The 42,486-nt window shown below is 57.9% G+C and carries 40 protein-coding genes (1 of these 40 only partly in view); 23 read left to right on the forward strand and 17 right to left on the reverse strand.

The annotated features are described in order from the left end of the window. On the reverse strand, nt 1–52 hold the 5' end (the start) of the coding sequence (hemH, locus tag J7E24_RS08190) for a ferrochelatase (protein WP_215137011.1). Its footprint begins 986 nt before the window's first position; 52 of the gene's 1,038 nt are visible here — the first part of the coding sequence; it begins with the start codon at nt 50–52; the stop codon falls past the left edge of the window. A gap of 212 nt (nt 53–264) precedes the next feature. Here hemH and era point away from each other — a divergent pair, with 212 nt between their 5' ends. The 3 genes from era (at nt 265) to J7E24_RS08205 (ending at nt 3,146) form a co-directional block, all read left to right on the forward strand. Next, the gene (era, locus tag J7E24_RS08195; protein ID WP_215137013.1) at nt 265–1,167 is read left to right on the forward strand and encodes a GTPase Era; all 903 of its coding nucleotides are present in this window, start codon (nt 265–267) and stop codon (nt 1,165–1,167) included. Between the two features lie 239 nt (nt 1,168–1,406). After that, nucleotides 1,407–2,729, forward strand: a complete 1,323-nt coding sequence (gene der / locus J7E24_RS08200) for a ribosome biogenesis GTPase Der (RefSeq protein WP_215137015.1) — start codon at nt 1,407–1,409, stop codon at nt 2,727–2,729. 171 nt (nt 2,730–2,900) lie between these two features. Further along, entirely contained in the window at nt 2,901–3,146 is a 246-nt protein-coding gene (locus tag J7E24_RS08205; protein WP_215137017.1) for a hypothetical protein, read from the forward strand. A gap of 178 nt (nt 3,147–3,324) precedes the next feature. Here J7E24_RS08205 and J7E24_RS08210 read toward each other — a convergent pair whose 3' ends face one another. The 4 genes from J7E24_RS08210 to J7E24_RS08225 all read right to left on the reverse strand — a co-directional run bounded on the left by J7E24_RS08210 (nt 3,325) and on the right by J7E24_RS08225 (nt 6,650). Continuing rightward, nucleotides 3,325–3,891 carry a hypothetical protein gene (locus J7E24_RS08210; RefSeq protein WP_215137019.1) on the reverse strand — a complete coding sequence of 189 codons (567 nt, stop codon included), beginning with the start codon at nt 3,889–3,891 and terminating at the stop codon, nt 3,325–3,327. 352 nt (nt 3,892–4,243) lie between these two features. After that, entirely contained in the window at nt 4,244–5,047 is an 804-nt protein-coding gene (gene murQ, locus J7E24_RS08215) for an N-acetylmuramic acid 6-phosphate etherase (RefSeq protein WP_215137021.1), read from the reverse strand. 79 nt (nt 5,048–5,126) lie between these two features. Next, nucleotides 5,127–5,414: a cytochrome b5 domain-containing protein gene (locus J7E24_RS08220; RefSeq protein WP_215137023.1), complete on the reverse strand. Its 288-nt coding sequence runs from the start codon at nt 5,412–5,414 to the stop codon at nt 5,127–5,129. Between the two features lie 27 nt (nt 5,415–5,441). Continuing rightward, entirely contained in the window at nt 5,442–6,650 is a 1,209-nt protein-coding gene (locus tag J7E24_RS08225) for a formimidoylglutamase (RefSeq protein ID WP_215137025.1), read from the reverse strand. 196 nt (nt 6,651–6,846) lie between these two features. On the opposite strand from J7E24_RS08225, the gene J7E24_RS08230 reads away from it, so the two are divergent. The 8 genes from J7E24_RS08230 (at nt 6,847) to J7E24_RS08265 (ending at nt 17,933) form a co-directional block, all read left to right on the forward strand. Then, nucleotides 6,847–8,613, forward strand: a complete 1,767-nt coding sequence (locus J7E24_RS08230) for an AMP-dependent synthetase/ligase (protein ID WP_215137027.1) — start codon at nt 6,847–6,849, stop codon at nt 8,611–8,613. Nucleotides 8,614–8,751: 138 nt separating this feature from the next. Next, nucleotides 8,752–9,522: a carboxypeptidase-like regulatory domain-containing protein gene (locus tag J7E24_RS08235; RefSeq protein ID WP_215137029.1), complete on the forward strand. Its 771-nt coding sequence runs from the start codon at nt 8,752–8,754 to the stop codon at nt 9,520–9,522. Between the two features lie 137 nt (nt 9,523–9,659). Next, a complete protein-coding gene (locus tag J7E24_RS08240; protein WP_215137031.1) occupies nt 9,660–10,142 on the forward strand; it encodes a MarR family winged helix-turn-helix transcriptional regulator in 483 nt (160 codons plus the stop codon). Nucleotides 10,143–10,287: 145 nt separating this feature from the next. Further along, nucleotides 10,288–12,696: a 3-hydroxyacyl-CoA dehydrogenase/enoyl-CoA hydratase family protein gene (locus J7E24_RS08245; protein ID WP_215137033.1), complete on the forward strand. Its 2,409-nt coding sequence runs from the start codon at nt 10,288–10,290 to the stop codon at nt 12,694–12,696. A gap of 39 nt (nt 12,697–12,735) precedes the next feature. Then, complete coding sequence (locus J7E24_RS08250; RefSeq protein ID WP_215137035.1) at nt 12,736–13,095, forward strand: four helix bundle protein; 360 nt, start codon at nt 12,736–12,738, stop codon at nt 13,093–13,095. A gap of 49 nt (nt 13,096–13,144) precedes the next feature. Further along, the gene (locus tag J7E24_RS08255; RefSeq protein ID WP_215137037.1) at nt 13,145–14,323 is read left to right on the forward strand and encodes an acetyl-CoA C-acyltransferase; all 1,179 of its coding nucleotides are present in this window, start codon (nt 13,145–13,147) and stop codon (nt 14,321–14,323) included. Nucleotides 14,324–14,533: 210 nt separating this feature from the next. Then, on the forward strand, nt 14,534–16,321 hold the full coding sequence (locus tag J7E24_RS08260) for an acyl-CoA dehydrogenase family protein (RefSeq protein WP_215137039.1): 1,788 nt from the start codon (nt 14,534–14,536) through the stop codon (nt 16,319–16,321). Between the two features lie 187 nt (nt 16,322–16,508). Further along, complete coding sequence (locus J7E24_RS08265; RefSeq protein ID WP_215137041.1) at nt 16,509–17,933, forward strand: Glu/Leu/Phe/Val family dehydrogenase; 1,425 nt, start codon at nt 16,509–16,511, stop codon at nt 17,931–17,933. Between the two features lie 139 nt (nt 17,934–18,072). On the opposite strand, the gene J7E24_RS08270 is transcribed toward J7E24_RS08265, so the two are convergent. Beyond that, a complete protein-coding gene (locus J7E24_RS08270; protein ID WP_215137043.1) occupies nt 18,073–19,521 on the reverse strand; it encodes a hypothetical protein in 1,449 nt (482 codons plus the stop codon). A 369-nt stretch (nt 19,522–19,890) separates the two neighbouring features. Here J7E24_RS08270 and J7E24_RS08275 point away from each other — a divergent pair, with 369 nt between their 5' ends. After that, nucleotides 19,891–20,124: a hypothetical protein gene (locus tag J7E24_RS08275; protein ID WP_215137045.1), complete on the forward strand. Its 234-nt coding sequence runs from the start codon at nt 19,891–19,893 to the stop codon at nt 20,122–20,124. Nucleotides 20,125–20,187: 63 nt separating this feature from the next. Here the strand turns inward: J7E24_RS08275 and recG are convergent, their stop codons facing one another. The 4 genes from recG to mutY form a co-directional block, all read right to left on the reverse strand. Next, nucleotides 20,188–22,284, reverse strand: coding sequence for an ATP-dependent DNA helicase RecG (recG, locus tag J7E24_RS08280; protein WP_215137047.1), 2,097 nt, complete (start codon nt 22,282–22,284; stop codon nt 20,188–20,190). Between the two features lie 116 nt (nt 22,285–22,400). Next, a complete protein-coding gene (gene gldD, locus J7E24_RS08285; RefSeq protein ID WP_215137049.1) occupies nt 22,401–22,997 on the reverse strand; it encodes a gliding motility lipoprotein GldD in 597 nt (198 codons plus the stop codon). Between the two features lie 123 nt (nt 22,998–23,120). Further along, a complete protein-coding gene (locus J7E24_RS08290) occupies nt 23,121–23,543 on the reverse strand; it encodes a single-stranded DNA-binding protein (RefSeq protein WP_215137051.1) in 423 nt (140 codons plus the stop codon). A 96-nt stretch (nt 23,544–23,639) separates the two neighbouring features. Then, complete coding sequence (mutY, locus tag J7E24_RS08295; RefSeq protein ID WP_215137053.1) at nt 23,640–24,740, reverse strand: A/G-specific adenine glycosylase; 1,101 nt, start codon at nt 24,738–24,740, stop codon at nt 23,640–23,642. Between the two features lie 196 nt (nt 24,741–24,936). Between mutY and J7E24_RS08300 the strand changes: the two genes are divergently transcribed. The 3 genes from J7E24_RS08300 (at nt 24,937) to J7E24_RS08310 (ending at nt 28,277) form a co-directional block, all read left to right on the forward strand. Continuing rightward, entirely contained in the window at nt 24,937–25,239 is a 303-nt protein-coding gene (locus tag J7E24_RS08300; protein ID WP_088465066.1) for an HU family DNA-binding protein, read from the forward strand. 91 nt (nt 25,240–25,330) lie between these two features. Continuing rightward, nucleotides 25,331–26,248 carry a tetratricopeptide repeat protein gene (locus J7E24_RS08305; RefSeq protein WP_215137057.1) on the forward strand — a complete coding sequence of 306 codons (918 nt, stop codon included), beginning with the start codon at nt 25,331–25,333 and terminating at the stop codon, nt 26,246–26,248. 421 nt (nt 26,249–26,669) lie between these two features. After that, nucleotides 26,670–28,277: a ribonuclease E/G gene (locus tag J7E24_RS08310; protein ID WP_215137058.1), complete on the forward strand. Its 1,608-nt coding sequence runs from the start codon at nt 26,670–26,672 to the stop codon at nt 28,275–28,277. Between the two features lie 227 nt (nt 28,278–28,504). Here the strand turns inward: J7E24_RS08310 and J7E24_RS08315 are convergent, their stop codons facing one another. Beyond that, complete coding sequence (locus J7E24_RS08315) at nt 28,505–29,176, reverse strand: porin family protein (RefSeq protein ID WP_215137060.1); 672 nt, start codon at nt 29,174–29,176, stop codon at nt 28,505–28,507. Nucleotides 29,177–29,263: 87 nt separating this feature from the next. On the opposite strand from J7E24_RS08315, the gene J7E24_RS08320 reads away from it, so the two are divergent. The 4 genes from J7E24_RS08320 (at nt 29,264) to J7E24_RS08335 (ending at nt 33,791) form a co-directional block, all read left to right on the forward strand. Further along, nucleotides 29,264–30,298: a gliding motility lipoprotein GldB gene (locus tag J7E24_RS08320; RefSeq protein ID WP_215137062.1), complete on the forward strand. Its 1,035-nt coding sequence runs from the start codon at nt 29,264–29,266 to the stop codon at nt 30,296–30,298. Between the two features lie 124 nt (nt 30,299–30,422). Next, a complete protein-coding gene (locus J7E24_RS08325) occupies nt 30,423–31,961 on the forward strand; it encodes a YifB family Mg chelatase-like AAA ATPase (protein WP_215137064.1) in 1,539 nt (512 codons plus the stop codon). A gap of 87 nt (nt 31,962–32,048) precedes the next feature. Next, nucleotides 32,049–33,092, forward strand: coding sequence for a quinone-dependent dihydroorotate dehydrogenase (locus tag J7E24_RS08330; RefSeq protein ID WP_215137066.1), 1,044 nt, complete (start codon nt 32,049–32,051; stop codon nt 33,090–33,092). A 285-nt stretch (nt 33,093–33,377) separates the two neighbouring features. Beyond that, nucleotides 33,378–33,791 carry a DUF4332 domain-containing protein gene (locus J7E24_RS08335; RefSeq protein ID WP_215137068.1) on the forward strand — a complete coding sequence of 138 codons (414 nt, stop codon included), beginning with the start codon at nt 33,378–33,380 and terminating at the stop codon, nt 33,789–33,791. A gap of 289 nt (nt 33,792–34,080) precedes the next feature. On the opposite strand, the gene J7E24_RS08340 is transcribed toward J7E24_RS08335, so the two are convergent. Continuing rightward, entirely contained in the window at nt 34,081–35,193 is a 1,113-nt protein-coding gene (locus J7E24_RS08340) for an acyloxyacyl hydrolase (RefSeq protein ID WP_215137070.1), read from the reverse strand. Nucleotides 35,194–35,453: 260 nt separating this feature from the next. Here J7E24_RS08340 and J7E24_RS08345 point away from each other — a divergent pair, with 260 nt between their 5' ends. The 4 genes from J7E24_RS08345 to J7E24_RS08360 all read left to right on the forward strand — a co-directional run bounded on the left by J7E24_RS08345 (nt 35,454) and on the right by J7E24_RS08360 (nt 38,677). Next, entirely contained in the window at nt 35,454–36,215 is a 762-nt protein-coding gene (locus J7E24_RS08345; RefSeq protein WP_215137072.1) for a porin family protein, read from the forward strand. Between the two features lie 253 nt (nt 36,216–36,468). After that, nucleotides 36,469–37,071: a porin family protein gene (locus J7E24_RS08350; protein ID WP_215137074.1), complete on the forward strand. Its 603-nt coding sequence runs from the start codon at nt 36,469–36,471 to the stop codon at nt 37,069–37,071. Further along, nucleotides 37,071–37,865 carry a porin family protein gene (locus J7E24_RS08355; RefSeq protein ID WP_215137075.1) on the forward strand — a complete coding sequence of 265 codons (795 nt, stop codon included), beginning with the start codon at nt 37,071–37,073 and terminating at the stop codon, nt 37,863–37,865. Before J7E24_RS08350 ends, J7E24_RS08355 begins: the two co-directional genes overlap by 1 nt. A 152-nt stretch (nt 37,866–38,017) precedes the next feature. After that, nucleotides 38,018–38,677 carry a porin family protein gene (locus tag J7E24_RS08360; RefSeq protein ID WP_215137077.1) on the forward strand — a complete coding sequence of 220 codons (660 nt, stop codon included), beginning with the start codon at nt 38,018–38,020 and terminating at the stop codon, nt 38,675–38,677. Between the two features lie 64 nt (nt 38,678–38,741). On the opposite strand, the gene J7E24_RS08365 is transcribed toward J7E24_RS08360, so the two are convergent. From J7E24_RS08365 to J7E24_RS08385, 5 genes are all read right to left on the reverse strand, one after another. After that, complete coding sequence (locus J7E24_RS08365) at nt 38,742–40,106, reverse strand: dipeptidase (protein ID WP_215137079.1); 1,365 nt, start codon at nt 40,104–40,106, stop codon at nt 38,742–38,744. A 71-nt stretch (nt 40,107–40,177) separates the two neighbouring features. Beyond that, nucleotides 40,178–40,588 (reverse strand): STAS/SEC14 domain-containing protein, encoded by a 411-nt coding sequence (locus tag J7E24_RS08370; protein ID WP_215137081.1) that lies wholly within the window; start codon nt 40,586–40,588, stop codon nt 40,178–40,180. A 42-nt stretch (nt 40,589–40,630) separates the two neighbouring features. After that, nucleotides 40,631–41,074: a hypothetical protein gene (locus J7E24_RS08375; protein ID WP_215137083.1), complete on the reverse strand. Its 444-nt coding sequence runs from the start codon at nt 41,072–41,074 to the stop codon at nt 40,631–40,633. A 162-nt stretch (nt 41,075–41,236) separates the two neighbouring features. Next, nucleotides 41,237–41,878 carry a glycerol-3-phosphate 1-O-acyltransferase PlsY gene (gene plsY / locus J7E24_RS08380; RefSeq protein WP_215137085.1) on the reverse strand — a complete coding sequence of 214 codons (642 nt, stop codon included), beginning with the start codon at nt 41,876–41,878 and terminating at the stop codon, nt 41,237–41,239. Nucleotides 41,879–42,076: 198 nt separating this feature from the next. Beyond that, on the reverse strand, nt 42,077–42,463 hold the full coding sequence (locus J7E24_RS08385) for a transposase (protein WP_317195627.1): 387 nt from the start codon (nt 42,461–42,463) through the stop codon (nt 42,077–42,079). Nucleotides 42,464–42,486 lie beyond the last annotated feature (23 nt).

Below are 42,486 nucleotides of genomic sequence, written 5' to 3' on the forward strand. Positions count from 1 at the left end.
TACCGAGGTTGACGAGCAGCACGCCAATGCGGCCTTGGTTGGAAGCAGACATAGTTGTTGAGCTATTAGCTGACAGCTGCTAGCTGTTAGCTTTTTTTCGGTGGAACTGCCAGTGCAGGACTGATGCGGGGCTGTTGACTGGCTATGTAACCGCAAAGTTGGCCGGTTATCTTCAATCCGACCACAAAAAAGCTAATAGCTAGCGGCTATTAGCTAACAGCTTATAAAAGAGCTACCTTTGCACCCCAAATTTCAGCATCTGAAATGACTACCGAACCTACTCCGCACCGTGCTGGCTTTGTGAGCATTATCGGCAAGCCCAACGTGGGCAAGTCTACGCTCATGAACGCCCTGATGGGTGAGCGGCTGAGCATTGTAACCAGCAAAGCCCAGACCACGCGCCATCGTATTCTGGGTATCCTCAACGGCGACGATTTTCAACTGGTGTATTCCGATACGCCGGGCATTATTCAGCCTAAATACGAGCTGCATAACGCCATGATGTCGTTCGTGTACTCGTCATTGGAGGATGCTGATGTGGTACTATTCGTGACTGATATCTACGAGAAGCACGACGAGGAGCCGGTAGTGGAGCGCCTGCGCAAAATGGTGGACACGCCCATTCTCCTGCTGGTCAACAAGATAGACCAGGCCGACCAGGCCGAGGTGGAGGCCAAGGTAGAGTACTGGCGCGAGCACCTGCCCAACGCGGCCCGGGTGCTACCCATTTCGGCCCTCGAAAAGTTCGGCACCGGCGAACTACTTGATTTGGTGCTGGGCTACTTGCCCGTGCACCCGCCCTACTACCCCAAAGACGAGCTAACCGACAAGCCCGAGCGGTTTTTCGCGGCCGAAATGATTCGGGAGAAAATCTTCAAGCTATACAAAAAAGAGGTGCCCTACAGCTGCGAAGTAGGCATTGAGGAGTTCAAGGAAGACGAAGACATCATCCGTATCCGGGCCGTGATTTATGTAGAGCGCGCCAGCCAGAAAGGCATTATCATCGGCCAGCAGGGCGCGGCCCTCAAAAAAGTAGGCACTTGGGCCCGCGAGGAAATGGAGAAATTTTTCCAGAAGAAAGTCTTCCTCGAAACCTACGTCAAAGTCGACGAAAACTGGCGCACCGACCCGAAGGCATTAAACCGGTTCGGGTACAGCCAAAGGTGAAAAGAACGGTGTCATGCTGAGCGAAGGCGCAGCCGTAGTCGAAGCATCTCTACCGCTTCGTTATAATGCTGACTTATTTGTCAGGAATAGTATTGCGGTAGAGATGCTTCGACTCCGCTCCACTTCGCTCAGCATGACGTTCTAAATTAAACATCAATACCCCCCCGACCACTCACACACTCACTTAACTACTCCGGGCACTGCCGAACTTGGTCGGGCCGGCGGCTGGAGTCAGACATATGAAGAACACCATTGCCATTGTCGGGCGCCCCAATGTGGGCAAATCGACCCTTTTCAACCGCCTCGTCGGTCAGCGCAAAGCCATCATGGACGACGAGAGCGGCGTCACCCGCGACCGGCACTACGGCTACGGCGACTGGACGGGCAAGTACTACACCGTCATCGACACCGGTGGCTATGTGCACAACTCCGACGACATCTTCGAGGGCGAAATCAACAAGCAGGTAAAGCTGGCTATTGACGAAGCCGACGTGGTGCTGTTTATGGTCGACACCATTGCCGGCGTACACAGCCTCGACGAGGAGTTTGCCAGCGTGCTGCGCCGCTACCAGGGCAAAAAGCCCATCTACATCGTCGCCAACAAGGCCGATACCAACAACCGCATCCACTCGGCCGGCGAGTTCTACGCCCTGGGCGTGGGCGACGGCGAAATCTACCCCATCTCCTCGGCCAGCGGCTCGGGCACCGGCGACCTGCTCGATGCTGTAGTGAGCCACTTCGAAGATGAAGGCGTAGAGGAGCCCGATTTGGGTATTCCTAAAATTGCCATTGTGGGCCGCCCCAACGTGGGCAAGTCATCGTTCGTGAACCTGCTGCTGGGCACCGACCGCAGCATCGTCACGGACATTGCCGGCACCACCCGCGACTCCATCCAGGCCCGCTACAACGCTTTCGGCAACGAGTTCATGCTGGTGGATACGGCCGGTCTGCGCCGCAAAACCAAGGTGCACGAAGACGTGGAATTCTACTCGGTGCTTCGCTCGCTGCGGGCCCTGGAAGAGGCCGACGTGTGCGTGGTGATGCTGGATGCCACCCGCGGTATCGAGTCGCAGGACGTGAACATCATCGGCCTGGCCGATAAGAACCGCAAGGGCATCGTGATTCTGGTGAACAAGTGGGACCTGATTGAGAACAAGGAAACCAACACGGCCAAGGAGTTCGAGGCGAAAATCATGGAGAAGATTGCGCCCATTGCGTACCCGCCCGTCATTTTTACCTCGGTGCTCACCAAGCAGCGCGTGCACAAAGCCATCGAAACGGCCATTGAGGTGTACAACAACAAGCGCCGCAAAATTTCGACTTCCGAGCTGAATGAGGTGATGCTCAAGGAAATCGAGAAGTACCCGCCACCCATCCAGAAGGGCAAAATGGTGCGCATCAAGTACGCCACCCAACTGCCGACGCACAACCCGGTATTCGCCTTCTTCTGCAACCTGCCGCAGTACGTGAAGGAAAGCTATTCGCGCTACCTCGAAAACCGGATGCGCGAGCATTTCGACTTTTCGGGCGTGCCCATCGGCATTGTGTTCCGCAAAAAATAAACGGCTCTATAGCCCGGTGTTCAATAGGTTAGCGCCGGAGCGAAAAAAAGAATGGTCTTTTTTCGCTCCGGTGGGTTACCTGGCAGCAGTTCGGGTATAAAGACCCAAATCAGCCGGAATTTCCGGGCTGATTTGCTCAAATTGACTTTTTAAATTTCAACAACCCCCATCATGAAAAAAGTACTGTTCCTCGCCCTGGCTGCTGTTTCGTTCTCGTTCGCTTCGTGCGACAGCAAGACCGAAGACAACATGGAAAACGCTGCTGACAACGTAGAAGAGGCCGGCGAAATGAAGGCTGACGCTATGGAAGAGAAGGCTGACATGGTACGTGACTCGGCTGATGCCAAGGCTGACGCTATGGAGAACTCGGCTGATAACATGGACGCTACGGCTCCTGCTGCCACGCCTGCTCAGTAATTACTCCTGCATCCTTCATCGGATGTAAAAAAGAGGCCTCCTGCTCGCAGGAGGCCTCTTTTTTTGTGCTGTTGCGTAGAGGCGGGGCTTGTCCCCGCCCGTCCTTCTCGTCGCTGGCCTAAATGGCTGAAAGGGTGCGGATGGCGGGTGGGGACAAGCCCCGCCCCTACATCGTTCTTTAGCCCAGCCGGCGCTGCAATAGGCCATCAACTACTGCAAACAGCTTGCTCGGCGGGTAGGTGCGCCAGGGCAGGTCGTCGAGTTGGCCGCCAAAGTTGAGGTAGGAGTCGATATTGTACTGGCGCATTTCGCGGCTCACGTGCTCCTGGAAGTTCACGGCCGCAATCCAGCCGTCTTCCACGTCCTCAAACCACTCCTCGTAGTAGTCATCCTCTGAGCCGTGGAAATTGAACACGTTTTCGCCGATTAGGATGAATTTGCGGATGCCCTCGTGCGTCATCAGGTCGATGATGTTGCGCTTGAGTTCCATCACGTCGTTCTCAATGGCGTCGTTCCACTCGCCGATGAACTCGATAATGGCCGCGCCTAGCTCATAATCCACGAACAGAATCTTCAGAAACAGCGTGTCCGACCCCAGGCTGTCCCACTGCGGATGGATGTAGTAACCGTAGATGGTGTTGACGTAGGAATCGAGGCTGTTTTCGGCTTCGTGCAGCGGCGAGAGCGGGTCCTCGGAGGCTGAGTACTGGTCCAGCCAAGCGTAGTGGGGCTCAATGGTGTGCATAGGGAATAGCTTCAGCTTGCAGAGTCGTTAGAACAGTGCCTGCCCTTGGTTTTGTTCGAGAGGCTAAGTATATCTAGTAACTCAATACAGACCCAGCCATACTCGCACTACCGTGAACAACAATCCTGGTATCGCCATCAGCAATGCTAAGACTGCAGTTAGCCAAAGTCTCCGCCGAACGGCCAGAACAGCCGCGATAAGTAGTAAAAACCCAATCGAGCCAGTGAAGGGCACTGATCCCATCATTGTTAACAGCCCTTCACCGCTATGGATTAGCAGCGCGTATAGGCCAAACTGAATTAGAATTAGAACCCAAGTTGATATCCTGATTGCTCGACTGGATAGGGGCATATCAATGCCCGCTATACGCCGCCAGCGCCGCCCGCACCGAGCCGTGCAGCTCCAGCAGCTCAGCGGCTTTGGATTGCTCCAGGCCCAACTCCTCCATCAGCATCCGCTCGCCGCGGTCCACGAGTTTGGCGTTGCTGAGCTGCATATCCACCATTTTGTTGCCCTTCACGCGACCCAGCCGAATAAAAGTGGCCGTAGTAAGCATGTTGAGAGCCAGCTTCTGGCCGGTGCCAGCTTTGAGGCGGGTGCTGCCCGTCACAAACTCAGGGCCGGTTACCACTTCCACCGGAAACTCAGCCGCCGCCGCCACCGCCGAACCGGCGTTGCACACGATGCAGCCGGTGGCCAGCCCGTGCTGCCGGGCCTGCTCCAGTCCGCCAATCACGTAGGGCGTGCGGCCTGAGGCGGCAATGCCCACCACAATGTCCTTGGCGGTGATGTCATAGGCCTGCAAGTCCTGCCAGGCCTGCTCGGCGTCGTCCTCCGCGTTTTCAACCGCTTTGCGGATAGCCGTGTCGCCGCCCGCAATAAGGCCGATAACCACGCCATGGGGCACGCCAAACGTAGGCGGGCACTCCGAGGCATCGAGCACCCCAAGTCGGCCGCTGGTGCCCGCTCCGATGTAAAATAGCCGCCCGCCCGCCGCCAGCCGGGCCACGGTAGCTTCTACCAAGGCCTCCAGTTGCGGCAGGGCGCGGGCCACGGCCTGCGGTACCGTTTGGTCGAGTTGGTTCATGCTGGCCAGCAACTCGGCGGTGGGCAGCGTTTCGAGGTGGTTGAATTCGGAGGGGCTTTCGGTCGTCATCGGGCAGAGGGATAGGAGGAATAAGCAATACTACAGAAGCGGCGCGAAGTTGCCTTGTGGCGCGGCGCTAGTCCACCACCTATGCCAACCGGCCAATCACCGGAAACCGGTCGAAAACGGTGGGTAAGTGAGGTGCCTGAGCCATTTCGGCCGTTAGATCCTGCCCGGCCCAGTGCTCGTAGTGGTTGCCGCGCTTCCACAGGCGCGAGCGGCTCACATCGTAAATCAGCCCCTGGAAGGCCACCCAGATTTCGTCGCGGTCCTGCCCATTGCGCAAAGCCAGTTGCCCGCGGGAGTAAAAGGGCTGATCCGATACCGGCTGTCCATTACCTGTAATCGGTTCAAAATCGGCTTCTGAGCTATCCATTTTTAACTTTTGATTCTCAACCCCAACTTACCCCAGCAAGGCCTGCGTAAGAATCCAACGGTGGGGCACGTCGCCCTGGGCAGCGCGCAGGTAGTCCTGGTAGCTGCAGGGCACAATGCGGCGGGCGTTGCCGGTCAGGTTCACCACTTCCATCCACCAGCGGTCCGTCTGGCGCGACTTATAGAACACGATACGGTCGGGGCCATCTTCTTCCTCCTCGTCGGTAGGCCCGCCGGGGTGCGACGGGGCATAACGGGCGGGGCCGTGCAGACCGGCGGCGTAGCGTAGGAAGGTGGGCCCGCGGAAGTCGGTTTCGCGGCGGCGGTAATAGTAGCCTTCCACAAAATACCACAGCATAGTGGCCTGTACCATAGCGGCCAGCCCGTGCGGGTCGTTATCGGGGCGGTAGCCGTAGAGGCCGAACGACGTGAGTTGGTCGTTGCAGCCGGCGTACCAGGCCAGCTTGGCGGCCTCCTCGTTGGTGAGGCCGAACGGGTTGGCCGGCTGGTAGCCCGGCGCATCTTGCCAGCGCACGGCGGCCATATCGAAGCTCACGAAATCGGCCTGGCGCAGCAGCGGCTCGGCCTGCCGGATATCGTCGCGGATCTGGCCTACGCGCAGAGTCTCGAAGTGCAGCTTTTCGAGGGCCGCCAGCACATCGGGAGCCACCAAGTACTGCTGGTGGGCCAGTTGGGCGAAGTTGAACAGGAAGCTGGGCGCGTGCAGCAGCATGCGGCGCAGGTGCGTGTCTTCGGGCGCGGCACTGGTATCGGGCTCGGCCATATCCACGCGGGCGTCCACGGTGGCGAAGCTCACGGCGCGCTCTAGGGTTTCGTAAGCCAGAAACTGGCCGTAATCGAGGTCGTGAGAGCCGCCCAGCAGGATGGCTACGGTACCTTGTTCGAGCAGGGCGGCAATAATTTCGCGCAGCCGCTGGTAGCTGTCTTCGAGGGTAAGGCCGGGGCGCAGGTTGCCCAAATCGGCCAAGCGGCAGGGGCTACTGCCTTTCTGTAGCTGGTAAAGCTGGCGGCGCACGGCGTTGGCGCCGTGGCCGGCTGGTTCGCCGGCCGCACTGCCGCGCCACTCATCTAGGCCAATCAGGGCCAGGTCGGCGGCGCGCCAATCGGGGAAGGTGCCACCGGTAAAAGCCGACAGGGCCCCGGCCAGCACGGTAGCCGGCGCACCGGCCGGCACAAGCTCTTCGGGCAGCGGATCGAAAAAGATAGCCAGATTCATCGGGCGCGGAAGGGACGTTGGACAAAGCTACGCAAAAGCCTGCCACGCGCCGTGTGGTTTTTAGGCCCGTATGGCGGAGGTTTACAGAAAAAAAGCAGTTATTTAAGGTGCCTTATACCCTGGTCGGAGCCAACGCGCTGCCGCTTTGCACTTGCCTTTCTCTCTTCCACTCCCATCCTCGCACAGTTTGTTGCCCATGGAAATTAGCCGCACGTTCGATATTCTGCCCCGTCTGCAGCAGAAGTACAATAAAGCCGACTGTCTGGCTGCCAAAATAGATGGCCGCTACCAGCCCATGAGTACCGACGAAGTGGTGCGGCAGGTGAACGAAGCCAGCTTGGGCCTGCGTGCGCTCGGTATCGGCAAGGATGATAAAGTGGCCCTGATTTCGCTGAACCGGCCTGAGTGGATGATTGCCGACTTCGCTATTGCCCAACTCGGGGCCGTGAGCGTGCCTATGTACCCCACCATCACCACCGAAGACTACAAGTTCATTTTCGCCGATGCCGGGGTGAAGGCCGTGCTGGTGTCCGACCAGAAGCTGCTCGACAAGGTGACCGAGGCCATTGAAGGCCTCGATGTGCCAGCTGAAAACGTGTTCAGCTTCGATAAGCTCGATGGTGCGCGCCACTTCGACGAACTGCTTGGAATGGGCCAGAAAGGCAACCCCGCCGACCTGGAGCCACTCAAAGCCGCTGTGCAGCCCGACGACCTGCTCACGCTCATCTACACCTCGGGTACCACTGGCAAGCCCAAAGGCGTAATGCTGACCCACAACAACATCCTCAGTAACTGCCGTAACTCCCAGCGGTTTGTGCCGGTAACCCAGAACGATAAGGCCCTGAGCTTCCTGCCGCTCTGCCACATTTTCGAGCGTATGGTTACCCACCTCTACCTCATCAATGGCGTAAGCATCTACTACGCCGAGAGCATGGAAACCATTGCCGACAACCTACGTGAGGTGAAGCCTGAAATCTTCACCACCGTGCCCCGCTTGCTGGAGAAGGTGTACGACAAGATTGTGGCCAAGGGCCATGCCTTGGAAGGCGTGAAGAAAAATATGTTCTTCTGGGCCCTCAACCTCGGCCTCAAGTACGACAACCAGCAGGACCACGGCTTCCTGTACAACACCCAGCTCAAGCTGGCCAATAAGCTCATCTTCAATAAGTGGCGTGAGGCGCTGGGTGGCAATCTGCGCTGCATTGTGAGCGGCGGCGGGGCCCTGCAGCCCCGCCTGGCCCGCGTGTTCTGGTCGGCCGGCATCCCCGTGATGGAGGGATACGGCCTCACCGAAACCTCGCCCGTTATTGCCGTGGGCGGCTACGACCCCGAAAACAACATGATCGGCACCGTGGGCCCCATCATCGATAATACAGAGGTCAAGATTGCCGCCGACGGCGAGATTCTGACCAAGTCGGAATCGGTAATGAAAGGCTACTACAACCAGCCCGAGCTGACGGCCAAGGAATTCGACGCCGACGGCTGGTTTCATACCGGCGACATTGGCGAGATGGTGGACGGCAAGTTCCTCAAAATCACCGACCGCAAGAAGGAGATGTTTAAGACCTCAGGTGGCAAATACATTGCCCCGCAGGTGCTGGAAGGCAAGATGAAAGAGTCGCCGCTCATCGAGCAGTGCATGGTGGTTGGCGACGGGCAGAAGTTTGCTTCGGCCCTCGTTGTGCCCTCTTTCGACGACCTGAAAGGCTGGTGTAAGCGTAACAACGTGTCCTCCGATGGTGGGCCTGCCGAGCTGGTGAAGAACGAGAAGGTGGTGAAGATGTACGAGGATCTGGTGCACAAGTACAACGAGGGGTTCGCCAAGTGGGAGCAGGTGAAGAAAATTGTGCTGCTGCCTGAGCTCTGGACCGTAGAGTCGGGCGAGATGACGCCCACCATGAAGGTAAAGCGCAAAGCTATTACCACCAACAACCAAAGCATTATTGAGGGCCTATACCAATAGGCGGTTCAGTGCTGAACTAAGCGCCAACGGCCGCCGTGGCGGGTCTGCATTCTGACGAAAGGATTATGCCCGGGACGTACGTTTCGGGCATACCTTTTGCCGGTCAGTCAGAACCTTATCCACTTACTACTTTGTTGTATGCACCTTTCTCTACGCCCTTTTATACTGGCTGCCACTGTAGCGGCCGGCAGCTTACTGGCTAGCTGCCGCCCTGATGCCGACCCGGCCCCATTGTCACCCGGCGCTATTTCCGGCATAGTTACGGCGCAAGATGAAACTGGCCGCCTCGAGTCAGCGGCAGGCATAACGGTTTCACTGAAGGGAATTCCCACCTCCCTTACCGCCACTACCGACGCCACGGGCAAGTTCGAATTCAGGAACCTGCCACTCGGCACGTACGACGCGACCTTCACGCGCGGCGACCTGGGTACCTCCCTGGCCAGTGCCATCGTACTCGACGCCCAGCGCCCAACAGCTGAACGCACCGTGCAAATGGGAAAGCCGGCTACTACCAGCATAACCAGCTTCACCCTGACGGGCCCCACACCACTACCCAATAGCATTCCCTACACACTGCAAGTAGCTTACAATCCAGCTCTTTATCCCAACGGATTCAGCTACATGATGTATATATCAAATAAGGCCAACGTGAGTAATACAGATCACATAGTGGCGTCTTATGCAAGTGCAGCAAGCGGGACTAACCGAACCCAATTATGGATTTCAATTGGTGGTTTAAAGGGGCGGGGCTTTGTGAGTGGTAGCACCGTGTATGTCGTAGCTTACGGTGCTCCAGTTTTCCACACCACATATCCCGGAATTACAGATGGCAGCAACGGTATTACTTCAGCAATTATTTCAAATCTGAATCCCGTTCGCTCGCCAGTTCTGTCGTTTATAATGCCTTAGATAGAAAGCCTTTTCAGGTTTGGCCCCGGCTCTAGCCTTTGTATAGGTGAAGGCTGAGGCCAAAACTTTTTTCGGGCAACATAGTATGCAAGCATAACATATTTTCCGTATGTTTACCGGACTTGCGACACTCTCCCATGACCCCCGAAGAAACCGTCGATTATAATATCAAGGTTGCCTGGCACGCCATTTCGCGCATGTACAATACGCAGGCGGCCAAGCACGATATTACCACCAGCATCGGTTTTGTGCTGCTGAACATCGACCAGGAAAACGGCACGCCCGCTACCAAAATTGCGCCCCTGTTGGGCCTCGAAACCCGCTCCCTGACGCGTATTCTGCGCTCAATGGAGGATAAAGGCCTGATTTATAAACAGGCCGACACCCAGGACAAACGTTCGGTGCGCATTTTCCTGACCGAGGATGGCCTGCGCAACAAGGAAATCTCGCGCCAGACCGTGCGGCACTTCAATCTGAAGGTGCGCGAGGAAATCCCGCAGAGCGAGTTGGATGTGTTTTTCCGCGTCGTGGGCCAGATTACCGGCATGATTGAGGGCAAAACGCTCTACGATAATTTCAAGCTGAAGCCCCTGCGCTCCGCCGAGTCATCGGCTACGTGACGGGGCTTTTTTAGTTGTCAGTTGTCAGTGCTTAGCTGTTAGTGGTTTCCCTTGTGAAAGTGAGGCCGGTCGCATGCAAATCATCCAAGCACTAACAACTGACAACTAAATCCTGACAACTAAAAACTAACCACTACCCACCACTATGAATCGTACCATCAAGAAAGTAGCCGTACTGGGCTCCGGGGTGATGGGCTCGCGCATTGCGTGCCACTTCGCCAACATCGGCGTGCAGGTGCTGCTACTCGACATTGCGCCGAAGGAGCTGCTACCCGCTGAGGAGGCTAAGGGCCTCAAGCTCGACTCGCCGGCCGTGAAGAACCGCCTCGTGAACAGCGCCCTGGAGGCTACCGTGAAGGCCAACCCTTCGCCGCTCTACCGCAAGGCCGACGTGAGCCGCATCAAAACCGGCAACTTCGATGATAACCTCAAGGATATTGCCGGCTGCGACTGGACGATTGAGGTAGTGGTGGAACGGCTCGACATCAAGCAGAGCCTGTTCGAGCGCGTGGAGCAGTTCCGCAAGCCCGGCACCCTGATTACGAGCAACACCTCGGGCATCCCGATTCATATGATGACCGAAGGCCGCTCCGACGATTTCAAGAAGCACTTCTGCGGTACGCACTTCTTCAACCCGCCCCGCTACCTGAAGCTACTCGAAATCATCCCAACCCCCGACACAGACAAGGATGTGGTGGATTTTCTGATGCATTACGGCGACCTATACCTGGGCAAAACCACCGTTTTGGCCAAGGATACGCCCGCGTTCATTGCCAACCGCGTGGGCGTGTTTGCCATCATGGATGTGCTCCAGGTGATGCAGGAACTGGGTTTGTCGGTGGAGGAAGTGGACAAGCTGACCGGTCCGGTTATCGGCCACGCCAAGTCGGCCACCTTCCGGACTTCCGATGTGGTGGGCCTCGATACACTGATGAACGTGGCCAACGGCCTCGCCCAGAACCTGCCCAACGACGAAGCCAAAGCCGTATTTGCGCTACCCGACTATCTGAAAAAGATGGGCGAGAACAAGTGGCTGGGCGACAAAACCGGCCAGGGCTTCTACAAGAAAACCAAGGACGACAAGGGCAAAACCGCCATTCTGGCCCTCGACCTGAACACGCTCGAGTACAAAGCCAGCCAGAAAATCAAGTTTGCGACTCTCGAAAGCACCAAGCCCATCGAGAAGCTGGCCGACCGTTTCAAGGTACTGGTAGCTGGCAAGGATAAGGCCGGTGACTTTTACCGCAAAACCTTCGCGGGCCTGTTTGCCTATGTGAGCAACCGGATTCCCGAAATCACCGATGCCCTCTACAAGATTGACGACGCTCTGCGCGCCGGCTTCGGCTGGGACATGGGCCCCTTTGAAACCTGGGATGCTTTAGGCGTGCAGAAGGGCTTGGAACTGGCCAAGGCCGAAGGAAAAACGGTAGCGCCCTGGGTAGAGGAAATGCTGGCCGCCGGCCACGAAACCTTTTATAAGGTGAATGAGGCGGGCGTAAAGCAGTTCTACGACATCGATAGCAAGAGCTATCAGGCCATTCCGGGCGTCGAGAACTTCATCATCCTCGACAACCTGCGCGCTACCGGCAAAGTGCTCTGGAAGAACGCCGGTGCTTCGGTGCTTGACCTCGGCGACGGTATCCTGAACGTGGAGTTCCACAGCAAGATGAACGCGCTGGGTTCCGACGTAATTCAGGGTTTGCTGAAGGGCGTGGAGCTGGCCGAAAAGGACTTCCGCGGCCTCGTGGTGGGCAACGACGCGCCGAACTTCTCGGCTGGCGCCAACTTGGGCCTCGTGTACATGTTCGCCCTCGACCAGGAGTATGACGAGTTGAACCTGATGATTGCCCAGTTCCAGCAGGCCATGATGCGGATGCGCTACAGCAGCATTCCGGTGGTAAGCGCGCCCCACGGCTTGGCCCTGGGCGGTGGCTGCGAACTGAACCTACACGCCGACCGCGTAGTGGCGGCGGCCGAAACATATATGGGCCTCGTGGAATTCGGCGTGGGCCTGATTCCGGCCGGTGGCGGCACCAAGGAAATGACCCTGCGCACCGCCCTCAAATACGAGGAAGGTGAGCCCGAATACAACCTGCTCCGCAACACGTTCATGACGGTGAGCACGGCCAAGGTGTCCACCTCGGCTGCCGAAGCCTTCGACCTGGGCTTCATGCGCCCCGGCGACGAAGTAGTGGTGAATTCCAACCGCGTGATTGCTCAGGCCAAGGCGGCCGCCATTGAGCTGGCTGATGCCGGCTACACCCAGCCGGTGCAGAAAACCAACATCAAGGTGCACGGCAAAGGGGCGCTAGGCATGTTCATGACCGGCGTACACGCCATGCGCCAGGGCAACTACATCTCCGACCACGACGTGAAGATTGCCAACAAGCTGGCCTTCATCATGTGCGGCGGCGACCTGAGTGCGCCGACTGAAGTATCGGAGCAGTACCTGCTGGACCTGGAGCGCGAAGCCTTCCTGAGCCTCACCGGCGAGCGGAAAACACTGGAGCGTATTCAGAGCATCCTCACGACTGGCAAGCCGTTGCGTAACTAGTATTGAGTGGTTGGTATTGAGTATTGAGACTTTCGTGCCATGCACCAATATAAAGAGCTAAAGGTGTGGCAGAAGGCAATGAGCATTACGAAGCTTACCTATAAGCTCTGCGAGGGTTTTCCCGATAATGAGCGGTACGGTTTAGTTTCACAGATGCGGCGGGCGGCAGTTTCAATGCCCTCCAACATTGCGGAAGGCGCCGGCCGGAACTCAAAGCTCGAATTCCGGCAGTTTCTGGCAATAGCCAATGGGTCGGCATACGAACTGGAAACCCAGTTGCTGCTCGCCAACTCATTTGGTTATATCTCGGCCGAAAGTCTCAATACCATTTCCATCGAACTCACCGAATTGCAGAAAATGCTGTTTGGCTTGCAAAAGTCTCTGATTGAAAAGCAGTAGCGCTGGAACAGCATCTAACTACTCACTTCTCACTACTCAATACTAAGAAATGAACGCATATATCGTAGCAGGTTACCGCACGGCCGTGGGCAAAGCCACCCGCGGCGGTTTCCGCTTCACCCGCCCCGACGACCTGGCCGCCGACGTTATCAAGCACCTTGTGGCCTCGGTGCCCGCCCTCGACCCTACGCGCATTGATGATGTGATTGTAGGTAACGCCGTGCCGGAAGCCGAGCAGGGCCTGCAAATGGGCCGCCTGATTTCGCTGTTGGCCCTGCCCATGAACGTGTCGGGCCTCATCGTAAACCGCTACTGCGGCTCGGGCGTGGAAACCATTGCCATGGCCACCGGCAAAATTGCCGCCGGCATGGCCGACTGCATTGTGGCCGGCGGCACCGAGAGCATGAGCATGGTGCCCACCGTGGGTTGGAAAACGGTGCCTAACTACAACCTGGCCCAGAAACACCCCGACTACTACCTCGGCATGGGCCTGACCGCCGAAGCCGTAGCCCAAGACTACAAGGTGTCGCGCGAAGACCAGGACCAGTTCTCTTACAACTCCCACCAGAAGGCCATCAAGGCCATTCAGGAGGGCAAGTTCAAGGAGCAGATTGTGCCTATCACAGTCAATGAAACCTACCTCGACCAATCCACCGGTAAGAAGAAAACCCGCTCCTACGTAGTGGACACCGACGAAGGCCCCCGCGCCGATACATCGTTGGAGGTGCTGGGCAAGCTGCGGCCGGTATTTGCGGCCAACGGCTCGGTAACGGCTGGTAACTCGTCGCAGACGTCTGACGGTGCCGCCTTTGTTATCGTGATGTCGGAGCGCATGGTGAAGGAGCTGAACCTGGAGCCGATTGCCCGCATGGTAACCTACGCCACCGAGGGCATCGACCCGCGCATTATGGGCATGGGCCCCGTGAAGGCCATTCCGAAGGCGCTGAAGCAGGCCGGCATGAAGCTGCAGGACATCGACCTGTTCGAGCTGAATGAGGCTTTCGCTTCGCAGAGCCTGGCCGTGATGCGCGAGCTGGAAATGGACCAGAGCAAGGTGAACGTGAACGGCGGCGCTATTGCCCTTGGCCACCCACTCGGCTGCTCCGGCGCCAAACTCAGCATCCAGCTGTTCCATGAACTGCGGGCCCAAAACAAGAAGTACGGTATGGTAACCGCCTGCGTAGGCGGTGGCCAGGGCGTAGCCGGCATCTACGAGCTACTGAAATAGCGCTTACAGCCCGCCGTCTATCTGCGAAGGATAACCGGCAATTTTGAAAACCCCGGAAGGTATTTCGGGGTTCTCTTTTCACAAAGTACTCGGCAAGCATAACAAATTTTGTTATCTTGCGCTACGAGTAACGGCCCGCCGCCTTACCCTGAGTAGTAGGCAAGCCGAACAGTTTTTCTCTCGATTTCCCACTTCAAATCTCACACTATCATGGAAGTAGCTAACCAGCTTGTAAAAGGCGGCGAGTTTATCATCAAGGAAACCGACGCTCAGGATGTGTTTACGCCCGCCGATTTTTCGGAGGAGCAGAACATGATGCACCAGACAGCCCTCGACTTCGTGGAGAAGGAGGTGTCGCCGCTACTTGACCGCCTCGATAACCACGAAGAAGGCCTCATGCGCGGCCTGATGGAAAAGGCCGGCGAGCTGGGTCTGTTCGGCGTGAGCGTACCCGAGCAGTTCGGCGGCCTCGACATGGACTTTCCTACCTCGCTGCGGGTAACCGAAGGCGTGGGCGGTGGCCACTCGTTCCCGGTAGCCTTTGCGGCCCACACGGGTATTGCCATGTTGCCTATTCTGTACTTCGGCAACGACGAGCAGAAAGCCAAGTACTTGCCCGGTCTCACCAATGGCGAGCTGATGGGCGCGTATTGCCTCACCGAGCCCGGCTCGGGCTCCGACGCGCTGGGTGCTAAAACCAAGGCCATGCCGACGGAAGACGGCGAGCATTACGTGCTCAACGGCCAGAAAATGTGGATTACCAACGGTGGTTTCGCCGACGTATTCATCGTGTTTGCGCAAGTTGACGGCGACAAGTTCACCGGTTTTATTGTCGACAAGGAAACCCCCGGCCTGACCCTCGGCAACGAAGAGCACAAGATGGGCATCAAGGGGTCCTCGACTCGCCAGGTATTCCTTTCCGACGCTAAAGTGCCGAAATCGGCCGTGCTGGGCGAGATTGGCAAGGGCCACCTGATTGCCTTCAATATCCTTAATATCGGCCGCATTAAGCTGGCTGCTGCCTGCCTGGGCGCCACCAAAATGTGCGCCACCCAGAGCGTGCGCTACGCCAACGAGCGGGTGCAGTTCAAGCTGCCCATCAGCAAGTTCGGCGCCATCAAGTTCAAGCTGGCCCAGCAGGCTATCCGGATTTATGCCGTCGAGTCGGCTATTTACCGGGCTGGCATGGACATCTTCCGTATGGAGCAGGAACTGCTGGCCAAAGGCCAGAGCCACAACGAAGCCCTGCTCGGTGCCGCCCGCGAGTTTGCCGTGGAGTGCGCCATTCTGAAAGTAGAGGGTTCGGAAGTGCTCGACTACGTGGTGGACGAAGGCGTGCAGATTTACGGCGGCTACGGCTTCTCGGCCGATTACCCCATGGACCGCGCCTACCGGGATTCGCGCATCAACCGCATCTTCGAGGGCACGAACGAAATCAACCGCATGCTGGCCGTTGATATGATTCTGAAGAAGGCGATGAAGGGCGAGCTGGATCTGATGGGCCCCGCCCAGGCCGTGCAGCAGGAGCTGATGGCCATTCCGGATTTCAACCTGGAAGAAGAAACCGGCCTGTTTGCTGCTGAGAAAAAGACCATTGCCAAGCTCAAGAAGGCTATTCTGATGGTGGCCGGCACGGCGGTACAGAAGTACATGAACTCGCTCGCCAAAGAGCAGGAAGTACTGATGAACATTGCCGACATGGCCATCAAGGTGTACACTGCCGAAAGCACCCTGCTGCGCGTGGAGAAGGAAGCCGCCGCCAAAGGCGAAGACGAACTGTCGACCCAAATAGACATTGCCCGCGTGTACCTCTACGACACCGTAGACCAGGTGAACAAGGCCGGCAAGGATGCCATTGGCACCATGACTGAGGGCGACGAGCAGCGTTTGCTGGCCATGGGCCTCAAGCGCTTCACCAAGGCCGATCTGTTCAATGCCAAAGAAGCCCGCCGCCGCATTGCCGACAAGCTGATTGCCGCCAACGAGTACGTTTACTAAAACCACGGATTATTAGGGCACTACCACGGGCTCCAGAGCCTGTTCCCGTTCTTACTGGTTATTTCTCGAAACAGCCGCCCCCGATTGGGGGCGGCTGTTTCTTTTGAGTAGCTTAACGGCCCCACACAACGCAACGGCGGCATCTGCCGTTTGCTGAGGTTACTATCCCACCCATTTCTCCCAACTTATGGCCAACGAACAAGCGAAGGGTAAGGCGTTTTACGACAGCGTCCTGCAGTTCTATGACCACGCGGCCAGCTTTTCGAAGCTGGCTCCCGGCATTATTGCCCAAATCCGAACCTGCAACAGCATCTACAAGGTAAACTTCCCGGTTGAAGTAGATGGGCAGGTGCAGGTATTTGAGGGCATTCGGGTGCAGCACAGCCACCACAAGCTGCCCAGCAAGGGCGGCATCCGGTACAGCATGCACGTCGATGAGGATGAGGTAATGGCCCTGGCTACGCTCATGACCTTTAAGTGCGCCCTTGTAGACGTACCCTTTGGGGGGGCCAAGGGGGGCGTGAAAATCAACCCGCGCACAACTTCCGTACAAACCCTGGAGCGCGTTACGCGCCGCTACGCCAGCGAGCTGATTAAGAAAAACCTGATTGGCCCCGGCATGGACGTGCCCGCGCCCGACTACGGCACCAGCGGCCGCGAAATGGCCTGGATTGCCGATACCTACATGACGTTCAAGTACGGCGACACCAATGCGCTGGGCTGCGTAACGGGCAAGCCCGTAGGCCAGGGCGGCATCCGGGGCCGGACCGAGGCAACCGGCCTGGGCGTGTTCTTCGGGCTGCGCGAAATGCTGCTCGATGAGGTGATGACCAAAAAGGTGGGCCTCACACCGGGTATTGAGGGCAAGCGAATTATTGTGCAGGGCCTGGGCAACGTGGGCTATCACGCCGCCAACTTCTGCCACAAAGCCGGCGCGCTTATTACCGGCATTGCCGAGCGCGAAGGCGGCATTTACAGCGAAAAGGGCCTGGATGTAGCCGCCGTGTTCAAGCACCGTGAGGAAACGGGTTCCATCCTGGGGTTCGAAGGGGCTAAGGACCTGGCAGACTCGCTGGAACTGCTGGAGTACGAGTGCGACGTGCTGCTGCCCGCGGCCCTGGAAAACCAGATCCATGAGGGCAACGCGGCCAAAATAAAAGCCAAAATTATAGCCGAGGGCGCCAACGGCCCCACTACCCAACCCGCCGAAAAGATCCTGCTGGAGCGTGGTATCCTCATCCTGCCCGACCTCTACTTAAACGCCGGTGGCGTTACGGTATCGTACTTCGAGTGGCTGAAAAACCTGTCGAATGTGCGTTTTGGGCGCATGGGCAAGCGGGCCGAAGAAGGGGCCATGCGCCGCTTGGTAGCCACCATTGAGCGCACCACTGGCCGCACCGTTTCGGAAGAGGAGCGGCAGTCCATCATCCATGGGGCCGACGAAATCGACCTCGTACACTCGGGCCTCGAAGACACCATGATTACCGCCTATCAGTCCATCCGCAAGGTGATGGACGAAGTGCCCGGCATCACCGACATGCGCACGGCGGCCTTCTATACTGCCATCGAGAAAATCGGCGTCAGCTACCAGTCGCTCGGTATCTTCCCGTAATCTTGTTAGCTGTTAGCTGTTAGCTGTTAGCTGTTAGCTGTTAGCTGTTAGCGAAAAGCGCCCCTCCCCACATGTATGGGGGAGGGGCGCTTTCGTTTCCGGCCACAAAATCCGGGCGTTTCGTTACAGTCTCTGGTCCCTACTTGAGCACGATTTTATTAAGCATCAGGGCCGCCGACTTCTTGCTGGGGCGGCTGACGCCGATAATGGTTTTGGGGTCGAGCCAGGCCGTGAAATCCTTGACGTAGGCCAGGTTCTGGTCGGCGGCCACATTCAGGCCCAGACCTTTCGGCTCGCTTACCACACCCGTCGGCACGTTCAGGCGGCGCAGGTACAAGTCAGATTTCCCCTTGATTTTCTCCCAGGTAAGCAGCTGTACCTCCGGGCCGAACACGGCAGCCCGGTAGCTAATGCTGCTGTAGCCGTCGGCGGCGGGAGCAACCTGGTCTTTGGCCACGATACTGCGCCAGCTGGGCGTCAGGAACTCGTTGTAGCCGAACAGGTGTAACTCGCGGGTGTGGCCGGGCGAGCCTTCGCCGCCCTCCTCGTATTTCTTTTCGGCCAGCACTACCACCTGCTTGTCGTCGGTGAGCAGCACATCGGTCAGGTACACGTCTTCGAGGCGCTTGGCGGGCGTGCCGCCCACGGCCTTGTTCACCTCAGCTAGGTAGTCGGCCGCCAGCAGCACTTCGGGGGCAAACTTCATGTCGCTTTCGCCTGCAAAATCGAATTTTACCAGCTTAAGGCTGTGGTAGAGGCCGGTTGCCCGCTCGTTGCAGATGGCCGCGGCATACAGCGTGTTATCGGGCCGCAGCACGAAGCGCGAGTCGAAAATATTCACCACTTTTCCTCCAAACGTACCGCCTACCGACACTGACATTACCTTCACATCGGGCGAGTCGTTGCGGTAGCGGCGCACACTGAGTTTCTTCATCTGGTCGCCGGCCAGCGTCACAAACTGGGTGCCGTCGTTGCCAACATGCACCGTCACGGAGAAAAAGTCGCCCTGGTCGTGAAAATCGTAGCTGCGGTCTTTCAGCTTCTGTAGCTTTTCATCGTACACGCTGGCACTGATGACCTTGATCTGGTTGCTTTGGGTGAGGTAGCGCCAAGCCACCAGCTGGCTGCCATCGGGCGAGAAGGCTACGCCAGGCCGCCGGTCGCGCGCGTTGGCTTCTACCAGCGTTTGGGCGGGGCTTTTGCGGCCATCGGCCAGGCCCAGGGTGTAACCTACCAGGCGCTGGCTTCCGGCCGTGTTTTGGTAAACCACCACCGTCGCCTGTTCGCTGCTCTGGCTGAAGCCGTCCACCACTTCGCTCGCACCCAGCGGTAGGGCCGTGCTCCAGCGGCGCTTCAGGTCGGCATCGTAGCGCTCCACAGCGTATTGGTCGGCAGTCTGGTGAGCCAGCACAAGAAAGCCGCCATCGGGCAGCGGCAGGGTTTTGCGGCTCACGCGCTGGTTGTAGCGGTCGGTTCGGGTTTCGGGCAGGTAGCTGAAAGCGGCCGATTTCAGGCGCTGGGCCGAGGCCGGCTGGTAGACCAATAAAGCCAGCACAAGACTAGCGACGAGCGGGATAGTGAAACGCACAGGCAAAAAAGGCTTTATGACACAGCGGGCTGAGTCCCGCAAAGTTGTACTCTTCAAAGGTACCTAACTTTTAGTTGAACAAACGCCAGGCGGCTTATCTATAGAATTATCAAAGCCTTAGGTAGGTTACGGTCGAGCAAAAGACTACTTTTGCGGGCCGAAACGCAACCCGACCGAAAGCCTTTCGTTTGAAGGGGCGTCGGTAAAGGAGGCTAACCTAGTCGAGGTGGCGTTATTACCACGTTTCTTATAAAGTGAGCCAGCCATATATAGTCGGGCTCGCCATCGAAAATAGGAAAGCACCGAATTCTGTACCTGTTGCGGCGTAGTTCTTGCTGCCCGCTTTACACGCTTAATTTCTTCTACTTTATGAAATCTTTACTCCGCTTTGTTTTGATGATTTCCCTGGTCGTTATTGGGAAGCTTAACACTACACCAGCCGACTCGCAGCTAACCTCAAACGACGAACCCCTGTGGATAATTCCGGCGCATAGCACCTCGTTGCACAAGTTATCATCTGACGCAGAAACCAGGTTATTGTCCGAAAGCGGCAAGTTTCGCTCCTGGCAACTACTCCGCACCACTTCCGATAAAAACGAATAAACGGCATCAGTTTCCCTTAACGGCTCTTCAGGAGCCGTTTTTTATGCCCGGTAGTTTGGTGCCTTAGCTGATGCGGCTCCAGTTGACAGCCGTAGCGGGCAGGCTCTCAATGTGGTGGCGGATGGCCTGGTTGGCGGGCAGGGCCAGGTTGGGGTCGGCCTCCAGCAGGGCTTGGGCCGCGGCCCGGCTCTCGCTCAGAATGCGGCCGTCCTTGGCCAGGTCGGCAATTAGCAGATCCAACACGCCGCTTTGCTGGGTGCCCATCAGGTCGCCGGGGCCACGTAGCTTCAGGTCGATGTCGGCAATTTCGAAGCCGTTGTTGGTGCGCACCATCGTTTCAATGCGCGTGCGCGAATCCTTGCTGAGCTTGTAGCCGCTCATCAGTATGCAGTAGCTCTGGTCGGCACCACGGCCCACGCGGCCCCGCAGCTGGTGCAGCTGCGAGAGGCCAAACCGTTCAGTACTCTCAATCACCATTACCGAAGCGTTAGGCACGTTTACCCCCACTTCAATTACAGTCGTGGCCACCATAATCTGGGTTTGCTTGTCCACGAAACGCTGCATTTCGGCGTCCTTCTCGCCGGCCGTCATGCGGCCGTGCACAATGCTGATCTGCAGTTCCGGAAAGGCGCGCGCCACGCTCTCGTAGCCGTCCATGAGGTCCTTGTAGTCAGCCATGGCCTCACTTTCCTCAATCAGCGGGTACACGATGTATACCTGCCGGCCCAGCTTTACCTGGTCGCGCAGAAACTGGAATACTTTCAACCGGTTCGAGTCGAAGCGGTGGACCGTAACGATGGGCTTGCGGCCGGCCGGCAGCTCGTCAATTACGCTAACATCCAGGTCGCCATACAGCGTCATGGCCAGGGTGCGCGGAATGGGCGTGGCCGTCATCACCAGCACGTGGGGGATAACGTGGGGGTTTTTCTGCCAGAGCTTGGACCGTTGCGCCACCCCAAACCGGTGCTGCTCATCCATGATGGTGAGGCCGAGGTTCTTGAACTGTACCACGTCTTCGAGCAGCGCATGCGTGCCCACCAGAATGTGCATTTCGCCCGAGCGCAGCTGCTCGTGCAGTACCCGGCGGGCAGCCGTGCGGGTCGAGCCGGTCAGCAGCCCTATTTTCAGGCCCAGCAGGTCGGCAAATTCTTTCAGGCCGGAGTAGTGCTGGTTGGCCAGGATTTCGGTGGGAGCCATCAGGCAGCTCTGGGCCCCATTGTCGGCCGCCATCAGCATCGAGATGAACGCTACAATGGTTTTACCCGAGCCCACGTCGCCCTGCAGCAGCCGGTTCATCTGCTGGCCGGCGCAGAAGTCTTTGTAGATGTCGTGGATAACCCGTTTCTGGGCCCCGGTTAGGTCGAAGGGCAGCACGTTTTTGTAGAAGTGCACCAGCGTGGGCACCTCCTTGAAAATCTGCCCGGCCAGGCTCACTTTGCGCTGGTCGCGCTGGCGCAGCAACTTGAGCTGGATGTAGAACAGCTCCTCAAACTTGAGCCGGAAACGGGCCGTTTGCAGCAAATCGGGCGTTTGCGGGAAATGAATCTGCTGTAGCGCCGTCGCCTTGCTCATCAGCCCATATTGCTCGATGAGAGCCGGCGAGAGGGTTTCCTGCACGTGGGGCAGGGCCAGCTTTAGCAGGTCGGCCACCATGCGGGCAATGGCCTTGCTATCTACCCGATGGTAATTTTTGAGCTTTTCCGACGTGTTGTACACCGGCTGCAAAAAGCTCTGGCCGGGCTTCTGCTCGGTTACTTCCTCCAGCTCAGGGTGGGCCATCTGGGGCCGCCCGTTGAACATCGTAGGCTTACCGAATACGATATATTCCTGGTGATTCTTGATGATTTTCTCCAGGTAGTTTACCCCCTTGAACCACACCAGTTCCAGTTCACCGCTGGCGTCGGCCACCTTGGCCACCATACGCTTCTTGTGGCCCTCGCCAATCACCTCCCGGTTTCGCAGAATGCCCTTAATCTGCACGTACGGCATATCGTCGTGCAAGTCCACGACGTTGTAGAACTGGGTGCGGTCGAGGTAGCGGAAGGGGTAGCGCTGGATCAGGTCGCCGTAGGTGAACAGCCCCAACTCCTTCTGCAGCAGCTGCGCCCGTTGCAGGCCCACACCCCTCAGGTATTCAATTTTGGTCTGAAAAAAACTCATTGGTTGAGCTCCAAGCTACCAGCTTCAAGCCGCAAGCTTTCGAGCGGAAACTGGTTTAACAGGTAATGTATTCAGTAAAAACGAAGGCTTGTAGCTTGAAGCCGGCAGCTTGAAGCCTACTTAAAGCGCAACGTATTCAGCAAATGAATCATGTCCTGCTTGACATATTCGATAACCGGGGCCAGCGAGTCGTTGGCTGTAGCGGTCCGGAAATATAGCGCCCCCCGTAGGAAGTGGCGGGTGCTGTCGGTGGTATAGAACTGGAACTGGCTGGGTACCTCGCCCTGCAGCTCGAACACCGTAGCGCGTAGTCCGCCGGGCATCTGCAGTACCCGCTCGTCAATGGCCGATGCCTTAATTTCGTGCTTGCCGGTGAGCTTGCGGGCATCTTCGAGCAGGCGGTTGAAACTCTTGCGGTCGGCCCGCACATCGGCGTAGGTGAGCTGCACGTTGGCCTTGAGCTGGGGATAGTACACGTTTATCCAGTGCGGCTGGGCCAAATACGACGAGTCGCGCAGGATTTTGGCTGCCCGCGAGTACTCAAACGTGTACGGCCGGCCCGGTGCCAACTGCTGGTAGCTGTGGGCCGGCAAATCGATGCGGTTATAGCCTTTGGGCTTGGGCGTAAAATCGGGAGCCGAAGTGCAGCCGCCCGCCAGCAGCAAGCCAGCCGCAGCCATACACCAGAAGCCTGAAAAACGGGAAGCGACCATGCAGCAAAATCGGGAGGAGTGAAGAGGTAAAGGTAGCCACGAAATGCCACGCAACGCGCCCGCCCGCACGCAAAAAGCCCCGGCCAGGCCGGGGCTTCGGTGTAAGAATGCGAGTGCGGCAGTTTAAAACGGTAGTTGGTCGAGTTCAGGCTCTTGGCGGAAAGTAACAGGCTCTTCGGCTACCGCCGCGGCAGCGGGTTGGGCCGCCGTGCCGGGCCGAGAGCCAAGCAGCGAAATTTCCTCGGCGACTATTTCGGTAACGTAGCGGGTCTGGTTGTCCTTATCCTGGTACTGGCGGGTTCGGATGCGCCCCTCTACATATACCTGCTGGCCCTTGTGCAGATGCTTCTCGGCCAGCTCGGCCAGGCCGCGCCAGGCCGCAATGTTGTGCCACTCAGTCCGCTCGATGCGCGTACCCTGCTTGTCTTTATAATACTCATTGGTGGCCATCGTGAAGTTGGCTACTGTCGTGCCGCCCTCCAAATGCCGTACCTCCGGGTTTTTGCCTAAATGGCCAATCAGAATAACTTTGTTGACGCTTGCCATACGATTAGCGTTGAAGTGATTATGTGAAAAGTGAGAGCTTGAAATCAACGTATTAAAGATAAGAAATAATAGGTTAATGCCAAAATAATTGGCTGTTTAAATTTGCCTTGTGCTAACATAATTAGTTATAAGAATCGATTTGGGCAATTGCTCAATCTCCGCGCTGCGGTAAGCAGCTAGCCCTGCTGTTGCAGTATCAACCGGCAATGGTTCAGCCAGCCACACTTCATGGAACCGCGCTTCCACCTTCTGATGGCTCAGCACGTGACGGGCGGCCACGGCGGGTTCCTCGGCCCGGTCGGTAGCCACGCGCCCGCCCAACCGTTCCACCTCCGCCAGCAGCTGCGCTCCGGCTAACTCTGCCGACTCCGTTTCGTGGAGGGCGAAATCGTAGAGGCCCTCCCAAATGTCTTTCGGGCCGCGCTTGCGCAGATACACCGTATCGGCGTGGCGTAGCACCAAGTAATGAAAGTAGCGGGTGCGAGCCGCCTTCGCCTTGCTTTTTACCGGCAATTCGGCCACCATGCCATGCTGGAAGGCAAAGCAACGGCTCTGCATGGGGCAAAACATACAGTCGGGCTTGGCAGGCGTGCATTGCAGCGCCCCAAACTCCATAATTGCCTGGTTGAATTCGGCCGGCTGGTCGGCCGGAATCAGCTGGTCGGCCAGCTGTTGGAACTGCTTGCGGCTGGCGGGCGCAGCAATATCGTAGTGCAAGCCAAACACCCGGGCCAGCACTCGGAACACGTTGCCGTCGAGCACGGCTACCGGCTCATCGTAAGCAAATGAAGCCACGGCAGCGGCCGTATACTGGCCCACGCCTTTCAATAGCAGCAGTCCGGCATAAGAGTCAGGGAACTGACCACCAAACTCGGCTACCACCTGCTGGGCCGTGTAGTGCATGTTGCGGGCCCGCGAGTAGTAGCCCAGGCCCTGCCAGTGGCGCAGCACTTCGTCGGATGGGGCGGCGGCCAGGGCCTGCACGGTAGGATATTTGTTGCTGAAAGTCAGGTAGTAAGGAAGGCCCTGCTTCACGCGGGTTTGCTGCAGAATAACTTCCGACAGCCAGATGAAGTACGGGTCGCGGGTGTGGCGCCAGGGCAGGTCGCGGCGGTGGCGCGGGTACCAGGCCAGTAGGGCTTGGGCGAACCAGGAATAGGAATCCGGCGTTGCAGATGCGGAAGAAGAAAGGTCCAAGGTTTTGATATATAATTAGTTGAATGAAGAGTAGGGGGAAAGGCAGATTGCAGCGTAACGGTTTGTAATCCCAAAAAAGGGGGCTACCTTTGTGGCCCTCAAAACGTGGGCAAACTCTTACCGGGCAAGTGCTTACGTTTTCAGGATGGCGCTCTGTGCCAACCCTTATTTTTTCACCCTTAGTACACTTACCAGCGTGACTAAAGCAGAAGTAATTGCCGAAATTGCCGACAAGACCGGCATCGAGAAAGCCGACGTATCGGCTACCGTAGAAGCCTTCTTCAAGGTCGTAAAAGACTCGATGGCTGACGGCAACAACATTTACGTGCGTGGCTTTGGCTCGTTCGTTAACAAGAAGCGCGCGAAGAAAGTAGCCCGCAACATCTCGAAAAATACGTCCATCATCATCGACGAGCACTTCATTCCGAGCTTCAAGCCCTCGAAGACGTTCATCGGGAAAATCAAAAACAGCAAGAAAATCAAAGAGATGGCTGCCTAAGCAGGTAGTCACTTTCCGTTGCCGGCCGGGTCGCCGGCAGTCCCTGCGCGCAGGATACCCCGGCGACCCGCCTTTTCCCCCCGCCCACTCGATGGCCCTCAGTACTTCTTCTTCCAAGCACCAATTACTGATTCTGGCTTTGGCCCTGGCCCTTATAGCCGGCTTGTTTCTGTTGCCGAAGGTGATTGTGAAGCCCAAAGATGGCCAGCCCACGCTGGCCCAGGACGGGGCCGCCAACCGCGACCAGGGGGCAGCTGCCCCCGCCGTGGGTGAACTCGACGAGCATGGCCACCCGGCCGGCAGCCACGACGAGCCCAGCGGCCCGACTGCCGAAAAGCCCCACATGACGATGCCCACCGCCCAGCGGCGGGAAATCAATACGCTGGTGGCCAAGTACACAGCCGAGGCTGACCAGGGCGCTAAAATTGGCATAGCCCGCGAGTTGGCCGAGAAGTATAAAGCAGTAGAGCGTTTTGATAGTGCCGGTTACTACCTAGAGCAGATTGCCCTTGTACGACCCGGTGAACAGACTTTCCAGCGCGCTGCCGACCAGTACTACGAGGCCTATAGCTTTGCTACCACCGAGGCCCGGCAGAAACTGCTGGGGGCCAAGTGCCGCGAGCTGTACGAACGAGTGCTGAAAAACAACCCCGACAACCTCAATGCCAAAACCAACCTCGGCATGGCCTACATGGCCAGCGAGAATCCGGTGAAAGGCATTACCCTGTTGCGGGAAGTTTTAGCGACCGATCCGCGCAACGAGCAGGCCCTGTATAACCTTGGCTTACTGGCTGTTCAGAGCAATCAGTACGACAAAGCGGCCGAGCGTTTTGCCGAGTTGGCGGAAATCAATCCGAAAAACGTCAACGCACAGTTCTATCTTGGCGTTTCGTTAGCCCAAACGGGTGCGAAGCAGGAGGCTCGCAAAGCCTTCCTCGCCGCCAAAAGCATCAGTTCCGATCCGGCGCTGGCGGCGTCGGTAGATGAGCAACTGCAAAAACTCCAGTAAATGAGTTGTCAGTTGCTGGTTGCTGGTTGTTAGTTTGCTTATAGAACTGATAGCCGCGGCTGACATCTGACAACGAATGACTGACAACTAAATAAAACTCAACCACTTAACCCCAACAACATGCCTTGCGGTAAAAAAAGAAAGCGTCATAAGATTGCTACTCACAAGCGGAAGAAGCGTCTGCGCAAGAACCGTCACAAGAAGAAGTAAGCCCCAACGGGGTTTGCTGACAGTGTTTCTCAGTGAAGAAACGCTTGTCTATTTCTCACTTAGGTTCTTCCGAGAGTGGCCAGAAACGTGCTTTCCCCGAGGCTGACAAGGGAAGCCGGTGCCCATGTGCGCCGGCTTCCCTTTGCGGGTTTCGGGGCCGACAGGTTGATTGCCGCTACCATTCGGGGGGGCCTTTCTAAGGCTTAATCCATTGAGTAACGAATTAATCATTAATTCTACTCAGGACGGAGAACGGATTGCCCTGCTACAGGATAAGCGGCTTATCGAATACCATTTCGACCGCAATGACACGGCCTACTCGGTTGGTGACATTTTCCTGGGCACGGTCAAGAAAGTTATGCCCGGTCTGAACGCCGCGTTCATCGACATTGGGTATCAAAAAGACGCGTTTCTGCACTACGGCGACTTAGGGGAGAGCTTCCCCTCGCTCATGAAGTGGAGTAAAGGCGTTCAATCGCAGAAAATTACCGTCGGTGCGCTGAAGACTTTTCAGTTTGAAGCGCCCCTCGACAAAGTAGGGAAAATCGATACCGTACTCAAAAAGGGCCAGCAACTGGTGGTCCAGATTGTAAAGGAGCCGATTTCAACCAAAGGTCCGCGCCTGTCTACCGATATTTCGATGGCTGGCCGGTATCTGGTGCTGGTACCGTTTTCCAACACCATCAGCGTGTCTAAAAAAATTGTCAGCCGCACGGAGCGGGACCGGCTTAAGCGCCTTATCGCCTCCATCAAGCCCGACAATTTCGGCGTAATTATCCGCACCGTGGCCGAAGGCCGCGAGGTGGCTGAGCTCGACCGGGACATGCAAAACATGACCGAGAAGTGGAACACGCTGCACGGAAACCTGAAGGTGGGCAAGCCCAACGACAAGATTCTGGGCGAGCTGGGCCGCACCTCTTCCATGCTGCGCGACATGCTCAACGAGTCGTTCGATGCCATTACCGTGGACTCGCCGGCGCTGCATGAGGAAATGCGCAGCTACCTGCAACAGATTGCCCCCGACAAGCTTGGATTGCTGAAACTACACACCGGTAAGGTGAAAGTATTTGAGCAGCACGGCATCGAGAAGCAACTCAAAACGCTGTTTGGAAAGGCCGTAACGGCCCCCGGCGGCGGTTACCTGGTTATCGAGCACACCGAGGCCCTGCACGTTATCGACGTGAACTCGGGAAACAAGAGCAACCAGGAAGGCGACCAGGAGGCTACGGCGCTAGCCGTAAACCTCGCGGCCGCTAAGGAAGTAGCCCGCCAGCTTCGGCTGCGCGACATGGGCGGCATCATCGTAGTCGATTTCATCGATATGAAATCGGCTGAGAGCCGCAAGAAGGTAGAGGACGCGGTGCACAGCGTGATGAAACACGACAAGGCCCGCTATACCATCCTGCCCATCACCAAGTTTGGTTTGCTTCAGATTACCCGGCAGCGTGTGCGGCCGGCCGAAGCCATTGTAACCGGCGAGGTGTGCCCCACCTGCGGCGGTACGGGCAAGATTTCGGCTTCCATCCTCGTGACGGACGAAATCGACAACAGCATCGACGACCTGCTGGTAGCTCAAAACCAGTCGGGTATTACACTTTCGGTGCACCCTTTCCTGCACGCCTACTACACCAAAGGGTTAGTAAGCCGGCAGATGAAGTGGTACCTGAAGTATTACAAGTGGGTAAAGGTGATGAAAGACACCAGTATGGGTCTCACCGAATACCGCATCGAGGACGAAAACGGCGAGGAAATCGAGCTGCATTCGGCCGCGGCGGCCATGAGCCGGTTGCAGGACCGGGAATTGGAAATAGTTGACTAATTAACTGCATACTGACGGATTTTTTCTGCGAAAAAAACTCCTCCTGATAGAAGAAACCCCCGCGCGGCTCAGAGCAACGCGGGGGTTTTTCGTTGAGGTTGGTACGGGGAGAATGTCATTCTGAGCAGCGCGAAGAATCTCGCGTGCAATGGCAAACCTGTCGTAAGAAATTACTTTGGCACGCGAGATTCTTCGCTGCGCTCAGAATGACACCCGTTTCTGAACCTCTAAAACTTAATACCAAAGTCCAGCGCGAACTCGCTGTTTTTCAGCTCGGCGTCTTTAATACCCGCGTTTTCTTCAAAGTACTTATCGATGTTGAGCAGGCCGCGGTGGTAGCTGGCGCCGAGTAGGAAGCGGGTGGTCTGGCCCAGCTGACGCTCGATGCCGGCCCCAAGGCGCAGGTTGGCATCGGGGATGATGACGTGCTTGGTGGCTTTGGTGCGGCTGCCCGTTACGGGACTGGTGTAGAATTTGTCGCCATCGACGCGGGCCCCGATAACGCCGCCCAGCGCCCCGCCGAGCTGGAAATACACCTTGGTGTCTTCGGCTACGTCGTTGGTGAACAGCTTTACCGTGAGCGGCACCTGCAGGTACTGCAGGCTCAGCTTCTGCTCGTAGCGTCGGCGGCTGGCCCCATCGAAAAAGCTAACCGTGCCGCCCTTGCCTACTAACTCCAGACCGGTGCTGAAGGCGTAGTTCTGCCCGAAAAAGTAGTCGACGATGAGGCCACCGCCTAAGCTGAACTTGGCGCTTTCGTTCTTTAGCTCGTCGCCGTTGGGCGAGGCGGCACGCAGGCTGGTGAGCGAGGGCGATACCTTGAGGCCGATTTCAACCTGGGCAGACGCTGCGCCGAGCGTGGCGGCGCTGAAAAGAAGGGCAAGCAGAGCCTTTTTCATAAAGGGAGAGGAAAAGCGTTGACGAAGACCAGGCGCCGACGATAGGCCGGCAGATTTGGCTACTTTTGATTCAAAGATAGAACCGTGATGCATATTTCTGCCCGTTTGCGTACCCTGCTGCTCGTGGCGTCGGCCGCTGCTGGTTTAAGCCTGGGGGCCTGCGCGAATAACGACGAACGATGTGAGCTGAGCCCCGAGGTAGCCAAGGTAGAAGCCCCCGTTACGCTCGAACGGCTAGAAGCCCCTTTTTTCAAGCTGAAAACGCCTGCTGGCGCCGAGCAATTTCTGCAAAACAACGGCCTGTTCGCGCGGCAGTTTCTGCAGGCCGGGCAGTACCCGCCGGGCGTGCTGAGCGCCACGCTGACCCGGCTGGCCACCAATGAGGGCCTTCAGAAGCTGGGCGTTCAGGCCGACAGCACCTTTCGGGGACCCGGGCTCCAGCAGAACCTGACGCAGCTGTTTCAGCATGTGCGCTACTATTACCCCAGTTTTCGGGTGCCGCCCATAAAAACCTTTGTGAGCGGGCTGAGCCAGGATTTGTTCGTCAACGACAGCCTGATTGTGCTCAGCACCGACTACTTCGTGGGGCCCACGGCAGCCTACCGGCCCAATGTGCCCGCTTACATTCAGCGGCGCTACACCCCCGAGCACTTGGTGCCGGGCTTGGCGCTGGCCATCAGTACCAAGTACAACCAGAAGCCGGCCGCCGGCCAAACCATGCTCGGCGAAATGCTGCACTTTGGCAAGGCCCTGTACTTTGCCGAGCAAATGCTGCCCTGCACCCCCGACTCGCTGCTGATTGGCTACAGCGCCGCCGAAATGGCGGGCGTAGGGTTCAACGAGGGGAAGATATGGGCCCACTTTATCGAGAAGAGCCTGCTTTACAATACCGCCCCATTTACCATCCAGAAGTACATTGGCGAACGGCCTAATATTCCGGAAATTGATAAAACGGCTCCCGGCAGGGTGGGGGCCTGGGTGGGCTGGCAGATTGTGCGCAAGTACATGGCCGAAAACCCCCAGGTAACGCTGCCCCAGCTGATGGAGGAGAAAGACGCGCAACGTATCCTCAACCAGTCGCGCTACCGCCCCAAGGTAAACAGTGGGCGCGTGAATAGCTGAGGCCAGGGAGCCAGGAGATAAACGAGCGAATTTCGCCCGGTTGCCCTACGCCTGATATATTGCCGAGAATATGTAGTTGCTGCGCTCCTTTCCCTACTCCTTCACCTGCCTAACCCTCCGCCCTATGCTCACGAAAACGTTTGGCTCGGCCGTGCAGGGCGTGAATGCCTACACGATTACCATTGAAGTGGTTGTGTCGCAAGGAACCGGGTTTTTCGTGGTGGGATTGCCCGATAATGCCATCAAGGAAAGCCAGCAGCGGGTAGAGGCGGCCCTGAAATTCCGGGGCTACCGCATGCCGCGTACCAAAGTGGTGGTGAACATGGCCCCGGCCGATATTCGCAAAGAGGGCTCGGCCTACGACCTGCCCATCGGTTTGGGCATTCTGCACGCCTCGCAACAGCTGGATACCGACCGGCTGGCCGACTACGTAATTATGGGCGAGCTGGCCCTCGATGGCGAGCTGCGGCCGATAAAAGGCGTGCTACCCATTGCCATTCAGGCCCGCAAAGAAGGCTTTAAAGGGCTGATTCTGCCCCGCGAGAATGCCCAGGAAGCGGCCATCGTCAACAGCCTCGACGTTATTCCGGTGGGCACGATGCAGGAGGCGGTTGACTTCCTGGAGGGCCGGCTAGAAATTGCGCCCGTAACGATGGACACGCGCAACCTGTTCCAGCAAACAGCCAACCAGTACGAGGCCGATTTTGCCGACGTGCAGGGCCAGGAGAACATCAAGCGGGCCCTGGAAATTGCTGCCGCCGGGGGCCACAACGTTATCATGATCGGCCCGCCCGGCGCGGGCAAAACCATGCTGGCCAAGCGCCTGCCCAGCATTCTGCCGGCTCTTAACATGCAGGAGGCGCTGGAGACCACCAAGATACATTCGGTGGCCGGCCGGCTTGGCAGCCACGCCTCGCTCGTGCATACCCGGCCTTTTCGGGCCCCGCATCATACTATTTCCGATGTGGCCCTGGTAGGAGGGGGTAGCAACCCGCAGCCGGGCGAAATCTCGCTGGCCCACAACGGCGTGCTGTTTCTCGATGAGCTGCCCGAATTCAAGCGCACGGTGCTGGAAGTGATGCGCCAACCGCTGGAGGAGCGTCGGGTAACTATTGCCCGGGCCAAGCTGAGCATCGAGTTTCCGGCCAATTTCATGCTGATTGCCTCCATGAACCCCTGTCCCTGCGGCTACTACAACCACCCCGAAAAGGAGTGCGTGTGCGGCCCGGGCATGGTGCAGAAATACCTGAACAAAGTGAGTGGCCCGCTGCTCGACCGGATTGACCTACATGTGGAGGTAACGCCCGTTACGTTCGACCAGATGACCGAAACGCGCCCCGCCGAAACCAGCCGGGCCGTGCAGGTACGCGTGGCCGAGGCCCGCCAACGCCAGGCCGTACGTTTCGAGAGCTTTCCCGACATCCATTCCAATGCCCTGATGCCTTCGCAGATGGTGAAGGACATTTGCCGCATCGATGATGCGGGCCGTGCGCTGCTGAAAACGGCCATGGAGCGTCTGGGTCTTTCGGCCCGCGCCTACGACCGGATCCTGAAAGTAGCCCGCACCATTGCCGACCTGGCCGCTGCCGAACACATCGAGCTGCCCCACCTGGCCGAGGCCATCCAGTACCGCAGCCTCGACCGGGAGGGCTGGGCCGGATAGGGCGAAGTAGGAAGGGACGAAAGATGCGACTCTTCGCAGCGCTCCGGATAGCATCTTTGCCACTGTTGCCTCATCACTTCGCCGTTCATGTACCACGCCCTCGTCAAGCCGCTACTGTTCAAGCTCGATGCGGAAAAGGCGCACCAGTTGGTGTTCGACAACCTGAAGCGGGCCCACAAGCTGCCGGGCGCACGGGCCCTGCTACGTGGCCTCTACGACCTGCGGCACCCCAACCTGGAGCGCGAAGTGCTGGGGCTTCCCTTCCGCAACCCGGTGGGGCTGGCCGCGGGTTTTGATAAGAATGCCGAGCTGACCGATGAATTGGGGGCCTTGGGCTTCGGCTTTGTGGAAATAGGAACAGTAACGCCCCGCCCCCAGCCGGGCAACCCCACGCCCCGGCTGTTCCGGCTCCCGGCCGATGGCGCGCTCATCAACCGCATGGGTTTCAACAACGACGGGGCCGAAGCCGTGGCCGCGCGCCTGCGCCACCGCCGCGACCGGGGCCTGATTGTTGGCGGCAACATTGGCAAGAACAAGGACACGCCCAATGCGCAGGCCGCCCACGATTACGTAGCCTGCATAGAAGCCTTGCACGAGGTAGTAGACTATTTCGTGGTCAATGTATCGTCGCCGAATACGCCCAACCTGCGGGCCCTGCAGGAGCGCGAGCCGCTAATTGAGCTGCTCCAGCAGGTGCAGGAGCGCAACCAGACGCTGCCCACGCCCCGGCCGCTGCTGCTCAAAATCGCGCCCGACCTCACCGACGCTCAACTGGATGACATTCTACTCATTGCCCGCGAAACCAACCTCAGCGGCCTCGTAGCCACCAACAGCACCATTGCCCGCACCGGCCTGACGACGCCCACCGCCCATGTGGCCGCGTTGGGGGCTGGCGGGCTGAGTGGGCGGCCACTGCGGCAGCGAGCTACCGAGGTTATTCGCTACCTAAGCCGCCACAGCCGCGGGCAACTGCCCATTATTGGCGTTGGCGGCATTCATTCGGCGGCCGACGCGCGCGAGAAGCTGGAGGCCGGTGCCTCGTTGTTGCAGCTCTACTCGGGCTTTATTTACGAAGGCCCGGGGCTGGTAAGGCAAATTAACAAAGCTTTGATTACTGCTGACAAACGCTAAGTGTTTTTCGCTCGAGCACTTGATGCAATAGCGGATCTGTTCTGTGCCGCGACTGATTTAATGGGTTTGTTATTTACGATATTGACGAATACTTTAAATAAATTTTGAACTAGAAAAATATTGAAAATAAATATAAGTACTTTGTTAACAATGCTATATAAGAATTGTATTTGAATGATTAATTGCTTTCAAGGTGGGGTTAGTGGCTTATTTAATTTGTTTTTTAATTATATTTTCTCTATATTTGCAGTATATCAAATTCATACTTCCACTTAATCTTATTAAATGCTTTACGCCATCAATGAAATTACCAGTATTCCTGACAACCAAATAAAGAAGCTGCACGAGCAAGGTATTAAAACGGCCGATGCACTTTTAGATGCCGCTCGTACTCCTGCTGACCGGCGCGCTCTGGCTTCGGCTACGGGTATCGAAGAAATCAAGATTTTTAAGTGGGTCAACTATGCCGATCTGTCGCGCATCGATGGCCTGGATCCGGATTTGACAACGCTGCTCGAAGAGGTGGGCATCACCACGATGCTCGACTTGCGTGGCCGCTCGCCATTCAGCCTGCATAGCAAAATGGTTTCCACGAACCAGAAGCGCAATTTGGTAGATCAGGTGCCGGATATGCTGCACATGGCCGACATCGTGAATCATGCTAAAAACATGGAGCCCGAAGTAGCCTACAAGGACTAACGAAGTAGCGCGCCGGACCAGCCAACGCCATCCCTCCCGTTTCGGTCGGCTGTATTCCTTAACTGTACCCTCTCCGCCAGCGCGTATGCTTCAGTGCAAAAGCGCCACCCTGTTTACTGGGTGGCGCTTTTTGTGTTGCTAATACAGGCCAACCGGCGTTTGGGCCCGGCAACACCCTAGGGCTGATGCCGGATTTGGGCACATATGGGCGTTGCAGCCAGATAAGCAGCGGCTGATATGACGGCTGAACCGACTGCCGCTTCGTTTTAGCCCGGAGCCGGCTGCGTAGCTACAGGCGCATACCGAGCCGCCACTCAATTACATCGGCTGCCCCCCGGTGCACCTTCAGGTCGACGCTGCCGAATACGCGGGGCGTGATGTGGTACTTGAGGCCTAGCCGCTCGTAATAGAACTTGTTGGACTTATAGGGATTATAGATATAGAAACCCAGGTGCGAAACGAAGGCGAGCCGCCCAAAGAGCAGCTCGTGCCCCACGTAGGCTCCGGCCTTCTTCACGTCGGTCAGGCGGTCGGTGGTGCGGGCCGAGTCGCGCTGCTGGGCATTCAGGCTCCGGTCGTAGAAGCCTTCGAGGCCGACGACGACGTTGGATTTGCGGTTGATGCGGCGGCCCGCAGCCAGGGTTACCGCGTTTACCAGGTAGCGCTGGCCGTCCGACTGGCTCCACTGCTTCCAGCCAGCCGATGTGCTGATGTTGAAGAAGTTACGCCCCACATCTTCGGGCATTGGCTCGGGTGGCTGGCCCAGGGGGCGGAAGGGGCGCTGCTGGTGGTAGTTGAGGCCCACCAGCACCGTGGGCAGGTTGATGCCGAAGTTGGGCTTGGTAGTAGCTCCGTTCGAGTAATGGTTCAGCCCCAGCCCCAATAGCAGTCCAACCTGCTCGCTGAGGGCTATATCGTACTCCAGGCGGGCCTGGATAGTGGCGTTGAGCCCAGAGCTGATGATGTTGTTTTTATGGTTGGTGGCCTGGTCGAAGTGCTTCGGGAAGTAGCCCACACCGGTGCCGATGCGAAAGTTGAGCTCGGTGCGCTGGCTGCGCCAGAAGGATTTGTTGAGGTAAAACCCGGCTGCGTAGGAGCGGCCCAGCGTGGGATTGTGGTAGTCGTAATACGTGAGGGCCAGGCCTACTTTGGGGTAGCGGTACCAGGCGTGCCAGGGCGCGCTGCCGTTGGTTTGGCGCTGCACATTCAGCTCGATGCCCGTTGGGTGGGACACCGCCAGGTGACGGATGGAGGGCGTATGCGGAATGATAAAACTGCCCAGCCCATGTACCCCCACCACCAGCGGCCCCGCTGGTACGCTGGCCGACTGTTGGCCCCGGGCCTCTTGCAGGGCCAGCACCGCCAGCCCGCCAACCAGCGCCAAAACGTACCGATTCATCATAAAAAACGTGCGGGCATAAAGGTCAAAAGTAGTCAAATGCCTCCAAAGCGCAGGCCGGAAACCCGAGGTATTTCAACTTTCGGCAATGCGTTAGCAATGTGCTGATTAGCCGGAAACCACTGATTTTCAACTGTGTTAACCTTTACCACGAGGCAACCTTGCCTGCCACTTTTACGATATGAGGCCCTGAAACCACGAGGAGCATGACTGTGATAGGCGGCGAAGTGGTTGTAACCTGTGTTTTAAACTTTCTTACGATTATGAAAAAAGTTGCTCTCCTGGCCGCTATTGGCGTTGCCTCCATTTCTGCTGTACAGGCTCAGGACGCCGGTGGCTTCCGTATCGGGCTGAAAGTTGGTGGTACCTACTCCAACATCTCGGGCGACAATGTAGGCCAGATTACTGGTGCCAACTACAGCGCCGACCTGGGCGACTATAAGCTGGGCTACAATGCCGGTATCGGCGTAAGCATTCCGATTTCGTCCGACGGCTTCTTCTCCTTCGCACCCGAGCTGCTGTACAACCGCAAAGGCTACGAGCTGACCTCTACCCAGTCGAGCGGATTCAACCCGGGTACGGTAAATGGCAAGACCATTGACAAGCAGGAAACCGAGCAGCAGCGCGTGCTACACTACCTCGATGTGCCGTTGCTGGCCCGGATCAATGCTGGTGGTCTGTTTTTTGAGCTCGGCCCGCAGGTAAGCTACCTGTTTGGCTCGAAGGTGAAAAACCAGGTAACGACCAAGTACACGGACGGCAGCAAGGACAAAGTAGAAAGCAATAGTGGCTTCCGCGACTACACCGGCGTAAGCCGCGACGATGCCTACAAGTCTGACCTGGCCCAGTTCGATATCAGCGGTGTGGCCGGTGTGGGCTACATGACGGAGGGCGGCATCAGCCTGGGCCTGCGGTACGCCCGGGGCTTCAACTCGCTCATCGACACCAAAGACCAGGATAACGAGCCCAAGGCCTTCAACAACGCCTTCACCCTGCAGCTCGGCTACCTGATTCCGACCCGCTAAACCGGCGCTCCGCGTCGCTCGATATAAAGGCTGCTTTCCTGCTGGGAAGGCAGCCTTTTTTTGTGTGCCTATATGCCAGATAAACAGGCGCTCTGGGCGTGTCTGCTATGTGTCCGCTAACCAGGCGGGCAACTGGCCGGCGCCTGAAACAGGCTTGTGTGCCTCGGAGAAACGGCTTCGGGAAACGATGGACTACAAACTTTCCGCGTAGCTTCGCCCCCGATTTTGCAGTCTATTTCCGAAGCCAACGCGCATGAACAAGCTATTTTTTTCTTTGATACTAACCGGGGCCACTGTAGGGCTGTCGGGTACGGCCGTGGCTCAGCGCAACGTGTCGCTGGGCCTGAAAGCAGGCGCTTCACTGTCCAATTTTGTGGGTAAGGATGCCAAGGCCTACAAGGACATTGTGGGGTTCCAGGCCGGCGGCTTCGCCAATATCGGCTTCACCAACCTATTCGCCTTTCAGCCCGAAATCATCTACTCCCGCAAGGGCGCCAAGCTCGAAACGCCCGACCTGACCACGCGACTCGACTACGTAGATGTGCCGCTGGCCTTCCATGTCAACGCCGGTGGGCTGTTCTTTGAGGCAGGGCCGCAGGTGGGTTTCCTGGTATCAGCAAAGGACAAACTCGGCAATGCGACCGTCGATGTAAAGGATGCCTATAACACAGTCGATTTCGGCTACCTGTTTGGGTTAGGCTACCAGCGCAAAACCGGCCCCGGCATCGGGCTGCGCTACAACGGTGGCTTTACCAACGTGCTTGAGTCGGCAACAGTCGGTAACGTTACGTTTCAGAACCAGCGCCGTAACAGTGTGTTCCAGCTCTACGCCACGTTCTCGTTTCAGGGCCGCTAATGCCACCGAACCGCGTTTTTGCCTGGCCCATGTTGCTCGTGGGCGGGCTGCTACCTGCCCTGTTGCTGCTGAGTACGGCAGCTGCGGGGCAGCGGGTGCTGCTGGGCCTGAGAGGCGGCGGGACTTTTAGCAACGCTATTGGCCCCGATGCTACGGCCAGCCGGCTGCGCCTGGGAGCCACTGCGGGGCTGCTGGTGCGCCTGGAGCTGCCTGCGGGCCTGGCGCTGCAGGCCGAAGGGCTGTACGCCCAGCGCGGCGACAACGGCGCCAGCTACGGCTTTTCGGTGGGCCACCGCCTCGACTACCTGGCCGTGCCGCTGCTGCTGCAGTACCACCGCGACGGGCTGTTTGTGGAGGGCGGCGTGCAATACGGCCACCTGCTGCGGAGCACTCCCAACGAGCCACCCGCTTTCCGGCTGAGCGAGCTGACCTTTGAGCCAAGCGACCTGAACTTTGTGCTGGGCATCGGCTTTCAGGACAGCTCGGGCGTATCGGTGGGTTGGCGCTACGTGGGCGGGCTCGATAACGTGTTTCAGCCCGGCCAAATAAGTGGTACCGGCCAGCGCCAGCTGCGCAACAGCAGCCTGGAGCTGTACCTGAATTACGTGTTCGAGCCCCGGCAGGTGGGCCAGCTTACCGTAGCCACTGGCCGGGGCATCGGGCGGGGCGCACTTGGGGCAGTGCGGCTGATAGGCCGGGCACCGAGCGCGCTGTTGCGGGCCGTGCAGCGGCGCCAACGTCCGCCCGCCCCAGCACCAACTCCTGTTGCCACGCCGCCCGCCCTGCCCGAGTAGTTGGCCTATACCAGCACAAGTCATCAGAAAGCACATCAGAACAGCGCATTCGGCCGGCCGGTATGCGCCAGCTAAGAAAACACGCTAATCTGGCACGCTTTTCGTCCTGCTCGTGTTTGTACCCACTTTTTTCAACTAAACGGGTTTCTCCTATGAAAAAGTCTCTGCTGGCTGCGGCCGCTCTGCTCGCTACTGTTGCTGTTACCGAAACCAAAGCGCAGGGCATCCGCCTGGGCCTGAAAGGCGGTGCCAACCTCTCCAACCTTTCCGGCGACCTGGTTAACAAGGATGGCTACGACTACAAAACCGGCTTCCACGGCGGCCTGATGCTTAATGTTGGCCTGATTGACGACGGTTTCCTCTCGCTGCAGCCCGAGGTGCTGTACTCGCAGAAAGGCTACGAGTACGACAGCAACCAGGCATTCGGCACGTTCCGCCGCGAAGGCGACGTCACGTATAATTACATCGACGTGCCGGTGCTGCTCAAAGTGAAAGCCGGCAACCTGTTCTTCGAAGCCGGCCCCCAGTACAGCTACCTGCTGAAAGTAAAGGACGAGTCGACCCGTTCGCTCGGCGGTACCGTAATTGCCCGCACGGAGGCCGAGCGCGACCTGAAAAACGTAAACCGCAACGAGTTCGGTTACGTGGCCGGCCTGGGCTTCCAGTCCGATTCGGGGGTACTGCTGGGCGTCCGCTACAACGGAGCCCTCACCGATTTCGCCAAGAACGACAGCTACAACAACGGCGAACTGACCAACGCCCGCAACCAGGTGTTCCAGGTTTCGCTGGGCTACCTGCTGCCCGGCCGGTAAGCAGTAGCATTCCACAGAAAAGGGCTTTTCTGTGGAATGCTACTGCCATAAAGCGCCAAAGGGCTTACTTCATGGCCGCCGCATAGTTCTGGTAGAAGTGCGGGATGGTTTCGATGCCCTTCATAAAGTTGAAGACGCCGTAGTGCTCGTTGGGCGAGTGAATGGCATCGGAATCGAGGCCGAAGCCCAGCAGTACGGTGTCGAGGCCCAGCTCGGTTTTGAACATGGCCACGATAGGGATGGAACCGCCACCGCGGGTGGGAATGGGGCGCTTGCCGAAGGTGGTTTCCATGGCATCGGCGGCCGCTTTGTAAGCCACCGAGTCGGTGGGGGTTACTACGGGCTCCCCGCCGTGGTGGGGCTTTACCGTTACCGTTACGCCGCTGGGCGCAATACGGGTAAAGTGCTTCTGAAACAGGGCCGTAATTTCGTCGGAGGTTTGGTTGGGCACCAGCCGCATCGAAATTTTGGCGTAGGCCTTGGAGGCAATAACCGTTTTGGCACCCTCGCCGGTGTAGCCGCCCCAGATGCCGTTCACATCGAGCGTAGGCCGGATGCCCACGCGCTCAACGGTGGTGTACCCTTTCTCGCCGTACACGTCGGGCAGGCCGATGCTCTTTTTGAACTCGTCGTCGGAGTGCGGTACGCGGTTTAGCTCCTCGCGCTCCTCGGCACTCAGCTCGGCTACGTTGTTGTAGAACTCGGGGATGGTGATGTGGTTGTTCTCATCGTGCAGCGAGGCAATCATCTTACAAAGCACGTTGATGGGGTTGGCCACCGCGCCGCCGTAGAGGCCCGAGTGCAGGTCGCGGTTGGGGCCGGTTACCTCTACCTCGTGGTAGCTCAGGCCGCGCAGGCCCACCTCAATGCTAGGCTCATCGTTGGCCAGCATGCCGGTATCGGATACCAGAATCACGTCGGCCTTGAGCTTCTCCTTGTTGGCCCGCACGAAGATGCCCAGGTTGTTGGAGCCCACTTCCTCTTCGCCCTCAATCATGATTTTGATGTTGCAGGGAAAGTCACCGGCCTGCTTCATCACCTCCAGCGCCTTCACGTGCATGTACACCTGGCCTTTGTCGTCGCAGGCGCCACGGGCATAAATCTTCTCGTTCTTGATGACCGGCTCAAACGGCGGCGAATCCCACAGCTCGTAGGGGTCGGCGGGCTGCACGTCGTAGTGGCCGTACACGAGCACGGTGGGCAGGCTGGGGTCCACCAGTTTCTCGCCGTACACGATGGGGTTGCCGGCCGTAGGGCACAGCTCCACATTATCGAGGCCTACTTCCTCGAAGCGGGCTTTGAGGTAATCGGCGGCCTTTAGCACGTCGCCGTGAAACTTAGGGTCGGCCGAAACCGACGGAATCCGGAGCCAGTCAATCAGCTCGGTAAGGAAGCGGTCCTGGTTTTCTTTCAGATAGGTCGTATCCATATGAAGGGAGGCAAGTGGGGGTAACTATTGGCTGTACAAATGCGTGTGACTATGGGCCGAAGCTCAGCAACTTATCTGGCGTTGCATTGCCGGAGCCATTGCATGGCCGCCTGCTCGTCGCTGAACATCTTCACCTCAAACGCTTTTAGCTGAGCGTAGAAGGCCTGGGCCGATTCGTCGGCCAGCGAGTCGGGCGTGGTAACCATGGCAAAGTAGCGCAGGCCGGCGGCGGCGGCGTTGGGGGCCCATTCGTTCAGCACCCACTCCAGCGAGTGGTCCCAGGGCCCGATAACCTTGCGCGTGTCGTTGAGTACGCAATAGAAGCCTGCTTCGGCCAGCGCCGTAGTGTAGGCGTGGGCACCAGCCTTAATGCTCTCAGCCGTAAGATAACCTACCCAGTCCACGGCAATCCAGCGGTTAACCGTGTCATCCTCCACCGTGATATAGGGCCGGCCCAGGGAGCTTTTGAGTTCTTGTTTCATAACAACGGCAAAGGGAAGCAGCAAAGAGAATAGGAGAGAGTATTAGCCAGCGGCTGGCCCGTGCAATGCCTGCTGCAGCCAGTGCTTGGCCTCAGGCAGGGTGCGGTAGTGCACAACCTCAATGGTGTAGGCGTCGGCGTTGGCGGTGTTGGCCGTATAGCCCTGCACCGACATCTGGCCAAACACGCTTTCGGGCGACACAAAGCTCACGTGCCGGATGCCGGCGGCGTGGGCCCGGGGATTCCAGTCGGTGCGCAGCCAGTGCTGGTCGTCGGGCGTGACGGCACTGACCAGGCGGGTATCGGCCAACCAGCCCAGCGGACGAGTGCGGTGACTTTCCTCGATGTAGAGCGCTAGGCCACGGTCCATGAGCGACTGAAACTGCTGCCGGTTGGCAAAACTGTGCCACTGCACAATCAGGCAGGGCACTTCGGGGGCCAGCAGCATGCTGCCGTATGTTTCAGTAATCAGAATCCTGTCGGGCACGGGCAAAGAGAAGGGTACGGCGGGAAGGAACAGGCTGGCCGGCCGGTGCTACGCACCGGCATCGGTTCCCGCGCAAACATACCGAAATCAGCCCGTATGCCCAAGCTGCGCCGGAATCCTGTTGCTGCCAACGCCAGGGAGTGTCTCTCCGGGGAATGTATGCTATTTCGTGTCCCAGGGCATGGGCACGCGGCTTTCGGTACCGGCCCGCAAACGGCCGATGTTGGCGCGGTGGGTGTAGACGAGCAGCGCCGCCAGCACAAAGCCAAACCAAAGCAGCAACGAGTTATTGGGCCGGAAGCCGGGCAGCAGCTGCAGCAGCGCAAACGTAACGCCGGCGCTCATGCTGCTCAGCGACACGTAGCGCGACACCAGCAGCACCACCAGAAACACTAGAATGCACACGCCCACCGTGGCCGGGGCAATGGCCAGCATCATGCCCAGCACCGTGGCCACGCCCTTACCGCCCCGGAAACCCGCCCAGATGGGGTAGATGTGCCCGACCACTGCCAGCACCCCGCAAGCCAGCTGAAAGTAAAGCAGCTGCTGAGGCAGAATGGCGCCCTGGTTCAGCATAAGGGTAGCCAGCGAGGTAGCGGCCCAGCCTTTAAACACATCAATGGCCATCACAAATGAACCCGGCTTTTTGCCCAGCACCCGGAAGGTATTGGTGGCCCCCGAGTTGCCCGAGCCATGCTCGCGAATGTCGAGCCCGAAGAAGGCCCGCCCTACCCAAAGAGCCGTCGGGATGGAGCCAATCAGGTAAGCGGCCACCAGCAGGCCAAGCACTAACGGTAAATTCATGCGGAAGGGAAGGAGGGGAAGGACGGGTAAAGATAAGCCGCGGCGCGAAGCTTCCGCAACGCGCAGCATTACCGACGCGCCTAAATACTTTCGTTCGACGATATATGGGCAGAAGCTTAGCCGGGCTGTGGTTCGCACTACACGCAAAAAGACCCGGCAGCTTAGCTGCCGGGTCTTCCATTGAAGCTGTTTAAGTAGTCATGCAAAAGTAATCGTGTATTGTTTGCCGACGTTGGTTAAGACGTCTTCGAGTCGTTGGAGCAGTGTTTGGTCGGTGGCATAGTCTTGTGGCCTTATCCAGTAATGCTTGCAGCGGTGCCAGAGCAATTCGATGTGGTTGAGTTCGGGACTGTAAGGGGGCAAAAACAACAGGCTCAGGCCTGCCGCTGCCCACTGTTTGTGGCAGGCCTGCACCACGTGGGCTTTGTGAATGGAGGCGTTGTCAAGCACCAGCACCGTAGGACCGCTGAGCGTTTGACAGAAGTCGTGGACAGCCAGCACAAACAAGTCGGCTGTCAGGCTGCCTTCGCGCAGATAGGCTTGCACGGGCTGGCCTGGCACATGCGCCTGCCAGAAGCCCAGCACCGAGTGCCCGCCCCGTCCGCGCA

The organism is Hymenobacter sp. ISL-91 (assembly GCF_018613725.1).
Classification (GTDB): domain Bacteria; phylum Bacteroidota; class Bacteroidia; order Cytophagales; family Hymenobacteraceae; genus Hymenobacter.

Excerpts from the sequence above, each read along its gene's own strand:
- era (WP_215137013.1), top strand. The coding sequence starts at position 265 with ATGACTACCGAACCTACTCCGCACCGTGCTGGCTTTGTGAGCATTATC.
- der (WP_215137015.1), top strand. The coding sequence starts at position 1,407 with ATGAAGAACACCATTGCCATTGTCGGGCGCCCCAATGTGGGCAAATCG.
- J7E24_RS08205 (WP_215137017.1), top strand. The coding sequence starts at position 2,901 with ATGAAAAAAGTACTGTTCCTCGCCCTGGCTGCTGTTTCGTTCTCGTTC.
- J7E24_RS08210 (WP_215137019.1), bottom strand. The coding sequence starts at position 3,891 with ATGCACACCATTGAGCCCCACTACGCTTGGCTGGACCAGTACTCAGCC.
- murQ (WP_215137021.1), bottom strand. The coding sequence starts at position 5,047 with ATGACGACCGAAAGCCCCTCCGAATTCAACCACCTCGAAACGCTGCCC.
- J7E24_RS08220 (WP_215137023.1), bottom strand. The coding sequence starts at position 5,414 with ATGGATAGCTCAGAAGCCGATTTTGAACCGATTACAGGTAATGGACAG.
- J7E24_RS08225 (WP_215137025.1), bottom strand. The coding sequence starts at position 6,650 with ATGAATCTGGCTATCTTTTTCGATCCGCTGCCCGAAGAGCTTGTGCCG.
- J7E24_RS08230 (WP_215137027.1), top strand. The coding sequence starts at position 6,847 with ATGGAAATTAGCCGCACGTTCGATATTCTGCCCCGTCTGCAGCAGAAG.
- J7E24_RS08235 (WP_215137029.1), top strand. The coding sequence starts at position 8,752 with ATGCACCTTTCTCTACGCCCTTTTATACTGGCTGCCACTGTAGCGGCC.
- J7E24_RS08240 (WP_215137031.1), top strand. The coding sequence starts at position 9,660 with ATGACCCCCGAAGAAACCGTCGATTATAATATCAAGGTTGCCTGGCAC.
- J7E24_RS08245 (WP_215137033.1), top strand. The coding sequence starts at position 10,288 with ATGAATCGTACCATCAAGAAAGTAGCCGTACTGGGCTCCGGGGTGATG.
- J7E24_RS08250 (WP_215137035.1), top strand. The coding sequence starts at position 12,736 with ATGCACCAATATAAAGAGCTAAAGGTGTGGCAGAAGGCAATGAGCATT.
- J7E24_RS08255 (WP_215137037.1), top strand. The coding sequence starts at position 13,145 with ATGAACGCATATATCGTAGCAGGTTACCGCACGGCCGTGGGCAAAGCC.
- J7E24_RS08260 (WP_215137039.1), top strand. The coding sequence starts at position 14,534 with ATGGAAGTAGCTAACCAGCTTGTAAAAGGCGGCGAGTTTATCATCAAG.
- J7E24_RS08265 (WP_215137041.1), top strand. The coding sequence starts at position 16,509 with ATGGCCAACGAACAAGCGAAGGGTAAGGCGTTTTACGACAGCGTCCTG.
- J7E24_RS08275 (WP_215137045.1), top strand. The coding sequence starts at position 19,891 with ATGAAATCTTTACTCCGCTTTGTTTTGATGATTTCCCTGGTCGTTATT.
- recG (WP_215137047.1), bottom strand. The coding sequence starts at position 22,284 with ATGAGTTTTTTTCAGACCAAAATTGAATACCTGAGGGGTGTGGGCCTG.
- gldD (WP_215137049.1), bottom strand. The coding sequence starts at position 22,997 with ATGGTCGCTTCCCGTTTTTCAGGCTTCTGGTGTATGGCTGCGGCTGGC.
- J7E24_RS08290 (WP_215137051.1), bottom strand. The coding sequence starts at position 23,543 with ATGGCAAGCGTCAACAAAGTTATTCTGATTGGCCATTTAGGCAAAAAC.
- J7E24_RS08305 (WP_215137057.1), top strand. The coding sequence starts at position 25,331 with ATGGCCCTCAGTACTTCTTCTTCCAAGCACCAATTACTGATTCTGGCT.
- J7E24_RS08315 (WP_215137060.1), bottom strand. The coding sequence starts at position 29,176 with ATGAAAAAGGCTCTGCTTGCCCTTCTTTTCAGCGCCGCCACGCTCGGC.
- J7E24_RS08320 (WP_215137062.1), top strand. The coding sequence starts at position 29,264 with ATGCATATTTCTGCCCGTTTGCGTACCCTGCTGCTCGTGGCGTCGGCC.
- J7E24_RS08325 (WP_215137064.1), top strand. The coding sequence starts at position 30,423 with ATGCTCACGAAAACGTTTGGCTCGGCCGTGCAGGGCGTGAATGCCTAC.
- J7E24_RS08330 (WP_215137066.1), top strand. The coding sequence starts at position 32,049 with ATGTACCACGCCCTCGTCAAGCCGCTACTGTTCAAGCTCGATGCGGAA.
- J7E24_RS08335 (WP_215137068.1), top strand. The coding sequence starts at position 33,378 with ATGCTTTACGCCATCAATGAAATTACCAGTATTCCTGACAACCAAATA.
- J7E24_RS08340 (WP_215137070.1), bottom strand. The coding sequence starts at position 35,193 with ATGATGAATCGGTACGTTTTGGCGCTGGTTGGCGGGCTGGCGGTGCTG.
- J7E24_RS08345 (WP_215137072.1), top strand. The coding sequence starts at position 35,454 with ATGAAAAAAGTTGCTCTCCTGGCCGCTATTGGCGTTGCCTCCATTTCT.
- J7E24_RS08350 (WP_215137074.1), top strand. The coding sequence starts at position 36,469 with ATGAACAAGCTATTTTTTTCTTTGATACTAACCGGGGCCACTGTAGGG.
- J7E24_RS08355 (WP_215137075.1), top strand. The coding sequence starts at position 37,071 with ATGCCACCGAACCGCGTTTTTGCCTGGCCCATGTTGCTCGTGGGCGGG.
- J7E24_RS08360 (WP_215137077.1), top strand. The coding sequence starts at position 38,018 with ATGAAAAAGTCTCTGCTGGCTGCGGCCGCTCTGCTCGCTACTGTTGCT.
- J7E24_RS08365 (WP_215137079.1), bottom strand. The coding sequence starts at position 40,106 with ATGGATACGACCTATCTGAAAGAAAACCAGGACCGCTTCCTTACCGAG.
- J7E24_RS08370 (WP_215137081.1), bottom strand. The coding sequence starts at position 40,588 with ATGAAACAAGAACTCAAAAGCTCCCTGGGCCGGCCCTATATCACGGTG.
- plsY (WP_215137085.1), bottom strand. The coding sequence starts at position 41,878 with ATGAATTTACCGTTAGTGCTTGGCCTGCTGGTGGCCGCTTACCTGATT.